The following is a 56,134-nucleotide window of genomic DNA, read 5'->3' as shown; positions in this document are numbered from 1 at the left end:
ACTGTCGCCCCTTCATGTAGGCGTAGACGGATCAACTCCTGCCTCTCCGGCAGCGCGTATACGACTTCGATGTTGATGGTTTCCGGCATGCCGTCAACTCCGGTAGATCCGCCCTGCGCGCTTCACGAATGAATCGACAAAGGTATTGGCAATGTGGTTGAAGACCGGTCCGAGGACCTTCTCGAGCAGCTTGCTTGAAAACTCATAGTGGAGCTCGAACTCCACTTTGCATGCACTGTCGCCAAGCGCGCCGAAGCGCCAGGTGCCATCCAGATGCTTGAAGGGCCCCTCCCTGAGTCGAATCTCCATGCGATCCGGCCGTTCCTTCAGGTTCTCCGTGGTGAACTGGCTGCGAATACCGTGATAATTGATATGCAGCGTCGCTACCGTCGTTCGCTCATCGCGCAGAAGCAGTTCCGTTCCTCCACACCATGGCAGGAACTGTGGATACTCCTCGCACGCGTCGACCAGATCGAACATCTGCGCGGGCGTGAACTCGATGAGAACGATCTTCTTGACTGAAGCCATGAAACTGAAGTCTTCATGCGGCTGCTAGAATGCGCGATTCTAGCGCAAACGACGCGGTCCACAGCCGAATACAAGAACAGCAGATGAGCATCATCGACAACCGCAAGGCATTTCACGAATATTTCATCGAGGACAAGTTCGAGGCAGGACTCGTCCTCGAAGGCTGGGAGGTCAAGGCCATCCGGGGTGGCCGTGCCAACCTGAAGGAGGCGTACGTCATCATCCGCAACGCCGAAGTCTTCATCATCGGTATGCACATCACACCGCTCACCGCCGCCTCGACCCACGTCGCGACCGATCCGACCCGTACCCGCAAGCTGCTGTTGAAGCATGCCGAAATCAGCAAGCTCATCGGCAAAGTCGAGCGCGCCGGTTATGCTCTCGTTCCCCTTGATCTGCACTACCAGCGAGGTCGTATCAAGGCGACGATTGGCCTGGCAAAAGGCAAGAAGCAATACGACAAACGCGAGGTAGAAAAGAATCGCGACTGGCAGCGCGAAAAAGCGCGACTCATGCGGGACAAAGGCTGACAGCTCGGTCGTGGTTCACCCCAATCGGGGCGTGCGCCGGAAGATTCACGATTGCCACGACGCTAGACACGACGCGGATCGAACACGTCCCTCACTACGTCAGCAAACAGATTGGCAGCCAAGACCAGCAGGAACATCACGACAAAAGCCGCGACGAGCGACCACCATACCATCGGGTCTCGCGCGAGCTCCATCCGGGCGGCGTTGATCATGGTGCCGAAACTGATGGTGTTGGGATCGACGCCGATACCCACGTACGACAGCACTGCTTCCGCGAGAACCAGGCCGGAGAAGTCCATGACCAGCGAAATGACCACAATGTGCATGACATTGGGAAGAACGTGGCGGTGCAGGATCGTGACGGTGCCTACGCCAAACGCTCGGGCGGCCTGAACATATTCGAGCTCTCGCAGCTTCAGCGTTTCGCCGCGGAGCAATCGACACAGTCCTGTCCAGCTGGTCACGCCGAGAATCACGCAGAGCGCAAGGAGCCGCGCGTCGGCACGTTCGGCCGCAGTCGAAAACCATTCAGGGTGGGTGTCAATGACAACCTGCATCATCAGGACCGCCGCTGCGATCAGCAACACGCCCGGTATCGAGTTGAGTACCGTATAGAGATACTGGATCGCATCATCCACCCAGCCGCCGAGATAACCCGCCAGTATCCCGAGCGCTACCGCAAAGGGCAGCATCACCAGTGTCGTCAATGTGCCTATAACAAGCGCGGTGCGGACGCTCTTGATCGTCAGGTACAACACATCCTGCCCAACCTTGTCGGTCCCAAACACGTGATATCCACTCGCCAGCGAGATGATCACTGCCGATACCACCAGCAAGGCCCCCATCGTCAGGACAGCCGCCCGCCAGGCCGGCTCGGGTTCGCTCGCGCTGGCATGTAAACCATCGGCACTCGATGCGCGCGGGCTCTCTCTCATGGCGGCACGCCTTACGGACAACCATAGCAAGCCCGTGAGCACGCCACCAACGAGTAGGCCCACCGAGACACGCTTCAGAACATCGGACACCCATTCATCTTCGCTTGCCAGATGCGCGCCGCCAAACACCAGACGTGGAAATATTCTCGCCTGCCCCCCACCCTCGAACTCAACGGTCTCGCGCGCAAACAACCTGGTGGCCAGCGGTGCGGAATAGGTCTTCTCGGTGTTAAGCCGCAATGGCGCCAGCAAGGCATCCAGCGCGCTCAGCACCTCCCCTGAGTACTGCTTTTCCACCCCTGGTTCGGCTGGCAAGGCCGGACGGTAATGCAGGCTATCTACGATTCCGATCACGCCGAAGAAACCGAGCGCCACGAAGGTGGCAAAGCCGATGGGCTTCGCGAACACCTTTCGCCAAGCGTCGCGCAACTGCGGGCTTCTCCGGATCTGACGAATCGCCAGGCCGGCAATCAGCACGAGAGCAAAGATGACGCCATCCGTCCACAAGATGATCGGCAGGAAAGTCATCGGCCTCTGCCCCCGCTCATTCCAGTCTCACCCGAGGATCGACCAGAGTGTAGGAGATGTCGGTCAGCAACAGGCCCACGATATACAACAGCGATCCGATGAAGACCATTGCCCGCACCACCGAGAAATCCTGCGCGTTGATCGCATCGATGGTGTAGCTGCCAAGACCCGGGATGCCGAAGAACGACTCGACCAGCAGACTGCCCATGAACAGCAGCGGGATGACCACCACCACCCCGGTGAGCACTGGGATCATGGCGTTCTTGAGCACATGGCGGAAGAGCACCCGCAGTTCCGAGAGCCCCTTGGCCCGTGCCGTGCGCACATAATCGCGCGAGACCTCCTCGAGAAAGATGGTCCGGTACCAACGCGTGTTGGCTCCGATGCCAGCCACCACGCTGACAAGCACCGGCAGAATCAGGAAGCGCGCACCATCGAGACCGCCCGTATAACCCGATATGGGGACCAGCTGCCATATTTTGGCGACAAGCCACTGGCCGCCGATGATGTAGAACAGACTCGAGACCGACATCATCGCGACGCACAACACGACACCACTGAAATCGAGCGCGGTCTGTCTGAAAAAAACCAGCAGCAAGGCAAGACTCACGGTGACGTACAGGCCCAACAGGAAGGTAGGCAGGGCAATCGCGAGTGACGGGACCATGCGACTACGTATCTCTTCGGCAATATCACGGCCATCGTCCGCCGCACCAAACTCGAAGGCGAACATTTTCAGGGACTTGTCGTAGAAGATCGTATCGGTGAACTTACTCACACCAAAGGCTTTGTCGTTGTAGAAGCGCGGCTTGTCGTAGCCGCGTTCAGCTTTCCAGTTCTCGATCGCTTCAGGGGTGACCCGTTTTGCTCCAAGCTGCATCCGCGCCATGTCGTCCGGCGTATTGACCACGAAGAATAGGGCGAACGTCAGCAGATTCACGCCGAGCAGGATAGGCAACGCGTAGAGCGCACGACGGACGATATAGCCGAACATCGTCAGTGCTCGTTGACCGTCGCGGTCGCCCGCTCGCGGCGCCGGTAATCAAGCCAGGCCGGAAGGCCCATTGCCGTCACCAAAAGAGCGACCAGAAGCAATGGCCAACGTTCCGGACGATTCCACTCGCGCCGCGCAACGGCGCGGGCCTCACCATCGATACGCTGATACTTGAGACCATTGCGAATCATCCGCCCCGGTTTGCGGTTGTGCAGCCAACCGTGCTGCAAACTGTAGGCCTTCTCGTAGAAACCCCAGACCCAAGGCGCGTCGTGCTGCAGGATCGCGATCGCACGGTCGATGATTGCCTGGCGCTCGGGCCCGTCAGACATCGCCTTCATCCGTTCGAACAGGCGGTCGAACTCCGGGTTCTCGTAATTGGCCGCATTTTCACCGTGACTCTTCACCTTTCCCTGAGGGCCGTACAAAAGGAACAGGAGGTTCTCGGGGTCGGGATAATCAGCGTTCCAGCCCCAGTAGAAGAGCTGCGCGTTGCCCTTCCGGATCTTGTCCTGAAATCGATTGTAGTCGGTCGATCGCACCACGAGCTGGACGTCGATCTTTCGGAACTGCTTCGCGAGCCAATCGACCTGGGCCTTGCCACCCACGCCGGTCCCCGTCGTATCGAGGTAGATCACGAGCGGTTCGCCGCTCTGCAGGTCCCGACCATTGGGATACCCTGCTTCCGCGAGCAGCTTTCTCGCCTCGGAGACAGGTTTGCGGCGTGGCTTGCCGTCGACCCAGTCGTACACCAACGGATTGACGCCCGCCTCTCCCTCCCTGTACCCGAAAATTCCTGGCGGAATGGGATGCATGGCAGGAACACCGCGGCCGTTGAGAAATACCGAAATAAATTCTTCCTGATCGAGCGCGATCGATATTGCGAGGCGCAGCTTGCGTGCCCGCTCGCCTGCCCCACCCACAACGGGATCGAGCATATTGAATCCCATGTACATGACCGTGGGTGCTACCGACGTAAGCAGGCTGATCCCCTTGTCCTGCATCTCGTCACTAATACTCACGTCATGCTGACCACCCATCTGTACGGCTTGGTCGAAGTTGTCCGACGACACGCCGGACGCATCGTAATATCCTTGCAGGAACTTGTTCCAGTAGGGGATGCTTTCCTTTTCGCGGGTAAACACCACCTTGTCTAGCAATGGCAGAACCTTGCCGCAGTCTGCAAGCAGTCCAGCACGCTCGTCTCCCGGCTCACCTTCACACGGATACGTTTCGTCGCGTCGGTAGTTGGGATTTCTTACCAACACCATGCGGCTGTTCGGGTTGTTTTCCGAAAGCATGAATGGCCCGCTTCCAACCGGCCACCAGTCAAGCGTCAGATTCCGCTCGGCCATTCCCGGCTGCGCGAAGAATCGATCCACCTCGAACGGCACTGGCGCAAAGAACGGCATGGCCAACCAATAGGGAAACTGCGGGTAGGACCCGTTGAGCCGGATACGGTAGGTGTAGCGGTCAACCACCTCCACTCCACTCAAGGGATACTCACGCAGATCGATCCACCCTACGCTTGCTGCACCCGCGGCGGTATCCCTGAGCTTCTTGGCGTAGTCCCGCAGGCCGACGATATAGTCGCTCATGAGTTCAAGGATCGGTGAGTGCAGGTGCGGGTGCGCAAGCCGCTTGATCTGGTACTCAAAATCTTCTGCAACCACCTCTCTGCTTCCCGTGTCGGAGAAGTCGCTGATGGCTTTCCTGTCACCCAAGCGCTCTGAATCGGGCCACTGATATAAAGCGTTCCCGCCGGCATCCTTTGCGAAGGCAGGATGCGGCTGATACATCTGCCCCGGCTTGATCCTGACCTCATACACCGAATACGCAACGCTTTGTGGCGGCGCATCCGGCGCCAGCCGCTTGCCCGACGCGTCATACAGAAGCACGCTCGGCATGGCCGCGGCCGCGGCCGGCTCAAGCGTATAGGGACGCTTCAGATAGTGATACTGCAGCGGCGGCTCATAAATCTGATAGAGGAACGTCGCTTCGTCTTCACTATACGCCTGGACAGGGTCAAGATGCTTTGGACGGCTTATGAACGCAGAATAGAGAATGCCTTCGCCGGCCCCCTCACCAGGATAGGGGTTGTTCCATACGTCCGCACAGCCCCCGAGCAGCGCAAGGCCTAGCATTGAACTGCGCAGGAGTCGTCGAATCGGCATGGGCGAAGTGTATCCGAGAGCTCGTCCGCGTGCAGCGAGCCGGCAGGACTGAACCCATCGCCCGTTATAATCCGCCGCAGGTCTTTGGCGGAGAACCTACATGGGATTCCTTGCAGGGAAGCGGATTCTGATTGCAGGCCTGCTCAGCAATCGGTCGATCGCGTACGGGATCGCCCGCGCGATGCATCGCGAAGGCGCGGAGCTCGCATTCACCTATCAGAACGAGCGTTTCCGCGAGCGCGTCACCAAGATGGCGACCGAATTCGACAGCCAGCAGACCTTTCGCTGCGACGTCCAGGACGACGATCAGATCGATGCATTGTTCGTGCAGCTAGGCGCCCGCTGGGACGGCCTGGACGCCCTCGTCCACTCCATCGCTTTCGCGCCCGGCGAGGCGCTGGAGGGAGATTTTCTGAACGGCATTTCCCGCGATGCATTCCGCACCGCCATGGAAATAAGCGCCTACAGCTTTCCGGCCATGGCAAAAGCCGCTCGTCCGCTCATGCAGGGGCGCAATGCGAGTCTGCTGACCATGTCCTATCTCGGCGCGGTGCGAACGATGCCCAACTACAATCTCATGGGCATGGCAAAGGCCGGTCTCGAAGCGTCGGTGAGATACATGGCCGCCAGCCTTGGACCCGAGGGCATCCGTGTTAACGGCATTTCCGCAGGCCCCATCAGGACGCTGGCCGCATCCGGTATCGGCAGCTTCAGCAGATTGCTGGCGCACAACGAACACAATGCCCCTTTGAGGCGCAACGTCACCATCGACGAAGTGGGGAACGCCTCAGCCTTCCTGTGCTCGGATCTCGCAAGCGGAATCACTGGCGAGATCCTCTATGTCGATGCCGGCTTCAACACGGCCGCGTTGGGCAATCCAGAGCCGTTGCAATAGTGGGTTTGCAAAAACAAGAGGCCGGGAATCCCCGGCCTTTCCGCTTACCTCAAGACTTCTGCAGCTCGCCTTGATTGATCTCGACACCGTAGGTTTTTCGCAATCCGCTTAGGAAAACAGCGAGGTCCCGCTCGCCGATCAACTGCTCATACTGCTTGCGTAGCGCGACCACGCGCGGATCATCTTTCTTGATCTCGTCGCGCTTGACCTCGGTGATCTGAAAGATCTGAAATCCGTCAGCGGTCGCCGCCCCGGCATAGGCAGGAAGCTTGCTTGAGTCGACAGAGAACACCGCGCGTAGAGCAGACGCTGACAAAGAAGATCCGGCGCGGCGCACACTTTGCTCGGGACTGAATTCAAGCGCCGCGTTCTGGCCCTTCTTGAGCGACTCGAGGGCGGCCTCACCCGCGCTCGCGGCAGCCTTGGCCGCCTTCTCGTGCGTCAGCGTAGCCACAATCTCGCCGCGGACATCCTCCATCGGCCGCAGCTTCGCGGGCTCGTGGCTGACCACCCGTGCGGCGACGAGACGTGCATCACCGAGATCGATCGCCTCGCTGTTGTGATGATTGTCGAGAACGTCGGCTGAAAAAACCGCATCCAGCAGGCGCTTGTTGTCGAACGGTGCCGGCGCCGGCGTTCCTTTCGAAATCCAGTCAGTCGTATGGATTTCCAGCTTGAATTGCTCTGCCGCCGGCTTGAGGCTATCGGGCTGTTCGTAAATCACGTTACTGAATGCCTCAGCCTGCTCCGCAAACTTCCGTGCGGCAGCCTGCCCGCGAAGCTCGTCTTCGATCTGCCCACGGACCTCATCGAATGGCTTGATGCTCGAAGGCTTCACGGAGGTAGTCTGAATGACGTGGAAGCCGAAATCCGTCCTGACCGGATCGCTGATTTCACCCGGCTTGAGCGAAAAAACAGCATCTTCGAAGGGCTTGACCATCATTCCACGCGAAAAGCTACCCAGATCCCCACCATTTGCTGCGGACCCCGGGTCCTGCGATTCGCCTTTTGCGAGTTCGGCAAAATTCTTGCCATCCTTCTCGCGCAATTGCACGACAATCGATTCAGCCTTGGCTTTCGCGGCCTCGACTGCTTCCGGTTTCGCATCGGGGGCGACCTGGATCAGGATATGCCGCGCCCCTCTTTCTTCCGGCGTTCCGTAATTGCCCTGGTGGGCGTCGTACCACTGACGCACATCCTTCTCTTCAGGCTTCACCGTGGCACGAAGGCCGTCACGACTGAAGATCACGTATTCAGCCTTGGCGCGCGCAGCCTGTTCGAAGCGCGCCTTGTTTGCGTCGTAATAGGCGGCAATCTCTTCATCGCTGACGGCCACACCCTTTGCATAGTCGCCGGCATTGAAATTCGACACACGCATCTTGCGCTCTTCAAGCTGCAAGCCGAGCAACTGACTAGTCGAGCTCAAGGAAGCGACGGCGCCACCACCGACCGCGGCAATAATCTGCTGGAACGCGAGATCTTGCCTCATCTGCGCCTCGAAACCAGGCTGTGTCATGCCCTGGCTGGCAAGAATTTGCTGATAGCGAGCTTTCGAAAAGCGCCCCTCCTCTTGGAAGGCAGGCAGTTTTGCGATCGTGTCCTGCAACTGAGCATCCGGTACTGCGAGATGCTGATCCTGCGCGAACCTTGTCAGTAGCCGTCGATTTATGAGGCTGTCGAGCACCTGTTCTCGCACAGCCGGCGAGTTAAGAGTCTCGAGATCGGCCTCGGCACCCAGCTGAGCGCGCAACCGATCCTGATGCCGTCGCAGTTCTTGCTCGAATTCCGCTCGGGAGATAGGCTGCCCAGCGACCTCGGCCAGCGGTTTTTCCCCGCTCCCTTTTCCGAGGTACGATTCGATCCCAAAAAACGCAAAGGTCAGAACGATCAAGCCCAGAATGCCCTGGACCACGATTCGGTTGTTTCGAACGGCATCAAACATGGCGGATTAGCATCGAAAGAAGGCAGGAAAAACAAAGGCGAACCTGAGTTCGCCTTTGTTTATTTACTGTGGCGGAGTGGACGGGACTCGAACCCGCGACCCCCGGCGTGACAGGCCGGTATTCTAACCAACTGAACTACCACTCCAATGTATTTGGTGGGTGCTGACGGGGTCGAACCGCCGACATTCGCCTTGTAAGGGCGACGCTCTACCAACTGAGCTAAGCACCCGAAGATCAGGCGCCAGCCCGATCCAAGCCCGCTAGTTTACTGCATCCTTCAAACCTTTGCCAGCACGAAACTTCGGAACCTTTGCAGCCTTGATCTTGATGTTCGCTCCAGTCCGCGGATTTCTTCCGGTTCGAGCCGCGCGCTTGCCAACATAAAAGGTTCCGAATCCGACGAGCGTAACCGTTCCGTTCTTTTTCAGCGTCTGTTTCACTGCCGCTACCGCAGCATCCAGCGCACGACCGGCCGCCGCTTTCGATATTTCGGCCTGCTCCGCAATCTGGTCGATGAGTTCGGATTTGTTCACTTATGCCCCCTAGTGTTCGTTCTTGGAACTGCCTACTCAGGAAAGCCAGAAAGCGCGCGCGATCCGCACCATTTCGGGCCAGTGAAACTGCATGGGCTTTATAGCTCGCCAAAAATCACGATGTCAAGGCGCAGCGCAGCGTCCCCGTGTGGCGGTTTCAATAAAAAAAGCCGACCAAATCGGCCGGCTTTCTGTATTGCTAAAAACGAGCTCAGTGAGCGGTGAGACTTTGTGAGCCCGTCGCACCGCTGCTGCCCGCAGCAACTTCCTGGGCAGACTGCGGCTCTTCAGGCAATGGAACGGGCTCCCGCTCAAGCGCGAGCTTCAGAACCTGATCGATCCACCGGACGGGCACAATCTCCAACGCATCCTTGATGTTCTCGGGAATTTCCGCAAGATCCTTCACATTCTCCTCGGGAATGAGGGCGATTCTTATTCCCCCCCTGACCGCCGCAAGCAGCTTCTCCTTCAATCCACCGATGGGCAGGACTTCACCGCGCAGGGTGATCTCCCCAGTCATCGCCACATCACACCTAACTGGATTCCCACTCAAAACAGATACCAGAGCCGTCGCAATTCCGATACCGGCAGAAGGGCCGTCTTTGGGAATTGCACCTTCCGGAAGATGGATGTGAATATCGCTCTTCTGATAAAAATCATCCTGGATTCCGAGCGAACGGGCACGTTTTCGAACTACGGACAAAGCGGCCTGAATGGATTCCTGCATGACCTCACCAAGCTTGCCAGTCGTAACGACCTTCCCCTTGCCGGGGAGCACGACCGATTCGATCGTCAGGAGTTCGCCGCCAACTTCGGTCCACGCCAGACCCGTAACCTGACCGATCTGGTTCTCCTTCTCCGCCATTCCGTAGCTGTACTTGCGCACCCCGAGATACTTGTCGAGGCTCTTCGCGTTGACCACGATCTTGCTGGAGCGCTTGCGAATGACAAGGCTCTTGACCACCTTTCGACAGATCTTCGAAATATCCCGCTCCAGACTGCGCACACCGGCCTCACGCGTGTAATAACGCACCACGTCGCGCAGGGCATCTTCGGTAATCGACAACTCCTCTGCCTTCAGACCGTTGTCCCGCATCTGCTTCGGCACCAAATAGCGCTGAGCGATATTGATCTTCTCCGCTTCCGTGTAACCGGACAAGCGAATCACTTCCATCCTGTCGAGCAACGGACCGGGAATATTCAGCGTATTGGCAGTTGCCACGAACATTACATCCGAGAGGTCGTACTCGACCTCGATGTAATGGTCGACAAAAGTTGCGTTTTGTTCGGGATCGAGCACCTCGAGCAATGCCGACGACGGATCACCGCGGAAATCCGCCCCCATCTTGTCGACCTCATCGAGCAGGAAAAGCGGATTGCGCACGCCAACCTTGTGCATGTTCTGCAGAATCTTGCCCGGCATCGATCCGATATATGTGCGCCGATGCCCCCGGATTTCGGCCTCGTCGCGCACACCGCCAAGACTCATGCGCACGAACTTCCGGTTGGTCGCCCTAGCAATAGACTGCCCCAAAGACGTCTTGCCGACCCCGGGAGGGCCTACCAGACAAAGAATCGGCGCCTTGAGCTTGTCCACACGTTGCTGAACCGCCAGATACTCGACGATCCGCTCCTTCACTTTCTCGAGCCCGTAATGATCCTTGTCGAGTACCTTTTCAGCCTCGACCAGATCCTTGGAAATGCGCGACCGCTTCTTCCAGGGAAGTCCCAAAAGCGTGTCAATGTAGTTGCGGACGACCGTGGCCTCAGCCGACATCGGAGACATCAGACGAAGCTTCTTGAGCTCCGACTGGGCCTTGGCAAGCGCTTCCTTGGACATGCCTGCGGCCTTGATCTTCTTCTCCATCTCCTCGAGATCAGCACCATCTTCACCCTCGCCCAACTCTTTCTGGATCGCCTTGACCTGTTCGTTGAGGTAGTACTCGCGCTGGCTCTTTTCCATCTGCCGCTTCACCCGACCGCGAATCCTTTTCTCGACCTGAAGAATGTCGAGTTCGGTTTCCAGCTGAGTGAGCAGTCGCTCAAGGCGCGCACCGGTGTCGAACAGTTCGAGCACGGCCTGCTTTTCCTCAAGCTTGAGGGGCAAGTGGGCAGCGATGGTATCGGCAAGTCGTCCGGCATCATCGATTCCTGACAGCGAAGTCAGAATCTCGGGCGGAATCTTCTTGTTGAGCTTAACGTACTGATCAAACTGCGCGATGATCGCCCGGCGCATCGCTTCTGTTTCGTTGTGATCACCTTCGTCCACCGGCACCAGCGTGCTCTTCGCCATGAAGAGAGTGCGCAAGTCGTCGACCGAATCGATGCGTGCCCGCTGTACCCCCTCGACGAGCACCTTGATGGTTCCATCAGGTAGTTTGAGCATCTGCAGAATGTTCGCCATGCAGCCGATCTCGTACAGATCCTCCGCCGACGGCTCATCCTTTGCCGCAGATTTTTGTGCAACAAGCAAGATGCTCTTGCCGGCTTCCATCGCCGTTTCGAGCGCCTTGATTGATTTCGGCCTCCCGACAAAAAGCGGGATGACCATATGTGGAAATACCACCACATCACGCAGCGGCAAGAGCGGCAGCTCGGGCTGCTGCTGATTCAGTTCAGACGAGGCGGACATTTATTTTCCTTGCTTAGAAACACTCTTGGGCCCAGATGGGGCCCAAGTGCGGTAAATCAAGAGGCTGCCCCGAAAGCCAGGAGCTCAGTTAGAGCCGGACACTTTTTGCTGATCCGCATAGATGAGAATGGGCGCAGAAGTTCCATTGATCGCGCCCTCGTCGATCACCACCTTCGAAACATCATCCATGGTGGGAAGATCGTACATGATGTCAAGCAGCGCCGACTCGAGAATGGAGCGCAGTCCGCGGGCCCCCGTTTTGCGCCTGAGTGCCTTGCGTGCGATCGCCTGCAACGCTCCCGGGCGTACCTCGAGTTCCACGCCTTCCATCGCAAACAGCTTCTCGTACTGCTTGATCAAGGCATTCTTGGGCGCAACGAGAATTTCGATGAGTGCAGCCTCATCGAGTTCCTGGAGCGTCGCGACAACTGGCAAACGTCCCACAAACTCGGGAATCAGACCAAACTTCACCAAATCTTCCGGTTCAACAGCCTTCAAGGTCTCGCCGACACCGCTCGCATCACGGCTCTGCACCTCAGCCCCGAAGCCGATTCCCGCTTTTTCCGTACGCCCCCGGATAACCTTGTCGAGCCCGTCGAAAGCCCCACCGCATACAAAGAGAATGTTCGTCGTATCGATCTGAACGAAATCCTGATTGGGATGCTTGCGACCACCCTGCGGAGGAACCGATGCAACCGTACCCTCGATGAGCTTCAAAAGCGCTTGTTGGACGCCCTCTCCAGATACGTCACGGGTAATCGACGGGTTGTCGGATTTACGAGAAATCTTGTCGATTTCATCGATGTAGACGATCCCCTGTTGCGCCTTTTCCACCTCATAGTCGCATTTCTGCAGCAGCTTCTGGATGATGTTCTCGACATCCTCACCGACATACCCGGCCTCAGTGAGTGTCGTGGCATCCGCCATCACAAACGGAACGTTCAGCAAACGAGCCAAGGTTTGAGCGAGCAGCGTCTTGCCAGAACCGGTCGGCCCGATAAGCAGGATATTGCTCTTTGACAACTCGACCTCATCCTTGAGGCCGCCGAGGTGACGCAACCGCTTGTAGTGGTTGTAGACGGCCACCGAAAGAATGCGTTTCGCCTGAGCCTGCCCAATCACATATTGATCGAGTATTGCCGAGATTTCCTTTGGCGCGGGCAGGTTCGTCTTACCGCCATCCACATCCTGATCGCCGGCGATCTCGTCCCGGATGATGTCGTTGCAGAGGTCGATACATTCATCACAGATGAAAACCGACGGACCAGCGATGAGCTTCTTGACCTCATGCTGACTCTTACCACAGAACGAGCAGTACAGCAGCTTATCGCTGGTTTTCTTGTCCGTCATTGTTTTCCTCTCGCTATGCTTCAGGCCGCATCGGTACGGCTGGTCAGGACCTTGTCGATCAAACCGTAATTTACGGCATCCGCGGACGACATGAAATTGTCGCGATCGGTATCTTTCTCGATTCGCTCGACATCCTGGCCCGTGTGGCTGGCCAACATCTCGTTCAGCTTCGCGCGCAACGTAAGGATCTCGCGTGCGTGGATCTCGATATCGGATGCCTGCCCCTGGAACCCCCCAAGCGGCTGGTGGATCATCATGCGCGAATTCGGCAACGCGTAACGCTTGCCTTTAGCGCCAGCCGTCAGAAGAAAAGCGCCCATGCTGGCCGCTTGCCCGATGCACAGCGTGCTGACATCCGGCTTGATGAACTGCATCGTATCGTAGATCGCCATTCCGGCCGTTACGGAACCACCCGGTGAATTGATGTAAAAGTAAATATCTTTGTCCGGGTTTTCGGACTCCAGGAACAAGAGCTGGGCAACGACCAGATTGGCCGTTGCATCATTTACCGGACCGACAAGAAACACCACCCGCTCCTTGAGCAGGCGAGAGTATATGTCGTAGGCTCGCTCGCCCCGGCCACTCTGCTCGACCACCATCGGAACAAGGCCAAGGCCGGTCGGGTTCCAGTCGGATGAAGAATTCGGCGAATGAAGATTCATTGCTGCGTTACCCCTTGGGACCCGCGTTACCCATCAGCTCATCGAACGAGACCGGGCTGTCAACGGTCTTGGCTGCGCCCAGTACCCACTCGACCACATTGTCCTCGATTACAAGCGCCTCGGCCTGAGCCAGACGATCAGGCTGCGAGTAGTACCAGGTCACGACCTCGCTCGGATCTTCGTAACTCTGGGCGAAATCATCGACCAACGCACGAACTTGTTCCGGTTTGGCGTGAAGTTCTTTGCTCTTTACGACCTCGGCCATTATCAGACCCAGCTTGACCCGACGCTCGGCCTGCTCGGTAAACCATGCCGGCTCGACCGGGATGTTCTGGTTTTTCATGCCGCGTTGCTCGAGGTCCTTTCGCGCATTCTCGGCGAGCTGCCGGGACTCGCCTTCGACAAGCGCCTTGGGAATCTCGATGGGGTGTGTGTCGATCAAGGCGTCCATCACCTGTTCCTTGATCTTCGCCTGGACGCGACGCTTCACTTCACGCTGAAGGTTTGCCCGGACCTCCTCGCGCATCTTGGAGACCTCGCCGTCGGCAATACCCAACGAGCGAGCGAATTCATCGTCGATTTCCGGAAGCCTGGGTTCTTCAACGCCCTTGACCGTGATCTCGAACTGGACTGTTTGACCAGCGAGGTTTGCTGCATGGTAGTCGTCGGGGAAAGTCATATCGAAAGTCTTGCTCTCACCCTTGGCAAGCCCCTCGACCGCGGTTTCGAAATCCTTGAGCATCTGTCCCGCACCCAGCACGAACGGAAAATCAGTTGCCTGGCCACCTTCGAAGAGTTCGCCATCCTTGCGGCCTGCAAAATCGATGACCACGCGATCACCCTCCACCGCCGCGCGCTCCACCGGGCTGAAGGTCGTACGCTGCTTGCGCAACACTTCGATCGTCTTGTCGACCTCCTCTTCACCAACCTCGAGGGCCGGCTTTGAGATCTCCTTCTGCGACAGATCGCCGATCGTGACTTCTGGGTAAACCTCGAACACGGCGCTGAAAGCCAACTGTTCCTGCGTATCTTCAAGCGGCTCGATACGGGGATAGCCGGCCACCCGGAAGTTGCCCTCCCGCACTTTCTCACCGAACGCCTTCTCAACCGCCGCACCGATCGCTTCGGATCGGGCCTGCTGGCCATAAGTCTGCGCGACCATCTTGTAGGGCACCTTGCCCGGACGGAAACCGGCCATCTTGACGGTGCGTGCCATGCGCTTGAGGCGCGTCTCAACTTCCTTTTCGACCTCGGCCTTCGGCACGGTCATTTCGATACGGCGCTCCAGGGCGCTCTGATTTTCCTGGGTGGTCTGCATGAACTTTCCTGATTGATCGACTGTTTGTTCGCCCTGAGAGACCCACATCAACAAGGACTCACCGGCAGGTGCCGCGGGCGACAAAATCCACGGTGTTAAGGGCAAAGTTTTAGTCTATCACAAGGCTCGGCCGCCGCCCCAGTGCTACGCGGCGGCGCTCTGCATCCATGCAACACAACGCAGCAGATTGAATAGGAACTCTGTTCTCAACGCGCCACTCACAATGCTAACGTGACGACGTCGACTACGATTGATGTCGAAGTGCCGCAAAATCGTTTTGGCAATGCCCGACATCCCGGCAATGCGGACGCCGCCAGGCCAGGATTTTCCGACATCCGGTTCTCGCACCAGGAGAGACGCAATGAGCATCTTCACGGCCTATCAGTCGCGCTTCGAAGCCGAACGCGAAGAAGAACTGTCAATCCAGGAGTATCTGGAGCTCTGCAAGACCGACCCCGCTGCCTACGCCACTTCGGCTGAACGAATGCTCATGGCAATCGGCGAACCGGAACTGGTCGACACCCGTCTTGATCCCCGGCTGTCGAGGATTTTCTCGAACAAGATGATGAAGCTCTATCCGGCCTTCCGTGAGTTCTACGGAATGGAAGAGGTGATCGAGCACATTGTTTCCTACTTCAGGCACGCCGCGCAGGGGCTCGAGGAAAAGAAACAGATCCTCTACCTCCTCGGTCCGGTTGGTGGAGGCAAGAGCTCCCTGGCCGAAAAACTCAAGTCTCTGATGGAACAGGTGCCGTTCTATGCGATCAAGGGCTCGCCGGTGAATGAATCGCCGCTCGGCCTGTTCCGCGACGAAGAGGATGGCGCCCTGCTCGAGGATGACTATGGCATCCCCCGACGGTACCTCGGCGCGATCATGAGCCCCTGGGCGCTCAAGCGATTGCACGAATTCAACGGCGACATCACCCGCTTCCGGGTTGTCAAGCAGCGACCCTCGGTGCTCAAGCAGATCGCCGTAGCCAAAACCGAGCCCGGTGATGAAAACAATCAGGACATCTCGTCACTTGTCGGCAAGATCGACATTCGCAAACTCGAGCAGTTCTCGCAGGACGACCCCGATGCTTACAGCTACTCCGGCGGCCTTTGCCTCGCGAACCGCGGCCTGCTCGAGTTCGTCGAGATGTTCAAGGCACCGATCAAGGTACTCCACCCGCTTCTGACCGCGACCCAGGAAGGCAACTACAAGGGCACGGAGGGCTTCGGGGCCATCCCCTTCGACGGGATCATCCTCGCCCACTCGAACGAATCGGAATGGGTTGCGTTCAAGAACAACAAGAACAACGAAGCGTTCCTGGACCGGATATACACGGTCAAGGTGCCCTACTGCTTGCGCGTTTCGGACGAAGTCAAAATCTACGACAAGTTGCTGCGCAACAGCTCGCTCTCGGCCGCACCGTGCGCCCCGGATACGCTCAACATGATGTCGGAGTTTGCCATCCTGTCGCGCCTCAAGGAGCCGGAGAATTCCTCCCTGTTCTCGAAGATGCGGATCTACGACGGCGAGAACCTCAAGGATACCGACCCCAAGGCGAAGTCCTACCAGGAGTATCGCGACTACGCGGGCGTCGACGAGGGCATGACCGGGCTTTCGACCCGCTTTGCCTTCAAGGTCCTGTCGAAAGTGTTCAACTTCGACCATCGCGAGGTCGCCGCCAACCCGGTCCACCTCATGTACGTTCTCGAACAGCAGATCGAGCAGGAGCAATATCCGGCCGAGCTCGAAGCCCGCTACATGGGCTTCATCAAGGAATTCCTTGCCCCTCGCTACGCCGAATTCATCGGCAAGGAGATCCAGACAGCCTACCTCGAGAGCTATTCCGAATACGGGCAGAACATTTTCGACCGCTACGTCACATATGCTGACTTCTGGATTCAGGACCAGGAATTTCGCGACCCGAACACCGGCGAGATTCTCGATCGCAATGCGTTGAACGACGAGCTAGAGAAGATCGAGAAACCGGCCGGCATCAGCAACCCGAAGGACTTCCGCAACGAGGTCGTCAACTTCGTTCTGCGCGCGCGAGCCAAGAACGCGGGTAAGAATCCCTCGTGGACCAGCTACGAGAAACTGCGCGCCGTCATCGAGAAGAAGATGTTCTCGAATACCGAGGATCTGCTGCCAGTCATCAGCTTCAACACCAAGTCGAGTGCCGACGAACAGAAAAAGCATCAGAACTTCGTCAACCGCATGACCGAGAAGGGCTACACGGAGAAACAGGTCCGGCTTCTCTGCGAATGGTATCTGCGCGTCAGAAAATCGTCGTGATCGCGGTGTCGGGCCGAGCGGGAAGCGCGCCGGCCCGACAGTTCTGCCAAGCGCTGGGAGGAAGCAATGGTCCGCATCATCGACCGACGCTATGACAGCAAGAAGAAAAGCGCCGTCAATCGGCAGCGCTTCATGCGCCGATTCAAGCAGCAGATCCGAAAGGCGGTGTCCGACGTCATTTCCGGCCGATCCATTCGCGACATCGATTCGGGTGAAGAGATCTCGATCCCCGCACGCGATCTGAACGAGCCTCATTTCCAGCAGGGGCGCGGCGGGATCTGGGAGACGGTGCATAGCGGTAACGACCAATTTTCCTCTGGAGATCTCATCAATCGCCCCCCACCGGGTGGCGGCGGGGGCAGTGGCGGCGGGTCCGCCAGCAACGAGGGCGAAAGCGAGGACGATTTCGTTTTCCAGCTTTCCCGCGAAGAGTTCCTCGACGTCTTCTTCGACGATCTCGAACTGCCCAACCTCGTTCGCACCCACCTCGCGAAACTTGTGGAGTACAAGACGCAGCGTGCCGGATTCACTTCCGATGGAGTGCCTGCCAACATCAACGTGATCCGCTCGATGCGCGGCGCTCTCGGCAGGCGGCTGGCTCTGGGCGCGCCCTACGCCTCGCGCATCCATGAGTTGAAGGCCGAGATCGAACGCATCGAGGATGCCGACGGGGCCGATTCACCGGAACTTCCCCCACTCAGGGACGAGCTCGCCCGCCTGCGCCTGAAGATCGAGGCCATTCCCTTCATCGACAGCTTCGATCTGCGCTACAACAATCGCACCAAGGTACCGAAGCCCACGACCAGCGCGGTCATGTTCTGTCTCATGGACGTCTCGGGATCGATGGACGAAGAGAAGAAAGCCACCGCCAAGCGCTTCTTCATGCTCCTCTATCTGTTCCTGCTGCGCACTTACGAACATATCGAGGTGGTCTTCATTCGCCACCACACCATCGCCCGCGAAGTCAACGAGGACGACTTCTTCCACTCCCGCGAATCCGGCGGCACGGTGGTATCCAGTGCGCTGATCATGATGCGCGACATCATTCGCGAGCGCTTTGCGGGCGGAGGCTGGAACATATATGGCGCCCAGGCATCGGACGGAGACAACTGGGAGAACGATTCGCCCGGCTGCAGGGAGCTCCTGGCGACCGGCATCCTTCCCTTCTGCCAGTATTTCGCCTACATCGAAATCACGCCGGGCGAGCCCCAGAACCTTTGGCGTGAATACCAGAAGCTCGAAGACGGTCAGCACAATTTCGCCATGCAGCGCATCGAGCAGATGGGTGACATCTACCCGGTGTTCCGCGAACTCTTCAAGAAGAACCTCGCATGAAGAAAACTGCCAAGAAGCCCCTGCGGCTCAGCTCGGAGTGGTCCTTCGAGCTCATCGACGAGTACCACCGCGAGATCGCCCGGGTTGCGCACGATTTCGGCCTCGACACCTATCCGATCCAGGTCGAGGTCATCACCGCAGAACAGATGATGGACGCCTACGCCTCGGTGGGCATGCCCGTGAACTATCACCACTGGTCGTTCGGCAAGCAATTCCTGTCTACCGAGAAGGGCTACCGGCGCGGGCAGATGGGGCTGGCCTACGAGATCGTCATCAATTCAAACCCCTGCATCGCTTACCTCATGGAAGAGAACACCATGACGATGCAAGCGCTGGTGATCGCCCACGCAGCATACGGGCACAACAGTTTCTTCAAGGGCAACTACCTCTTCCGCACCTGGACGAACGCCGACGCCATCGTGGATTACCTGCTGTTCGCACGCAGCTACATTGCACAGTGCGAGGAGCGCTACGGTGTCGACGAGGTGGAATTGCTGCTCGACTCCTGCCATGCGCTGATGAATGTGGGCGTCGACCGTTACAAGCGCCCCCCCAAGCTCTCCATGGCAAAGGAAAAGCTGCGCCAGCAGGACCGCGAGACCTACCTGCAAAGCCAGGTCAACGAGCTGTGGCGCACCCTGCCCGCCTTCGCCGCACCCGAAGGTCAAGCGAGCGAGCGTCGCTTCCCGCCCGAACCCGAGGAGAACCTGCTCTACTTCATCGAGAAGAACGCGCCACTGCTCGAGCCATGGCAACGTGAGGTGGTGCGGATCGTGCGCAAGATCGCCCAGTACTTCTTTCCCCAAAGGCAGACCCAGGTCATGAACGAAGGCTGGGCGACCTTCTGGCACTACACCCTGCTCAACCGGCTCTATGACGAGGGGTTTCTCGCCGACAGCTTCATGCTCGAGTTCCTGCAGTCGCACACCAACGTGGTGTACCAGCCCGCCTATACCGAACCGTGGTATCGCGGCGTGAATCCCTATGCGCTGGGATTCGCGATGTGGCAGGACATCCGGCGCATCTGCGAGAACCCGACCGACGAGGATCGCCGGTGGTTCCCCGATATTGCCGGCAGCAACTGGCTGGAGACCTTCGACTTTGCCATGCGTAATTTCAAGGACGAGAGTTTCGTCGCACAGTATCTCTCTCCCAAGGTAATACGCGACTTCCGTTTCTTTGCGGTGTTCGACGACGACCGCGAGAGCAAGCTCAAGGTTTCGGCGATCCATGACGAAAGCGGCTATCGCCGGGTGCGCGAGATGCTGTCCGAACAGTACAACCTCGGCAACCGCGAGCCTTACATCCAGGTCTGGAATGTTGACCTGCGCGGCGACCGCTCGCTCACCATCCGGCATCACGAGCATCAGCGCCGACCGCTTGGCCCGAGCACCGACGAGGTAATGAAGCATGTCGCACGCCTCTGGGGCTTCACCGTGAGGCTCGAGACCTTGTCCCCCGACGGCAAGGTCGAACTGGTCCAGGAAAGCAGGATCGAGAAGCGCCGCGTCGCCTGAGCACACTGTTTCCGCTTGTTTGCATAACAACACCCGGCAGTCCTGACACGGTCAGAACCTTGACCGTGGTCAAGGCCGCGGGGTCGGCAAGGCTATTGAATGGGAACCCGTTAAACCATAAAGGTTTTGGGGACATTTTTGACTCTTGCCCGCCGCGCTTTTCTGCGTGGCCGAACCCTCCAGCAAGCACTGCGTCCGCCGGGCGCGCTCAGTGAATCCGAGTTCATCGAGCGCTGCACGCGCTGCGACGACTGCCTCAAGGCCTGTCCTAGCGGGGTAATCGTCCGCGGCCACGGAGGATTTCCGGAGCTGAGCTTCAAGAGCGGTGAATGCACATTCTGTGCAGAGTGCATCAAGGCCTGCCGGCCTGCCGCCCTGGCATCGCAGGATGCACCCGCAAGCCTTCCCTATCGGGCCCGGATTGCGGACTCCTGCATCGCCTTCCAGGGCATCGAATGCAGGGTCTGTGGCGAACGATGCCCAAGTGCGGCGATCCGCTTCCGTCCCCGGGTCGGCGGCGCCGCATTTCCCGAACTCATTGCCGACCGGTGTACCGGCTGCGGTGCCTGCGAAGCACCCTGCCCCGCTGGCGCGATCTCGGTCTGTCCTTCAATGGAGCAAAGCACATGCGAGTAGCAAGTCTTGTCCTGCGGGTGTTTCCCGCGCAGTTGGAGGACCTGAAATCCACGGTCCTCAGAATCCCCGGCGTGCAATGGCATGGCGCCGACCCCAATACCGGAAACGCAATCGTCACCGTCGAAGATGGCGACGGCTATTCGATGGCCGACTCCCTCATCGGGGTGAGTCAGGCGCCCCAGGTACAAAGTCTGACCCTCGCTTACGAATACACCGACGACGGTCTCGAATTACAGGAGGCTTAATCATGACCATGGATCGACGCGAATTCATCAAGACCAATGCGGTCGCCGCTGCTGCGGCTTCGGCTGGCATCAGCATCCCGATGGTGGCCAAGGCCGCCACCGAAGGCAGCAGCACCGATGTGCGCTGGGACAAGGCGGCCTGCCGCTTTTGCGGTACCGGTTGCTCGGTGCTCGTAGGGGTCCAGAAGGGCAGGATCGTCGCCACCCAGGGTGACCCCGATGCGCCCGTCAACCGCGGGCTGAACTGCATCAAGGGCTACTTCCTGTCCAAGATCATGTATGGCGAAGACCGGCTGACCAAGCCCTTGCTGCGCATGAAGAACGGCAAGTACGACAAGAACGGCGAGTTCACCCCGATCAGCTGGGACCAGGCCTACGACATCATGGCCGAGAAGTGGAAGGCCGCACTCGCCGCCGACATGAAGGCCAACGCCGGCAAGTCGGTCGACGAGATGACCTCCTCGATCGCCATGTTCGGCTCCGGCCAATGGACCGTCTTCGAAGGCTATGCCGCCTCCAAGCTCTGGAAGGCCGGCTTCCGCTCCAACAACCTCGATCCCAACGCGCGCCATTGCATGGCTTCCGCGGTAGCGGGCTTCATGCGCACCTTCGGCATCGACGAGCCGATGGGCTGCTACGACGACATCGAGAACGCCGACGCCTTCGTGCTGTGGGGTTCGAACATGGCCGAGATGCACCCCATCCTGTGGTCGCGCCTCACCGACCGCCGGCTGACCCACAAGGGCAGCGAGGTTCATGTGCTGTCGACCTTCGAGCACCGCTCCTTCGAGCTCGCCGACAACGGCATGATCTTCACGCCGCAGACCGATCTCGCGATCCTCAACTACATCGCCAACTACATCATCCAGAACAAGGCGGTGAACCTCGAGTTCGTCAAGAAACACGTCAATTTCAAGAAGGGTGCCGACGACATCGGCTTCGGGCTGCGCCCGACCGATGCCCGCGAAAAGGCCGCCAAGAACGCCGACAAGGTCGGCAAGGCCGATGCGATCACCTTCGAGGAATACGCCAAGTTCGTTTCCGAATACACGCTCGAGAAGGTCGCCAAGCTCTCCGGCGTGCCCGCCGAGCGCCTCGAGCGCCTCGCCAAGGTGTATGCCGACCCGAACACCAAGGTGGTGTCCTTCTGGACCATGGGTTTCAACCAGCACACGCGCGGCACCTGGGCGAACAACATGTGCTACAACATCCACCTGCTGACCGGCAAGATCTCGACGCCGGGGTCGGGCCCGTTCTCGCTCACCGGCCAGCCTTCGGCCTGCGGCACCGCCCGCGAGGTCGGGACCTTCGCCCACCGACTGCCGGCCGACCTGGTGGTCAACAATCCGGAGCATCGCAAGCACTCGGAAGAACTCTGGAAGCTGCCCGAAGGTACGCTCAACGGCAAGATCGGTTTCCATGCGGTGCTGCAGAGCCGGATGCTCAAGGATGGCAAGATCTCCTGCTACTGGACCAGCACCACCAACAACATGCAGGCCGGACCGAACATCAATGACGAGCTCTATCCGGGCTGGCGCAACGAAAAAGCCTTCGTGGTGGTGTCGGACTGCTACCCGACCGTCTCCGCCCTGTCGGCCGACCTGATCCTTCCCTCGGCGATGTGGGCCGAGAAGGAAGGGGCCTTCGGCAACGCCGAGCGCCGCACCCAGTTCTGGCGCCAGCAGGTCTCGCCCCCTGGTGAGGCACGCTCCGACCTGATGCAGTACATCGAGTTCTCCAAGCGCTTCAAGGTCGAGGAAGTGTGGCCCGCCGAGCTGATCGCCAAGCGTCCCGATCTCAAGGGCAAGACCCTCTACGACGTGCTCTACGCGAACGGTCAGGTTAACAAGTACCCGGTGTCCGATATCGCCAAGGCCAACGATCACGCCTGGAAGGGCTACATGAACGACGAGTCGAAGCAACTCGGCTACTACCTTCAGAAGGGCCTGTTCGAGGAATACGCCAGCTTCGGTCGCGGCCACGGCCACGACCTGGCGCCCTTCGACGCCTATCACAAGGCGCGCGGCCTGCGCTGGCCGGTCGTAGACGGCAAGGAGACGCTGTGGCGCTTCCGGGAGGGCTACGACCCGTATGTCGAGAAGGGCTCCGACATCCAGTTCTATGGCCACAAGGACAAGCGCGCGGTGGTGTTCGCGCTGCCCTACGAAGATCCGCCCGAAATGCCGGACAAGGACTACGACATGTGGTTGTGTACCGGCCGCGTGCTGGAGCACTGGCACACCGGCTCGATGACCCGCCGGGTGCCCGAGCTGCACCGCTCGGTGCCCGAGGCGCAGGTCTTCATGCACCCCGACGATGCCGCCCGGCGCAACCTCAAGAGGGGCCAGAAGGTCAAGGTGGTGTCGCGGCGGGGCGAGATCGTCGCCCAGCTCGAGACGCACGGCCGCAACAAGCCGCCCGCAGGCCTGATCTTCATTCCGTTCTTCGACGAAGGCCGGCTGGTGAACAAGCTCACGCTGGATGCGACCTGTCCGATCTCCAAGGAAACCGACTTCAAGAAGTGCGCAGTGAAGGTCACCAAGGTCTGAGCCAAGCCTCGTAGGACCGGTCGGCGCAGGACTGCCAACCGGTCCCGGGGAGAGCCCGCATGAACAAACATCCGGAAACATCCGCAAGCTCGAAAGGCGCAACCGCTCGCCGCCGCTTCCTCAAGGAAATGGCCGGTGCCGCGGGCGGGGCCTGCCTGCTTTCGCTCGGCGTCGGCCTTTATGGCAGCGAAGCCAGCGCACGGCCGGCCGCTGCGTTGCGACCGCCCGGCGCGCTCGAGGAAAGCGACTTCCTTGCCGCCTGCGTGCGCTGCGGACTATGCGTGCGCGATTGCCCTTTCGACACCCTGAAACTCTCCAGGCTGGGCGACAACGTCGCCACCGGGACGCCGTATTTCGAGGCGCGCAGCATCGCCTGCGAGATGTGCGACGACATCCCCTGCGTCAAGGCCTGCCCGACCGGCGCGCTCGATCGCGAGCTCACCGACATCCGCAAGGCCCGCATGGGGCTCGCGGTGTTGATCGACCAGGAGACCTGCCTCAACTTCCTGGGCCTGCGTTGCGACGTGTGCTACCGCGTGTGCCCGGCAATCGACGAGGCGATCACCCTCGAGCTGGTGCACAATCCGCGTTCGGACCGCCATGCGATGTTGCTGCCGACGGTGCATTCGGACGCCTGTACCGGCTGCGGCAAATGCGAGAAATCCTGCGTTCTGCCCGAGGCTGCAATCAAGGTGCTGCCCTTCAAGCTGGCCCAGGGCAAATCCGCGGAACACTACCGCAAGGGCTGGGAAGAGAAGGAAGCCGCGGGTGGCTCGCTGATCGGCGAGCAGGAGCAGCTTCCGATGCGCGGCCTTGAAGGACGCGCTTATGGCGATACGCGGGTAGACCAGGGACAGACGCCCCCTTACACGCCACCGAAAGCACCGGGCAGCGACCTCGACTCGGGGTGGAAGCCATGAACACCCACGCACCCGCCTCATCCATTCGCGGCGCCGCACGCATCGGCGCCGTAGCCCGCCCCGGCGCCGAGGCTGTCGAGGTCAAGGGCTGGCTCAAGGCCCACAAGTGGCTGCTGCTGCGCAGATTCAGTCAGCTCTCGATCCTGCTGCTGTTCCTGATCGGCCCATGGTTCGGGCTGTGGCTGGTCAAGGGAAACCTTTCGTCCAGCCTCACCCTCGGCGTGCTTCCGCTCACCGACCCCTTCGTTCTGCTTCAATCGATCGCAGCGGGTCACCCTCCGTACCGGGAAGCGGTTCTCGGCGGCGGCATCGTACTTGCCTTCTATCTGCTGCTCGGCGGCCGTCTTTTCTGTTCCTGGGTCTGCCCGATCAACATCGTCACCGATGCCGCCGCCTGGCTGCGGCGCCGGCTGGGCATCAAGGGTGGCAAGACGCCCCATGCCGATACCCGTTACTGGCTCCTCGGCTTCACACTCGTCGCCTCGTTTGCCACAGGTGGCATCGCATGGGAATGGGTCAATCCGGTATCGATGCTTCACCGCGGGCTGATCTTCGGATTCGGCCTGTCGTGGGGGATCGTGATCGGTGTTTTCCTCTACGACCTCCTGCTGGCAAGCCGCGGCTGGTGTGGCCACGTTTGTCCGATGGGCGCCTTCTACGGCCTCGTGGGCAAGACCGCACTGCTTCGTGTCACCGCCGACAAGCGCAGCACCTGCAACGATTGCATGGACTGCTTCGCCGTCTGCCCGGAACCCCAGGTGATCCGGCCGGCGCTCAAGGCCGTGGGCCAGAGCCATCCGGTAATCCTCGACAAGGACTGCACTAGCTGCGGCCGTTGTATCGACGTCTGCAGCAAGGACGTATTCAGATTGACCACCCGATTCGACAGGAGCGAGTCATGAAAAAACACACTCGTCATCTCATTCTTGCCCTCGTGGCTACGCTCGGCGTTGCTGCAGTGCCAGTCTCCCACGCTGCCGACACCCCGGCGGTTGAAACCTTGCGCGGCCGCGACGTCGCCGAGCCAGAACTGGACAGCAAGGTGTACCGCCAAGAGCGGGACCGCCCACCGATTCCGCGCGACTACGTGCAGCAGCCCCCACTGATTCCGCATGTCACCGAAAGCTATACCATCACTGCCAACTTCAACAAATGCATGGATTGCCATTCCTGGACCCGCTACAAGGAAAGCGGCGCGACCAAGGTGAGCATCACCCACTTCAAGGACCGGGACGGTCGCGAACTCTCCAACATCTCGCCACGCCGCTATTTCTGCACCCAGTGCCATGTTCCCCAGACCAACGCCAAGCCGCTGGTGAACAACACTTTCCAGAGAGCAGAAGGCCTGCGCTGAATTCCCGTATCGAGGTAATCTGAAATGACCCAGGACAACAATAAAAGTCTATGGAGACGCATGCGTGGCGCGGGTCTCGGCCTGATGGTCGTGGTTTTCGTTGCCGGCATCGTCTTTTGGGGCGGCTTCAATACCGCCATGGAATGGACCAACCGCGAAGCCTTTTGCATCTCTTGTCACGAAATGGAAGAGAACGTCTTCAAGGAGTATCGCAACACCATTCACTACTCCAACCGCTCGGGCGTCCGGGCGACCTGCCCCGACTGCCATGTGCCGAAGGACTGGACCCACAAGATCATCCGCAAGATCCAGGCATCCAACGAGGTCTACCACCACCTTCTGGGCTCGATCGACACGCCCGAGAAGTTCAACGCCAAGCGACTCCAGCTCGCGCAGAACGAGTGGCGGCGGATGAAGAAAACCGATTCGCGCGAGTGCCGCAACTGCCACAACTTCGAGTATTTCGACTACATGGAGCAACGCAGTCGTTCGGCGAAGATGCACCAGGATGGTCTGGGTGAAGGCAAGACCTGCATCGACTGCCACAAGGGAATCGCCCACTCGCTGCCCGCCATCGAGCAGGAGATCGGCGCCGACAAGGGCGGCGTGGCACCGGAGATCTTCCACCCGCCGGCAGCGCCCGCCGAGTAAGGCGAGCCCGCCTCTGTCGCCACCCCTGCAACGCCTGCCGGACACCGGCAGGCGTTGCTTCTTGGCACCGCGAGGCTCGCGCCGCGAGGCACGAATCGCGGTCACTGCCGGCGATCGGGCGCGCTTCGATTTCACCTTTTGCCGCGCTTGTGATTGAATCGCGCCCATGCTCGAAATCCGTGACCTTTCCTGCCTGCGTGGTGACCGCCTTTTGTTCGCGGACCTCGACCTTTCGGTGCTGCCTGGAGAGCGGGTCCGTCTGCTGGGGCCCAATGGTGTCGGCAAGACCACCTTGCTGCGCTGCCTTTGCGGCCTCATCGATCCCGAAGAGGGCGAAATCCACTGGAACGGCCACTCGATCCGCAGTGAACGCGAGGATTTTCATCGCCAGTTGCTCTACATAGGGCACTCGACCGCGCTCAACGACCTGCTCACGCCACTCGAGAACCTGCGCTTCACCTGCCGCGCCGGCACCGACCAGGTCGAGGAGCAGGCCTGCGTCGAGGCGCTCGAGCGCATCGGCCTGGGCGCCCAGATCGATCTCCCGTGCCGGGCACTGTCGCAGGGTCAACGGCGCCGGGTCGGGCTTGCCCGCCTTTTTCTAGGCGGCGAGCGCCGGCTGTGGATCCTCGACGAGCCATTCAACGCACTCGATGTCGCCGCGGTGGCGGACCTCGCCTCGTCGCTGGACGCGCACTGCGCGGCCGGTGGCATCGTCGTCCTCACCACGCACCAGGACGTCAGCTTCTCGCACCCCGGACGGGTCGTCGATCTGGCAGGGCACGCATGCTAGGTCCATTCATAGCGGTGCTGCGGCGCGACCTGCTGCTAGCCTGGCGTGGACGCGCCGACGTCCTGGTGACGATCGGCTTCTTCGTCGTGGTCGCCTGCCTGTTTCCGTTCGGGGTCGGTGCGGAGCCGAACCAATTGCGGGAAATCGCACCGGGCATCCTGTGGGTCGATGCACTGCTCGCGACGCTGCTCTCGCTGCACCGCCTGTTCGCCCAGGACCACGCCGACGGCTCGCTCGAGCAACTCCTGCTGTCGCCCGAACCCACCGTGCTGTGGGTCAGCGCCAAGGTGCTCGCCTACTGGCTCACCACCTCGCTTCCGCTGGTAATCGCCGCGCCCGGCCTCGGTTTGCTGTTTGACATGGAGCAAGGTTCGCTTAAGGTTCTGTGCCTATCCTTGCTGCTGGGCACGCCAATGCTCTCACTGCTCGGCGCAGTGGGCGCTGCCCTGACTCTTGGCTTGCGTGGCGGTGGAATGTTATTGGCCCTGCTGGTGTTACCCTTGTTTGTTCCCGTGCTGATCTTCGGTGCCGGTGCGGTTGACGCCTATCTTGGCGGCAGCGGCAGCGACGCGCATCTGCTCCTGCTTGCCGGCGGGTCGCTGGCAGCACTTGTTCTTGCTCCCTGGGCTTGCGCCGCGGCGCTGCGGATTGCGGCAGAGTGATCCCCGGGACTTCCAACTGACGACAATGACACGAAGCCGATTCAACATCTTCCGATTCGCCGTTCCGCAGAACTTCTATCCGCTCGCCGGCAAGCTCGCACCGATCTTTGCCGTGACCGCTGCGGTGCTTTTCCTGGCCGGACTGTGGATCAGCTTCTTCATCGCGCCCACCGACGCCCAGCAGGGCGAAGTCTATCGGGTGATCTTCATCCACGTTCCGGCGGCATGGATGTCGATGTTCATCTATCTGGTCATGGCATTCTGGTCCGCGGTCGGGCTGGTCTTCAATACCCGCCTGTCGGCGATGATGGCACATGCCCTGGCACCCACGGGGGCGATGTTCTGCTTCGTGGCACTGTGGACAGGCGCGCTGTGGGGCCGACCGACCTGGGGCGCCTATTGGGTGTGGGACGCTCGCCTGACCTCGCAATTGCTGTTGCTGTTTCTCTATTTCGGCTACATCGCGCTGATCAATGCCATCGATGACCCGAGAAGGGCCGACAAGGCCGGCGCCATACTGGCCCTGGTCGGCGCCATCAACGTACCGATCATCTATTTCTCGGTGAAATGGTGGAACACTCTGCACCAGGGCGCATCGGTAAGCCTGACCAAGGCGCCGTCGATGGCGACCACCATGCTGATGGGGATGCTGGTCATGGCCTTCGCAGCCTGGGCCTACACCATCGCCGTCACCCTGTGGCGCGTGCGCAGCCTGATTCTCGAACGCGAGCGCAACGCCGAATGGGTCAATGAAGAGCTCGATCGTCTCGAGGCCGCAGCATGAACTGGGGATCCGCCGAAGCATTCTGGAACATGGGTGGCGCCGCCACCTTCGTATGGGGTTCCTACGCCGTTACCCTGATTGTCATCGTGGTGGAACTGATTCTGCTGTTTCAGCGTCGGAAGAACACCGTCAGCCGCCTGCTGAGACTGCGTCGCGGTCGAAGCGCTCGGCGCCAACCAGCCAACGTAAGCGAAAGTCCATGAAAGCCCGTCAAAAACGCCTCACCCTGATCGTCGCCGGCCTCCTGCTTCTCGGTGGAGCGGCCGCCTTGATCCTCAATGCCTTCCAGGACAACCTGGTGTTCTTCCACACGCCGACCGAAGTCGCCGAAGGCAAGGCGCCCACCGGCCGGACCTTCCGTGTCGGCGGGCTCGTCGAGGCGGGCTCGATCAAGCGCGCGGCGGACGGCATCACGGTCAATTTCGTGGTCACCGATACGGCCAAGAGCATCCCGGTGAGTTACAGCGGCCCGCTGCCGGACCTCTTCCGCGAGGGCAAGGGCGCCGTCGTGCAGGGCAAGCTTGCCGCCGACGGACACTTCGAGGCTTCCGAGGTGCTCGCCAAGCACGACGAGAACTACATGCCGCCGGAAGCGCAACACGCGGTCGACCAGGCCCACGAAGCATCAAGGACGATGAGCCAATGATCCCCGAACTTGGTCAATTCGCACTAATCCTCGCGCTTTGCGTATCCCTCGTCCAGGCCATCGTGCCGCTGGTGGGCGCGCAGCGTAATCGAATGGCGCTGATGGCGGTAGCCAGGCCCGCTGCCCAGGGCCAGTTCGTGTTCGTGGCGATCTCCTTTGCGGCGCTGACCTGGGCCTTCGTGACCAATGATTTCTCGGTCAAGTACGTTGCCAGCCACTCGAACAGTGCCTTGCCGCTCTACTACAAGATCACCGCGGTGTGGGGCAGCCACGAGGGCTCGTTGCTGTTGTGGGGGCTGATTCTCGCGCTGTGGACCTTTGCCGTCTCGATCTTCTCGAGCAAGCTGCCGGACGTGATGCTGGCCCGCGTGCTGGGAGTGCTCGGCTGCATCAGTGTCGGCTTTCACTCCTTCATGTTGATTGCCTCGAACCCCTTCGAGCGCCTGCTGCCCGGCGCGGCCGAGGGCATGGACCTCAATCCGCTGCTGCAAGACCCCGGCATGATCATCCACCCGCCGCTGCTCTACATGGGCTACGTCGGTTTTTCGGTGGCCTTCTCCTTCGCCATTGCGGCGCTCATCTCCGGTCGCCTCGACACCGCCTGGGCGCGCTGGTCGCGTCCGTGGACCACCGTGGCGTGGATTTTCCTCACCCTGGGCATCACCGTCGGCTCCGGATGGGCCTACTACGAACTCGGGTGGGGCGGCTGGTGGTTCTGGGATCCGGTCGAGAACGCCTCCTTCATGCCCTGGCTGGTGGGCACCGCATTGATCCACTCGCTCGCAGTCACCGAAAAAAGAGGTGCGTTCAAGAGCTGGACCGTACTGCTTGCGATTGCGGCCTTCTCGCTCTCGCTGCTCGGCACCTTCCTGGTGCGCTCCGGCGTGCTCACCTCGGTACACGCCTTCGCAACCGACCCGCGACGCGGCATGTACATCCTCGCCCTGCTGGTACTCGTGATCGGCATCTCGCTGCTGCTCTTCGCCTGGCGGGCACCGTCGCTCAGCGGCGGAGGCAAGTTCGACCCCATGTCGCGCGAGACCATGTTGCTGGTCAATAACGTCCTGTTGGCAGTGGCTGCCGCGTCGGTACTTCTGGGCACCCTCTACCCGCTGTTCGTCGACGCGCTGGGTCTCGGCAAGATCTCCGTCGGTCCGCCTTACTTCCAGGCGGTATTCGTCCCGATCATGGTCCCGGTGGTCCTTCTCATGGTGATCGGCCCCTTCGTGCGATGGAAGGGCCACGACCTGCTTCAACTGCTCCGCCATGTCGCCCCCGGGCTGGGAGCCAGCGTCGGGCTCGGCATCGCGCTGGCGTTCGCCACCGGGGGCTTCACCTGGGGCATCGCCATGGGGCTTTCACTTGCCGCATGGGTGATGATCGCCAGCGGCATGCTCCTTTCGGACCGCCTGCGCGAACGTCCGGGCGCCGCCGCGTCGGTGCGTCTTCGCGGTATCCCCCGCGCATGGTGGGGGATGTGGTCGGCGCACCTCGGGATCGGGGTGTTCATCATCGGCGTCACCCTGGTAAACGGTCTGAACACCAACGTCGACGTGAAAATGCAGGTTGGTGACACCGCGCAGCTCGCCGGTTACACCTTTACCCTGAAAGGAATTGCCGATGCACCGGGCCCCAACTACGTAGGTGCACGCGCTGATCTGCTGGTCGAGCGCGACGGCAAGTCGATTGCGACGCTGCATCCGGAAAAGCGCACCTACACGGCACGTGGCATGCCGATGACCGAAGCCTCGCTCGATATCGGCGTGTTTCGCGATCTCTACGCGTCGATGGGCGAACCGATCGACCCGCAGACCTGGATCGTCCGCCTCTACTACAAGCCCTTCATCAGTTGGATCTGGGTCGGCTGCCTGATGATGGCATTCGGCGGCCTGCTCGCCGCCATCGATCGTCGCTACCGCCGCCTTGCCGAACGTCGTGCCCCCACCGGCGCCACCGCTCCAGTCTGACCGTCCGAGAACATGAAAGCGAAATTCCTGGTACCCCTGGCACTGTTTCTCCTGCTCGCAGGATTCCTGGCCTTCGGCCTCAATCTCAACCCGCGCGAGGTCCCTTCACCGCTGATCGACAAGCCCGCGCCGGCGTTCAGCCTGCCGCAGCTGCAGGTGCCCGACACCCAGCTCTCGCTCGACGACATGAAGGGCCAGGTATGGCTGTTGAACGTCTGGGCCTCCTGGTGCGTCGCCTGCCGCCAGGAACACCCGGTGCTGGTCGACTTCGCAAGCAGCCATGTGGTGCCCATCATCGGTCTCAACTACAAGGACCAGTCCCCCGACGCCCTGCGCTGGCTCGACGAATTCGGCAACCCCTATGTGACCTCGATCGTCGATGCGGATGGCCGCGTTGGCATCGACTTCGGCGTCTACGGCGTACCCGAGACCTTCCTCATCGACAAGCAGGGAGTGATCCGATTCAAGCAGATCGGCCCGGTGACGCCCGACGCCCTGCAGAACGTCATATTGCCGAAGATTCGCGAACTGCAGGGAGCGGCCTGAAATGCTCCGACGCATTGCGCTGACGCTGCTGCTCGCCCTCGCCCCCCTCACGGGCTTCACCGCCGACGCCAGACCCTTGGTGGCCGACCCGGCGCTCGAGGCAAGGGTGCTGAAGCTCTCCGAGGTGCTGCGCTGCCTGGTCTGCCAGAACCAGTCGATCGCCGAATCCAACGCCGATCTGGCGCTCGATCTGCGCGCCCAGGTTCGCGAACAGCTCGCGGCGGGCAAGACGGAGGACCAGGTCGTGGACTACCTGGTCGCCCGCTATGGCGACTTCGTTCTCTACGATCCCCCGCTCAAGGGGACTACAGTCCTGCTGTGGGCTGGCCCTGCCTTGCTCCTGCTTTCGGGGCTCGCCTGGCTCGGATGGCGCCTGAGCCGCCGCGCACGCGAAAGCGGCGTCACCCTCTCGGCCGAGCAGCACGCCCGTGCCAAACAACTTCTTGAGTCGGCCAACGAGCCGGAACCCCGTCAATGACCGCATTCTTTCTTACCGCCGGCGCCCTGCTCGTCGGCGCGCTTCTGATCGTCCTGCCGCCGCTGTTCGGCTTCGGCATCAAGAAATCCTCCTCACCGGACGCCGACATCCAGGCCCAGACTGCCCTGGCCGCCTTGCGCGAACAGCTCGCCGCCCTCGATGCGGAACGCCAGGAAGGCAAGATCGACGCCGCCGAGTACCAGCAAACCCGGAACGAGCTCGAAGCACGTGCCCTCGCGGAGGGCGAGACGGTCACCACCGGTGCGGTCGCCAAGCCCGCGAAAGCCCTCGGGGTCGTGCTCGGCCTGCTGATGACGACAGGCGCGGCGCTCCTCTACCTGATGCTGGGGAATCCAGCCGGGATGGACCCCGCCCAGGTGGCGGGAAACGACTCCCACCAGATCACCCCGCAACAGGTCGAACAAATGGTGGAGACGCTCGCCAAGAAGCTCGAGAGCGAACCTGACAACCTCGAGGGCTGGGTGATGCTGGGGCGCTCCTATCGCTTTCTGGGTCGCTTCGACGAAGCTGCAGCCGTCTATGAGCGGCTTGCCGCGCGCACCCCCGAGGACGCGCAGATCTATGCCGACTGGGCCGATGCGCTCGGCGCGGCACAAGGCCAGACGCTCATCGGCAAGCCCGAACAGCTCATCGAAAAGGCGCTCGCCCTCGACCCCACCAACATCAAGGCCCTCGCCCTCGGCGGCACGGCTCACTTCGAAAAGAAAGAGTTCGCGAAGGCCGCGCAAACCTGGGAGCGGATTCTTCCACTGATTCCGCCGGGTGAAGAGTTCGCGCGTCAGATCACCGGTGGGATCAACGAGGCGCGTGCCAACGCTGGCATGGCGCCGCTTGCGCAAGGCGGGCCCGCCGTCACTGCGATGGCCCCGGGCCCGGGCCTCACGCTCAGCGGCGAGATCAGCCTCGCTCCAGAACTGGCCGCCAAGGCTTCACCCGACGACGCGGTGTTCATTTTTGCGCGCTCCGCCGCGGGTGGCCCGCCGCTCGCGGCAATCCGCAAGACCGTCGCCGACCTGCCCCTCAAGTTCGATTTCACCGGCGTGCCACTGATGGCCGGTGGCGCGGTCCCGGCCACCGTCTCGCTGGGCGCGCGCGTGGCCAAGGGTGGTGGGCCGATGGCCTCGCCGGGCGACCTCGAAGGCGGCATCGCCTCGGTGGCGAGTGACGCCAGCGGCATCTCGGTGGTGATCGACACCGTTCGCCCCTGAGCATTTTCACCGCGACTGCGGGGGCCGGACTCCCCGCGGCGCTTGCCTCGAAGCACCCGCGGCGGTATCGTCCCAGGCAACTGGGCCGGCCCGGGACCCCCTGCGCATACGGTGACTACACAATGACCACGACCCTCCTGGAACGACTCGGCGGAAGCCCTGCGCTGGAGCTCGCCGTGGACAGGTTCTACCACAAGGTGCTTGCCGATGAGCGCATCAGGCACTTCTTTGCCGGCACCGACATGTCGCGGCAACGCGCCCACCTGAAGGCCTTTCTCACCCATGCCTTTGGTGGCAGCGGTAGCTATGACGGCAAGGGCCTGCGACAGGCCCATCAGGGCCTGGTCGCAAGGCTCGGCCTGAGCGACAGCCACTTCGACGCGGTCGTCGAACACCTGGCCGGCACGCTGACCGAACTGGGCGTGACCGACGAGCGCCTCGAGGAAGTCGCACGGATCGCCGAATCGATCCGCAACGACGTACTCTGTCGCTGATTTCGCGTTGTTCGGCAATTGATGACGGTCAATCACTTTCCAAGGACCTGCGACGTAGAATCCGGTTTCGCCTGAAAGGCAACCGTCATGGCGTGCAGCTCGCTCTGATCCAACCAAGCGATGCAGCGAACAGCCCCACCCCACTCGAGAGGAGATTACCCCGATGTTCAAGCTTTCCACACTGGCGCCGATCGTGCTCGCGACCCTGCTCGCAGCCTGTGGCAGTCAGGAAGCCCCGGCGCCCAAGGCCGAGGCGCCCGCACCCGCAGCGGAACCCGCCGCTCCGCCGCCTGCGCCGGTGGCCGATGCCACCCCCGCCGCAGCCCCCGCTGCAGAACCCGCCTCCGACGCCGCCATGGCCGGCGAATCGATCTACAAGAGAACCTGCGCCCTGTGCCACAGCGCCGGTGTTGCCGGCGCGCCAATGCTTGGCGACGCTGCCGATTGGGGTCCGCGCATCGCCCAGGGCAAGGACACGCTCTACAAGCACGCGCTCGAAGGCTTTACCGGTGCAAAAGGCATGATGCCGGCCAAGGGTGGCAACGCCGCCCTCACTGACGACGAAGTCAAGTCCGTGGTCGACTACATGGTGTTGAAAGCCGGCTGAAAGCGCCGCCCCGCAGCCATTGAAAAGGGAGGCCTGGCCTCCCTTTCTTTTTGCCGGTGCGCAGCGCGCCGTCAGTGGTGGTGGTGGTGCGTGCCGCCGCCCAGGCTGCGCAGAAGATCCCGCGTGACCTCGCTGAAACCCACCACCCTGCCCCCGCGGTCGGCCGCAAAGGCGGTTGCCGCATCACGTTCGGCGAAGGCCGGGAGGTTTGCGTCCCGCATCGGCCCCTTTGCATCCGAGCCCGCCACGAAGAAGGCCTTCCGGCCGTCGATCCAGTTGCGCTTGAGAAAGTCGGTAACGAACACCGCGTCCACCTCTTCGGCGGAGTGCCCCTTGTCGAACATCGGCATCGCCAGCAGGAAGCGGAACAGATCGACAGGCGAATCGAAAACGCGCGCCTGGTTGTCCTTGAAGATCAGCTGCGCACGCCATGTCGGATACTGCGCCGGGTACATGCCGCACACCGGACAGCGTATCTCCTTGCCGACTTCCACCGGCACCCGCTCGGCGGCGACGGCGATGCCGCCTTCAAGCATGACCATTCCCGCAAGCAGGCTGCCGACAAGAAACCTGCGTCGTATCGATATCGGCATCTCAGTGACCACGCCCTTCGAGCGTCGGCGAAATCAGCAATGCGTTGATGAGGCTCGACAGGTTCTCGATCGGAGCCAGGCCGGGCCGGGTGATCGGGTCAGGCCTGACCTGGCCACGGTGGTCGTGCAGATGGCTTGGCAATGCTGGCTGCAGATCCGGGCGCGGCGCAGTGTCGATACAAAGCTCATCGCGGCCCGAAGTCCAGCGAATCGAGTACGCGTCCTCGGCGGCGAAGCGCACTTCCATCTCGACACCATTGCCGAGCCGCAATCTGATCGCATCCTGGTGGAGCTCGACCGGCCCTTGGAGCGCATCGCCATAGCGCGCCTCGATCGCATCGCGCAGTTCCAGATGAAGTGTCATGCTGCCTTCTCCTGCCGCAGGCGCCCGGCCAGCACCATGCGCACCGATTCGCAGGTGTCGGCCAGGATGCGAGCCGAGAGATAGTGCTCGTAGGCAGGGTGTTCATCGAGCTTGCCGTCGGCGATGCGGCGAACGAGCTCGCTTTCGTGACTGACCTCGTAAGGCTGGAGGATGCGCGCCCGGTTCTGGCGCAACTCGTAGATCAGCCGTGAAAGTCGTTCGATATCGGCCGCAGCCTCGGGGTCGAAGCCCTGATAGAAGTCGATCTTCATCTTAAGCCCTCACATCTGCTGGTCGTGAAGGACGCCGCCATCCAGGACGACCATGTCCGCATTGAAGTCCTTGAAGCCCATCACCTTTCCGCCATTCTTCTCGCTGAAGGCCCTGGCGTCGGCCTCGCTCGCGAAGGACGCGATGGTGGGTCCCATCGAACCATGAACTGAGGAACCCTGGACGTAGAACGCCTTGAAGGCATCGATCCAGTGCCCCTTGGGCGCCGCCCAGTCGGCCTTGCCCATGTCCTGAACATACAACGCCTTGACCCGTCTCGCCTGCTCCGGTTTGAGGTAGATGGAGAACATCTCCACGGTGTCGCAGAAAAACTCGGTCTGGCCGCCCTCGAAATGCATCTGGGCCTTCGGGCCGGGGTAGTCGGCGAGCAGCATGCCATCGAGCGCGCAGGAGGTGTCCTGACCGATCTCGATCGGCACCATGGTCTCGGCCGGCTGATTGCTGCACGCCGTGAGCGAAGCGGCGAGCGACAAGGCGAGCAGCAGCGGGGAAAACAACTTCATCGACGAAATCTCCAAACGGCAATGCCCAGCGGTGCGGTGATCCAGGCGAGCATTACGCCACCCAGCACCCAGGGCCTCGAAAGCGCCTCGGGGAAAACGGTTGCGAGGCCGTACAGCGTACGTACCTCTTCGAGGCCAAAGATATTGAGAATGCGGAATACGTCGGCCGGGTTGGCGAGCATCAGGTAGGGGAAGACCGCGCCGCCGTACTCGCCGCCGCTGACCACCAGCGCACCGAGCAGCAGCAGGTCGAACACCAGCACGAAGAAGAACCACATCGCGATCGCCAGCCCCGAGGCGCGGGTGCGGTCGGAGGCGAACACCGAGATCATCACCGCCAGCGACAGGAAGGCCATGCCCAGCAGCACCGAGCTGAACATGAAACCCGCGTAGTGGAACAGCGCGTTGGTATCGAGTTGGGCCGAGAGCAGCACGCCGACCAGGCCGAAGCCCGCGACGGTCGAGAAGGCCAGTGCCGCCGAGAGGCCGAAGTACTTGCCGAGGATCAGCTCGAGCCGGGTGATCGGCATGGAGAGCAGCAGGTCGAGCGAACCGCGCTCGCGCTCACCGACGATCGCATCGAAACCCAGCACCAGCGCGATCAGCGGGATCAGGTAGATCACCAGGCTGACGAGGCTGGCGATGGTGAGTTCGATCGAGCGGAATCCCACCGCGCCCTGCTGGGCCGCGCCGAAATACGCGATCACCAGCGCGAAGGCGGTGAACACCAGCGCCACCGCGAGCACCCAGCGATTGCGGATGCGATCCCAGAATTCCTTGCCGGCAATCACGCCGATCTGCTTGAGTTCGATATCCATGGACGATTCAATCCGAAAAACCGAAGAACACGTCCTCGAGCGAGGGCTCGCGAACATGCAGGTCGTCGATGCCTTCTTCCTCGCGTGTCAGCCGTGCCAGCGCCGGCAGTTTTGCTTCGCGCGGGATCTGGATCAGCAGATGCTCGCCGCGCACCTCGATGCGTCCCACCGGCAGGCCCTCGAGCAGGCGCTCGATATGTAGCCGCAGGGCAGCGCCGCGCGCCAGTTCGATGGTCAGCGGCAGCTTCATGCGCTCGCGCAGCGACTGCACCGTGCCGACCGCCTGCAGCTTTCCGTTCTTGATGATCGCCAGGCGATCGACCCGCTCCTGGATCTCGGCGAGGATGTGCGAGGTGAGGATCATGGTCACGCCCTCGTCGCGCAGGCCACGCAGCACCGCATAGAACTCGCGGATCGCCTCCGGGTCGAGGCCGCTGGTAGGTTCGTCGAGGAACAGGATCTGCGGCTTGCCGAGCAGCGCCTGGGCGAAGCCGAGCCGCTGACGCATGCCTTTCGAATACTCGCGCACGCGCCGCGAGGCGGCCTTCGCCAACCCTACGCGCTCCAGTGCGGCGCCGCATTCGCGCTTGTCGGCGCCTTTGAGATCGGCGAAGAAATGCAGCGTCTCGATACCGGTGAGGTTGTCGTACAGCACCACGTTCTCGGGCAGATAACCGATCTTGCGCCGCACCGCCCGAAACCCCGGCCCGGTCACGGCCTCGGAGTCGATGCGGATCTCGCCACTGCTTGTCGGCAACAGGCCGAGCATCATCTTGAAGAGCGTGCTCTTGCCCGCACCGTTATGCCCGATCAGGCCGAACAGTTCACCACGCCCGACAACGAGATCCACGCCGTCGACCGCCTGCACGGCGCCAAAGCGCTTGCTCACCGCGCACACTTCGATCACCGGCGCGAGCACGCTCGGGTCAGCGATCTGAGCCAAAATGCTTTCCAATCCAGTTTCTCCAGTCGGTGTGCTGCGGGCGCATGTGCGGCTTGTGGTCGACAATGCTCGGTGCGCGCAGCAGCGGAAATTGCTGCGCCACCAACCTCAGCGACTGCACGGCGGGGCTCGCCATCAGCAGCTTCATCATCGGATGCCGCCACGACAGGCGATCGACCATGTCGTTGGCCTCGTACTGCACATCGCCGATGCCGTCACCGTTGCGATCCCAGCCGACGTAGTTGCTCCAGTAATTGCCTTCGCGCTCGCCCCACACTTCATCGCGCGAGGCCACGTACTTGATCTGCGTGCGATTCGAGATGAAGTCGTTGCCCTCGGCCTTGTTGCGGTACGAGCCGGCCCACAGGTGCACTCCGACGGTGTTGTCCACCACCAGATTGTTGCGGATGGTGTTGTACTCGGCGTCGTAGATGAAGAAGCCACGCGCGTTGCCGGCCACGATGTTGCCCTCGATCACCGAGTCCTGGATCGTGCGCAGCATGATGCCATGGTCCGAATTACCCCACGCGCGGTTGTTCCGCACGATCTGGTTGCGGGTCATCATCAGCGCCAGGCCACCGCGGTTGTTGTACGAATCGTTGCCCTCCCAGATGTTGTTGTGGGAGTTCATGTAGTGGGTGCCGTAGCGCACGTTGTGGATACGGTTGTTGCGAAACACCGCATGATGGGACACATCCACGTAGATGCCGTCGCGCACGAAGCTGATCTGGTTGCCGACGATCTGCGCCCCCTCGGTGTTGTAGAGCTGGATGCCGTTGCCGCGCCGCGGCGAGATGAAGTCGCGCTTGCCGGTGATGAGGTTGTCGCGGATCTCCACGTCCTTGACGGTCTCGATCCAGATGCCCCACAGGTTGTAGGTAAGGTCGCAGTTGAGCACCTTCGCGCGGTCGGCCCTGGGTTCGATGTAGATCCCGGCATTCTGCTTCTCGAGGTCGCCGCCCGAATCGCGCACGATCATCCCGTCGATGGTCACGTCGGCCGCACGAACCCGGATCACGTCGCCATGCAGGCCGCCATCGAGGGTCGGCCGATCTATGCCGCGCAGGGTCAGCGCCTTGTCCACCAGCAGGTTCACCCGATAATGCCCGCGCAGCACCTCGACGGTATCGCCCGCCGCAGCGAGGTCGATCGCAGACTGGATCGACTCGCCTGGTCGCACCGTGTGGGTGGCCGCGCTGGCGAGCACCCAGGCGAACATGCCGAGGATCAAAAAGACGAAGCGTTTCATTGTTCGGGCTGCATACCCTTGGTATCTGAGTGTTCGGGTCGCGCTCAGACAGTGAGCAGGCCGAAGCTCTTCAGCGAAAGGAACAGCACCGCACCGATCAGGAGATTCTTGAAAGACACGTAGCAGATCATATCCATCACCGAAGCGGCGCGGTAGCGGGCGCCCCACCAGGGGCCTTCCTTCACATAAGGCTTGGCGCCAAGGCGCACGATCACTTCGAACACGCTCCAGCCGAACCACCAGCCGATCACCGCGCCCGCTTCGAGCCGCCCCATCGCGGCCACGATCCACATCACGCTCGCCGCCACGCCGAGCGCCACTCCCGCCGCCTGCACGGCCCGCTGGCGCTGGAAGCCGGCGCGGCTCCACGGCCACAGATGATCCCAGGCCTCGGCAGCGAACCTGCCGATCAGCCCCTCCCGGCCAGCATATGGCGGATCGACCGGATCGGTTGGCATTGTCGGATTAACCATTTTCTCTCCCCATGATCATGATCGAACGCCCCTTCACTTGGCAGCCGGCATCGGCTTGATCGGAATGTAGTAACCGTTGGCGCCGATCGGCGTGAGCGGCAACCCCGCCTTGGTGCGACGCTTGCGCTCCTGCGCCAGCGGCGGGCAGGCGTGGTCTTCATAGTAATAGACCATGCAGTCGAGGCACAGCAGGCACTCGCGCTGATCGATGCGGCCATCCTTGTCGATCGCCGAGGAGCCACAGCCGACCGCGCAAGCCTTGCAGGTATCGCACTCCTGCTTGCGCTTGAGCCCGAACCAGCGGAAGGTCGAAGGCATCGCCAGGCCCGCACCCAGCGGGCACAGGTACTTGCAGAACGGCCGCTCGGTAAAGATCGACAGGCCCAGCAGACCGGCTGCGAACAGGGTGTAGGGCCAGCTGCGGTTGAACAGCCCGACCAGGAAGGTGGTCTTGAAGGGCTCGACCTCGGCCAGCTTCTCGGCCAGCCCCATCGAGAACATGCTCACCGCCAGCAGGCCGAAGAAGATGCCGTACTTGATCCACTTGAGCTTGTCGTGCAAGGGCTTGGGCACCTTGAACTGGAAGCGCTTGAGCCCAACCCAGCCACCGACCTTGTAGAGCAGCTCCGACAGCGAGCCGAAGGGGCAGGCCCAGCCGCAGAACAATCCCCTGCCCCACAGGAACACGGTGACGATGATGAAGATCCAGAAGATGAAGATGAAGGGATCGGAGAGGAACAGTTCCCACTTCCACTGGAACAGCAGCGAGTGGAACCAGGTCAGCACCTGCGTGATCGAGGGTTGCGCGAGCAGGCCGAAGCCGACGAAGCCGATACTCACCACCCAGCCAGCGTACTTGAACGCATTCACCGGCCATTTGTTCTTGCGCGTCGAGCGCCTCACCAGCGTGTCGCGGCTGGCATAGACCACTGCGATGGCGACCAGCAAGGCGGTGAAGGCGACGATGGAGACGATGCGGTCCTTCCAGATCTTGAGCCACACCGGGTCGGGCTTGACGACGGTCGGACGCCCGCCTTCCATGTAGGCGGCCGGCAGCCAGTATTCGGTGTCGAAGTTGGCAAAGGTCTTGGCCCCGGTGGCCTTGTCCATCTTGTTGGCGAGGAACACCAGCTTCCACGGATAGGCCGCCGAGAATGCCTTCGAGCGAACGATGAAGATCGCCGATTCGTTGAAGGCCGGCGCACCCGGCGCGGCGATGCCGTAGAGGTTGTAGTAGTCGGTGTCGCGGAAGGTGAAGGCGTCGCGCTCCTGGCGCACCTGCACGCGGTCGTAGATGCCTCCGCGGACGAAGCCCGAGCCCTTGAAGGATTCGACACCATCGGTGCGAATCATGAACAGCGCGTGGTCGCCTTCCTTGAGACGACTCATCAGGCTGTTGTAGGGACCGTCGCCGAGGATCGCGCGGCCGACCGTGGGCTGGTTGAGATAGCCGAACCACATGTCGATGTACGGCTTGTCACGATGCGGCAGGCCGACCTCCTCGGCAGAGACGATGAGTCGCTTCACGCTGCCCTCTTCCACCAGTTGCTGCCAGTTCGGTGCGCTCTTGGTGTCGATGAACTTCGCCTGCGGGCGGATCGTCGGCTTGAGAATGCCGACCTGCTTGGCGATCTCGCCACCCGACAGCATCATCACCTGGTTCTGGGCGATCACGGTCACGGTCGCGCCGGTGATCGCATCGAGGCCGATGATGTTCTCCTCGGGCCGCGAACGTCCGATCTCGATGTTGTCGCCGACGAACTTGCCGAGGTACTGGTTGTTGAACTCGATCAGCGCCTCTTCGGGAATGCCCAGCAGCAGGATCGGCTCCGAGTGCTTGAGCACCTTCACGCCGGCGAAGTGGCCGCTCGTATCCATGCCGATCAGGGTCACCACCGGCTTGCCCGAATAGGCCGGGATATCGGTGATGTCGGTCGACAGCATCACGTAGCCGAGGAGCTTCTTCTGCCCGTCGACCGTCTTGTAGGCCTCGACGTAGCTGGGCTGCCCCTTTCGCTCCGAGAAGCTGTCGGCACCGGGGATCACGTCCGCACACGGCGCGTAGTCGCACATGCGCGGCGACGAAGTCAGCTCCGGCGGCAGTTTCGCTTCATAGGAATTGGCCTGCGCGAAGCCGGCCAAGAGGCCGCATGCGAGCGCGAGGGCGAGATTTCGAAGTGCTGCGAGGGAAGACATTGGGGTGCGCCTCGTGATGTATTCAAGCATGCGCAAATGCTAATGTTTGTCTCGGCACCGCGCCTTGTTTCGAGTCAAGAGCTGCCGTCAATCAAAAAAAAGTGGGGGCCCGAGGCCCCCGAAATCACTTTATCGTGGAGGCTCTCCGGCCGAGAGTTCCACTGTCACCGCCACCGGCCGGCGACCGCGCGGGTCGCTGGCCGGGGCGATGTATTGAGCACGCCGGATCAGGCCTCGACGATCATGCGCGAGCGCATCTCGAGGTGAAGCGCGTGACAGAAGTTGGTGCAGTAGCACCAGTACACACCCGGCTTGTCGGCGATGAAGGTCACCGACTGGGTCTGCTGCGGGTTGACGATGAAGTTGATGTCGTACTTCGGGATCGCCATCGCGTGCGTCAAATCCTCCACCTTGTCGAGGTTGGTAAGGATGATGGTGACCTCGTCACCCTTCTTGACCTTGAACTCCCGCAGGCTGAAGGCCGGTGCCTGGCTGGTCATCCTGACGGTGACTTTCTTGCCATTGCGAGTCACACCCGAATCCTTGGGATCCTTGGTCGCCAGCGGGAATTCGTCCAGGTTGTAGATCTGGCGCGTCTTGATGATGTCGCGGCGGATGATGATCGAGTCGTGCGGCTCGGAATATACCGAGTGGTCGGCCACCAGCTTCATCTTGTCGCCGCTGATGTCGATCAGCTGCGCGGTTTCGGCGTGCAGCGGGCCAACCGGCAGGAAGCGGTCCTTGGAGAACTTGTTGTCCGAAACGAAGAAGCGGCCGTCGGACTCCTTGGTTTCACCCATCGAGGTGAAGCCGTGGCCCGGCTGGTAATGCACGTCGATGCGGTCGAGCACCGGCTTGGCTTCCTTGTCACCCTGGAAGGACTTGATCGCGGCCTCGACGTTCCACTTGACGATCTGGCTGTCGAGGAAGAGCGTGGTGTAGGCATTGCCCTTGTTGTCGAAGCCGGTATGCAGGGGGCCGAGACCGATCTCGGGTTCCGCAACCACCGCGTCGCGGGCGTTGGCCAGCTCGCCGTCGAACCACTTCAGCACCAGCGAATGGTCGATCACCGAAGCGGTGGGCGAGAGTTTGCCCGAGCACACGTAGTACTTGCCGTCGGGGCTGATGTTCACGCCGTGCGGGTTCTTGGGAATCGGTACGGTGCAGATCAGCGCGGTCTTGGGATCGGCGTTGGAGGCGCGGGTGCCATCCACGACCGGCACCTTGGAGGAGCCGATGGTGGTGAACTTGCCAGCCTTCACGGCCTCTTCGATACGGGCGACGTTGAAGAACAGGCAGGCGTCCATCTCAACCGCCATCATCTCTTCGTAGTGCACACCCATCTCGGTGTTGTACTGGTTGGTCGCCGCCAGCTTGCCATCGTAGGAACTCGCCACGAGGTCGCAGTTGCCGTCGATGAGCGCCTGCCAGCGCACTTCCATGGTCTCGGCATCGACGCAGGTAAACAGGGACTTGTACTTGCTTGCGTCCTCCAGGTCGCGGCCGTCGTTGGGCAGCGGAATCGAGAACTCCGCGCCGCAGAACACGCGCGTGGTGTGATTGACCGCCTCATCGACCGGGTCGCGCTTGTCGGGGAAGGTGCCGTGGAAGCCCTGGACGTTCGGCAGTTCGGTGATCTTGTCGGTCTCCATGGTATCCATGCGGATACGTGCCAGGCGACCGTGGATCTTGTCATTCACGAACATGTACTTGCCGTCGTAGGTACCGTCGGTGTACGAAGGGTGGACGTGGTGGGTATCGCCCGTGGTGTATTTCGGCGTGCCGTTGGGCTTGGTGCCCAGAATGGCCTTCGACTCGTTGGTCGTACCCCAACCGACCAGACAGTCCATGTTGAACACCGGGATGCGCTTGATTTCGCGGCCAGAAGGCAGGCCGTAGATGCGACATTCGCCCGAGTGGCCGCCACTCGAGAAGGCGTAGTACTCGTCGAGCTGACCCGGCGCAACTTCATACTTGCCGACCTCGGCCACCTCGGCGTGAGCCTTGGGCGCGGCAGCAGGCGCAGCAGCCGGTGCGGCCGCTTCCTGCTTGCATGACGAGAGGCCAACCGAAAGACCCGCGCCGGTGAGACCCGCGAGCGCCGCGGTATTTAGAAATTTCCTGCGCCCCAGATTGGGGTTTGAGTCCAAGGGTTTGTCCTGCTCGTTCGCCATGATGCGGTTCTCCCTGAGCGCGTTGCTGCGCGGTTCGTAAGCGCCGCGGCAGGTGCTCTCCCCGGGCTCATGGCCTGGCCACCTGCTGCGGCATTATGTCGCAGCCGACAATTTACCGATTGCAGTGCGATAAAAAATTGACGCCGGACAAGGAAGGCTCGCTCCGAGGCCCGCGCCAACTGGTGCGATGCCTTGCATTTCAAGGGATTCGCGATACCCCCAGGAATCGTATCGCCAGGCCCTGCCCGAGCATCGGGAGGCGCTCCGGGAAGCGTCCCGCGTCGGCAAGCCGGGGTCGGGCTCTGCAGCACCTGGCGGCCAGGGGCATCCGGGCGCTGCGTCGATTTCACCCGCCGCTCTTGAGCATCATCAAGTAATCGGACTTTGAGCCCGCGCAAACTGCGTCAAACGAATGCGTGGAGATCCAACCGATGAATACACCTTCGAAGCTCCTGGCCGGCCACCATCGCAAGTGCGATGAGCTTTTCGCCGCCGCCGAACACCAGAGCCAAGACAAACAGTGGCCGGCTTGCAGGGCGAGCGCACAAGGCTTCGCCGAAGAATTGCTGGCGCACTTTGCGGTTGAAGAAGCATCCCTGTTCCCGGCCTTCGAGCAGGCCACCGGCATGACCGCCGGTCCCACCCGGATGATGCGTATCGAGCACGAGCAGATGCGCGAACTCGTCGCCGAGTTGCTCGATGCGGCCCAAGCTGAAGACCAGGAACGCTTTCTGGACGTGTCGGACACCCTGCTGGTACTCATGGAGCAGCACAACCTCAAGGAGGAGAATGTGCTCTATCCGATGTGCGACCAGGCCGTCGGGCGCGACCAGGCTCTCGTAACCCAGATAGAAAACGCGGTTTCGAGCGGGAGGGTAACGCAATGAGCGAACCGAAGATCGTCGATGCACGCTGGCGCCCGCCACCCGAGCCGATGGAGATGACCCTTGAGGCCGTCGACACCCTCGGCCCCGACGAGACCGTCGTCCTGTTGATTCACCGCGAGCCCTTTCCGCTCTACGACATCCTCGCCCGGAACGGCTATGCCCACCACGCCGAGGCGCAGTCCGACGGCAGCTTCGCGATCCGCATCACCCGGGCAAAATGAAGGGCGGGCTGAATTTCGAGCAGACGCCACCGCTGCAGCTCCCGTTGCGATTCTTTCTCAGCGGGTCGGCATTCGGCATCCTGGCCGGCCTGTTGCTCGCGGTCTCCGGCGACGCCCTCGCCTCGCGCTGGACGCCGCAGATGCTGGCGCTCACCCATGCCTTTACCGCGGGCTTCATGCTGCAGGTGATGTGTGGCGCGCTGCTGCAGGTGCTGCCGGTGGCCGTCGGCGGCGGTGTGCCGCGACCGATCCTGACAGGCGGGCTGGTGCATGCCGCGATCACTCTTGGCGCCGCGGCGCTGATCGGCGGCTTTCTCAGCGCCGAGCCCACCCTGTATGTGCTCGCCGGCCTGCTGCTCGCGGGCGGGCTGGTTCCGATGTCCGTGCTCGGGGTGATCAAGCTGCTGCGCGGGGGTGGCGCCAGGGACGTGCGCCAGGGGCTGTTCCTCGCGCTGGCCGCATTGTTCGCCACCGTCCTCATCGGTGCCGCGATGGCCTGGGCCCGCGGTGGCTGGGCCACCTTGCAGGCGCTCTCGCTGCACGATCTGCATGCCCGCTGGGGGCTGGCCGGCTGGGGGCTGCTGCTGCTGGCCGGTACGGCCTACCAGGTGGTGCCGATGTTCCAGCTCACCCCCGCCTACCCGACCTGGATGCGCAGCTGGTTTGCGCCGGCGCTCTTCGCCGCGCTGCTTGCCGGCATGATCCCGGGCGTGCCCGGCTGGCTCGCCAACCTGCTCGCCGCAGCCGGCACCGCGGTGTTCGCCCTTGCCACGCTGCATGTCCAGCGCCAGCGAAAACGTGCCCGCATCGACTCGACCTTCCGCTTCTGGCGCACCGCGATGCTGATCGCCTTGGCTGCTGCGCTGATGGTCGCACTGGCGCCGTGGGTCGAGCTGCCCCAATGGGAAATCGCCGCCGGAATGCTGATCATGCATGGCGGCTTCGGCGCGGTGATGATCGGCATGCTCTACAAGATCGTGCCCTTCCTGGTGTGGCTGCACCTCAGCAACCAGGGCTGCCGCGCACCGCTGATGAACCAGATCATCCCTGAAGCCCGCATGAGCCGGCACTTCAAGATCCATCTGCTCTCGCTTGGCGCGGCACTCGCATGCCTCTGGTTTGGTGCGCTCGCGCCGCTGGCGGGGCTGCTCGTGGCCGGCTCCTACCTCATGCTGGGGATCAATCTGCTACAGGCGCTGCGCTGCTACCGGCAATCGCTCGGCGAAGCCCAACCCCTGCGACGCCGCGATCGCGAGGGTGCGATCAATCCTCGTAATCGGCAAGCCGCTTGAGATCGAGCAGCTGAATGTCCTTGCCTTCGACCTTGATCAGGCCCTCGTCCGACAGCAGGTGGAAAGTTCGCGAGAGGGTCTCGGGGGTGAGGTTGAGCCGCGAGGCAATCACCTGCTTGCTGGCCGGCAGATGCACCACGTCCTGCCCCCCGGCCGAGCACGGCGCGCCCCCCGCCTCCTGCAGCAGGTAGCCGATCACCCGCTGCACCGCACTGCGCAGGGTGTAGGATTCCACATCGCGCACCAGCGTATGCAGGCGGATCGACATGCCCGCGAGCAGGCTGCGCGCAAAGGTGGGATCGCTCTCCAGCAGATCGAATACCGCCTGGCGCTTGACCAACAGCAGGTTCGCCTCGCTGAGCGCCTCGGCAAAGACCGGGTAGGGCTTGTCCATGAACATCACCGCCTCGCCAAAGCTCTGGCTCGGCCCGAGGATCTCCACCACCTTCTCGTTGCCCGCCGACGACGAAAAGGCCAGCTTGATCTGCCCCGAGATCACGTAGAAGAAACCCTGTGGCGCATCGCCGCGCTGAAACAGCAGCTCGCCCTTGGCGACCGTCTTCACGCGGGTCGATTCGAGCAGCACCGCGCGCTGGCTCTCGGACAACTCGCTGAATAGCGGCAGGCGAGGAAAAATCTCGGCGACGTTGATCTTGCTTTCGTTCATTGCAATTCCTGTTGCGGCTGGCACGATCGGCAAACGACTCGCAACCTGCCGTATCCTTCACGAAGTTAGGGCAAGCAGCGATGCTGCCACGAATGATTTGCGGAATCCATTGTCGATTGCCGCAGATCCGGTTTTCAACCTCGCAGGCAAGAACGCAGCAATGGGCTATACCGCACTCAAACACATCCACCTCCTTTGCATCGTCCTCAGCGGAAGCGGCTTTCTGGCCCGAGGCATCATGATGCTCACCGGCTCGCCACTGCTCAAGCGCAAGCTGGTACGCGTGCTACCGCACATCATCGACACCGCGCTGCTCGCCAGCGCCGTCGCCATGGTGGTCATGCTCGGCGCCTCGGCGCTCGCCATGCCGTGGCTCATCGCCAAGATCGTCGGACTGCTGGTCTACATCGGCCTGGGCACCGTCGCCCTCAAGCGCGGCCGCAGCAAGGGTGTGCGCAGCACCGCATTCGTGCTCGCCTTGCTCACCTTCGCCTATATCGTCTCGGTGGCGCTCAGCAAAGACCCCGCCGGCTTCTTCACGACACTCGGCGCCTGAACCCAGTCATGCCTCGCTCACTGCTCAAACCCGCCGCCGGCTTCGACGAGCCGCTCGAACTCCTCGCCGCCTGCCACGAACGCATCCACGACCGGCTGTCCACCCTGGAGCGCCTGCTACCCCATCTCGAGGCACATGGCTGCGACCCCGACGCCCGCACCGCCGCAGCCAACATCCTGCGCTACTTCAACACCGCCGCGGTCCACCACCACGAAGACGAAGAGCGCGACCTCTTCCCCGCCCTGCTGGCCGCGGTGCCCAATGAGCAGCGGGCCGACCTCGAAACCGCCATCGCCCGCCTGCTCGACGAACACCGCCGCATGTTCGCCGCCTGGGCCACACTGCGGAGCGATCTCGAGGCCATCCAAGCGGGAAGCGCGGACACGCTCAACGCAGAAACCGTCACCGCCTTCTGCAGCCTCTATCGCGATCACATCCGGTTCGAGGAATCGAATGCGTTCGCGCCGGCGGCGGTGTTGCTGGATGAGGAAACACGGGCGCGGCTGGGGAAGAATATGGCGGGACGGAGAGGGGTTCAGATTCAAGCAAACTGAACGGTAACGAATCACTTGCGCGAGAAACCCTCCGCGTCACGACGATCGCTAAAGCTTCCGTGGAGAGCGGTAATTCGGACGTTGCCGCCGTTCGCCGAGCAATGCTTGGGACCAGCAATGAGTTGATCACCGACCGCTCATGCACCAACTTGCAATGAGAGGCAGCCCTACGGCCTCTTGGCCCGGAAGGTCAGCGATAGCATCTCGAATGGACGAAGCACGCGCACGAAGATGCCCTTGAGAGGCGGCGTGATTTTGTACTCTACTTAAATGGGTGTAAACGGATGTAGTATTGGTGCCCATGATCCGCTCCAATGCCGTTCAGATAACACCCGAAATCCTGAGCCTCATCGCCGGTATCGATGAGTTCAAAGGCGCTTGGCGTGCCCTTGGCACGCTGGCACCAGATCGTCTTTCAGCATTGCGCCGAGTCGCCACAATCGAGAGTATCGGCTCTTCGACCCGTATTGAGGGTAGCCGACTGTCCGATCGCGACGTCGAGCGCCTGCTCTCCAATCTGCAGATCAAGTCATTCGCAACCCGCGACGAACAGGAAGTCGCCGGCTACGCAGAAGTCATGGAACTGGCGTTCTCGTCCTGGCAGGACATCCCACTGACCGAGAACCACATCAAGCAGCTGCACCGCGACCTGCTCACCTATAGCGAAAAGGATGCCTGGCATCGGGGCAACTACAAGACTTCCACCAACAGCGTGGTGGCTTTTGACGAGGACGGCACTCAGCTGGGCGTCGTTTTCGCCACTGCAACGCCATTCGATACGCCGGCACTCATGACGGAATTGATCGACTGGTTCAATGAGGCGCGCGCAGCCACACGTCTTCACCCCCTGCTATTGATCGGCATCTGGGTTGTCGTCTTCCTGGAGATTCACCCGTTTCAGGACGGCAATGGCCGCTTGAGCAGGGTACTCACCACGCTTTTGCTGCTGCAGGCGGGATACGCCTATGTCCCGTACAGCTCGCTCGAGAGCGTCATCGAGCAGAGCAAAGAGGCTTACTACCTGGCGCTACGGCAAACTCAAGGCACGATTCGCAGCGACGCACCGAATTGGCAACCCTGGTTGGTTTTCTTCCTGCGCGCCCTGGCCGAACAAGTGCGTCGGCTAAACCGAAAGGTCGAGCGTGAAAAGCTCGTATTGGCGTCACTTCCCGAGCTTTCACTTCAAATCGTTGAGTTCGCCCGAGAACACGGCCGCATCACCATGGGCGACGCAATCCGCCTCACCGATGGAAATCGCAACACGCTCAAGCAGCATTTTCGTGCGCTGGTTGAACAAGGACATCTTGCGCAACATGGTGCGGGCAGAGGCGTCTGGTACGAGCTGCGATAAGGAAGCGCCATGAACCGTGCTCGCCAACAAAGCAACTTTTCGCAACTTCAAGCGCACGACGAGCAGCTTGAACGCTTGGGAATGCTTGCTGAGCGCTACTTTGCCGATGACCCGAACACCTGCCTACTTAAACTTCGTCAACTGGCTGAAGGCTTGGCGCAATCAGCAGCATCCCGCGTCGGCGTATTCACATCGGCGGACGAAAGACAGGTCGACTTGCTGCGCCGGCTGCAAGACCACGGCATCCTGCCACGAGAGGTCGGCGGACTCTTCCACGAAATTCGCAAGGCCGGAAACGACGCGAACCACAATCTCGCGGGAGACCACCGCACGGCCTTGATGGCAATGCGCTTGGCTTGGCAACTAGGCGTTTGGTTCCACCGCACTTTTAAAGACCCGGCGTTTAAGTCTGGGCCCTTCGTGCCGCCTGCACCGCCAATCGACGAAAACGCCGAACTCAAGGCGGAGTTGGACGCCTTGCAGCAAGAGCTCCAAGCCTTTCGAGCTGCCCACCAAAACGCGACTCAAGCGCTTGAAGCAATTCAGGCACACGCACAGCAGACTGAAGAAGAGCGAGCATTCTGGGAGTCAATGGCCGCAGAGGCAGAAACGGCAAAGTACGAGTTGGCACAGCGGCTTGAAGCGACACAAGCACAAGCCGCGTCCCAGCCGTCACAAGCCGTTGCCCAGCTGGTTGAAGCGGCCAATAACGCTGCGGCAACCCTCAAACTGAGCGAATCAGATACTCGCAAGATCATTGACGAACAGCTCACTGCGGCTGGTTGGACCGTCGACTCTCGCAATCTGAGTTTTTCCAATGGCGCCAGACCTCAGCGAGGCCAGAACCTTGCCATCGCTGAATGGCCGACGGAAACGGGGCCGGCAGACTACGTATTGTTTATCGGCATGCAGCCCGTCGCGGTCATTGAGGCCAAGCGAAAGAACCTCGACGTCTCTGGCGCATTGCAACAAGCCAAGCGTTACAGCCGGGGGTTCAAGGCTTCGGCTGAAACTGAGCTGCCAGCATCAAACTACGGCGCCGAAGGCGCGTTTAGAGTGCCTTTCGCATTTTCGTCGAACGGGCGTCCTTACCTTCGCCAGCTGTCCCACCAAAGCGGCGTTTGGTTCTGCGATCTACGCCGCCCCGAAAATCTGAGTCACACGCTCGACGGCTGGTACACCCCAGAGGGTCTCAAGGGGCTCCTTCAGCAGGAGATCGACCAAGCCCACGCCGAACTGGACGCTACACCTTGCGACTATGGTTTCCCCTTGCGTCCGTACCAAGAGCAAGCCATTCGGGCCGTTGAAGGTGCCATCGGTAGCGGTCAGCTCGCCATTCTTCTAGCCATGGCAACCGGCACCGGCAAAACAAAAACCTGCATCGCCTTAATTTACCGATTACTGAAGGCGAAACGCTTTCGACGCATCCTCTTCCTGGTGGACCGCTCGGCCCTTGGCGAGCAAGCCGCCAACGCGTTCAAAGACACGCGAATGGAAAAGCTCCAGACTTTCGCCGACATCTTCGGCATCAAGGAGCTGGAGCATCAGCAGCCCGACGAAGATACGGCCGTTCACATTGCGACCGTCCAGGGCATGGTGCAACGTGTCCTCTACACCGCCGACGATGTCTTGCCGCCGCCAATCGATCAATATGATTGCATCGTGGTCGATGAATGCCACCGCGGCTATCTGCTCGACCGCGAGTTGTCAGATACCGAGCTGAGTTTCCGCGGCTACGACGACTACATTTCCAAATACCGGCGCATCCTCGACTACTTTGATGCGGTCAAGATCGGGCTCACCGCCACGCCTGCACTGCACACCACGCAGATTTTCGGCCCTCCTGCTTTCACCTACACCTATCGCGAAGCGGTGATTGACGGGTATCTGGTCGATTTCGAACCGGCGGTGCAAATCCACACCGAGCTCTCCACTCATGGCATGACCTGGCGAGTCGGCGAAGAGGTCAAGGTGTATGACACCAACCGCCAAGAGGTCGAGCTATTCAAGGCGCCTGACGAGATCAAGCTCAAGGTCGACGATTTCAACCGCAAGGTCATCACCCGTGCCTTCAACGAAGTAATCTGCGATTACCTTGCTCAAGAGCTGGACCCGGCGTCACGGCGCAAGACACTCATCTTTTGCGTCAGCGACAGCCACGCCGACATGGTCGTCGATCTGCTCAAGAAAGCCTTTGCAACGCAATACGGCAGTGTTGAGGACGACGCAGTCATCAAGATCACCGGCGCCGCGGACAAGCCATTGCATCTGATCCGGCGCTACAAGAACGAACGCCAGCCCAACGTCGCCGTTACCGTGGACCTGCTCACCACCGGTGTGGACGTGCCTGAGATCTGCAACCTCGTCTTCCTGCGTCAGGTCAATAGCCGCATCCTCTTCGACCAGATGCTCGGCCGCGCCACACGCTTGTGTGATTTCAACGGGGCGGAAGTAAAGGAATCATTCCGTGTCTTCGACGCTGTGCGCATCTTCGAGGCCGTCGGCGACATGACCGCTATGCAACCGGTGGTGGTCAATCCCAAGATTGGCTTCACTCAACTGGCCGAGGAACTCGCCTCGCTCAAAGACGAGTCCGCAACAGCCCTCGCGCGCGATCAATTCCTCGCCAAGCTGCAACGCAAGAAACGACACCTCTCAGCGGAGAACGTCGAGGCTTTTGAGGTCAAGGCCGGTATGTCTCCCGACGCCTTCATCCAAGCGCTCAAAGCCATGCCACTGACCGACGTCGCGAACTGGTTCATTCAGAACCCCGGCCTCGGAGAGTTGCTCGATCGCAAATCCGATGGCACGCCCCACACATTGTATGTTTCTGATCATCCAGACCGCTTCGAGCGCATCGAGCGCGGTTACGGCACGGCACACAAGCCCGAGGACTACCTGCGCGAGTTCGGCGACTACCTCAAGAGCCACGGTAACGACATTCCCGCGCTATTGACCGTGCTCACGCGCCCGCGCGACCTTACCCGCGCTCAGTTGCGCGAGTTGGTGCTTGCCCTAGACGCAGCGGGCTATACCGAAACCAACCTGGCCACCGCGTGGCGCGAACTCACCAACCAGGATATCGCCGCCCGCATCGTCGGCTACATCCGCCAGGCTGCCATCGGCGATCCTCTATTGCCATACAGCGAACGCGTAGACCACGCACTTCAACACCTGCTGGCGAATCCACCCGCAGGCACTTCCTGGACCACTCCTCAGCGCGACTGGCTAAAGCGAATTGCTGCGCAGACCAAAGCCAATGTGTTGGTAGATCGCGAGGCACTGGATGATCCAGACCTCATCTTCAAACGCGAAGGTGGCGGTTTCAATCGACTCGACAAGATATTCAACGGCCAACTCCAGCCCGTGCTGGCCGCATTTAACGATGCGCTGTGGGCTTCTCAACCTAAATCTGCTTAACGCTAAACCCTGATCTCATGACCAACCACACCGCCGCACTCGATATTGGTGCAAAACTCTGGTCGCTCTGCCACGTCCTTCGCGACGATGGTGTCACCTACCACCAGTACCTCAGCGAACTGACCTACCTGCTGTTTCTCAAGATGATGAAAGAAACCGGGCAGGAAGACCGCCTCAAGGTATGGAAAGCTGTCGAGAAAACCAAAGGCGCGCCAAAGATCGAGCAACCCGGTATCCGCTGGGACGATCTGCTCAACGCCTCGGCGCCTGATCGCCTCGATATATACAAAGAAATGCTGCTGGACTACGGTTTGCACGGCCGCGACGCGGTGCAGGAGATCTACGCCAACGCCAACACCTTCATCACCAAGCCAGCCACCCTGAGCAAGCTGGTGACCGACATCGACAGCCTCGACTGGTACAGCGTTGATCGCGACGACCTGGGCGACTTGTACGAAGACTTGCTGGAACGCAACGCCGGCGAGAAAAAGAGCGGTGCCGGCCAGTACTTCACCCCTCGCCATCTGATCGACAGCATCGTCAGCGTGATGAAGCCGCAGTTGGGCGATGTGATTCAGGATCCGGCCGCTGGCACCTGCGGCTTTCTCATCGCCGCCAACAACTATCTCCGCGAGCACAACGACTTCGATAGTCTCAGCGATGAAGCGCAGCGCGCCTACCGGCATCAGACCTTCCACGGCATGGAGCTGGTGCAAGACACGCACCGCCTGGCACTGATGAACATGCTGTTGCACGGCATTGAAGGCGGCGTGACCTACGGCGACACGCTGAGCGACGACCACAAGCAACTGCCGCCGGCAACGCTCATCCTCAGCAACCCACCTTTCGGCACAAAGAAGGGCGGTGGCGTGCCTACCCGCGGCGATCTCACCTACATCACGAGCAACAAGCAGTTCGCCTTCCTGCAACACATCTACCGCGCGCTCAAACCCGGTGGGCGTGCCGCGGTGGTGCTACCCGACAACGTGCTCTTCGAGAGCAACATCGGCACCGACATCCGGCGCGATCTCATGGACAAGTGCAACCTACACACCATCCTGCGCCTGCCCACCGGCATCTTCTACGCCCAGGGCGTGAAGACCAACGTGCTGTTCTTCACCCGCGGGGAGACGGACAAGGGCAATACCAAGGAGGTGTGGGTGTGTCAAGGGGATCCCAATTTTCCCCAGCTACGGGAATTGAATTTTCCCCACCCCGTTCACGCTTCGGTCTGTTCGGGACGAACGAGACCGGCCTTCAACTTCTCTTTCAATCGATACGAGTTCCCGCGGATGTTCATGGTCACGGCGTGATGCAACAGCCGATCGAGGATGGCCGTGGCGATGACCCGATCGCCGAACACTTCGCCCCAGGCGCCGAAGCTCTGGTTGGTGGTCAGGATCATCGGTCCGCGTTCATAGCGCCGGCTGATCAGTTGGAAGAACAGATTGGCTCCCAGCCTGTCGATGGGCAGGTAGCCGATCTCATCGATGATGAGCAGGCGCGGCGTCGTGTAGAACTTGAGCTTCTCATCGAGGCGACCTTCGGTATGCGCCTTGGTCAAGGTGACGATCAGATTGGCCGCCGTGGTGAAGAACACCCGGTAGCCGGTTTCGATCGCTTTCAAGCCGAGCGCGACCGCCAGATGGGTCTTGCCCACTCCGGGCGGGCCCAGCACGAGGACGTTCTCGCCGTGCTCGATGAAGTGGCAACTGGCCAGGGCCTGGACCTGCTTCTTGTCGATCGAAGGCTGGTAGCCAAAGTCGAAGGTCTCAAGCGGCTTGACGAAGGGGAAGCGCGCCATGGCGGTGCGCATGGCCACGTTCTTGCTGGTCTTGGCGGCCACTTCCTCGGCCAGGACGCGTTCGAGGAAATCGGCGTAGGCCAGATCGTCGGCGGCGGCCTGCTGCAGCAGCGCTTCGAGCCGTTCGCGGCTCTTGAACAGGCGCAGCTTGGTCAGATGCTCGGACAGTCGTTCCAGTTGAGCGGGATTCATCAGGCAAGCTCCAGCATCTGTTCATAGATCTGCAGATCCCGGGTCTCGACCTCGGCCATTGTGGGCGCACTTTGCGCTCGCTCGCTCAGCTGGGCATAACGTTGTCGGGCATTGCGCGCCGCGGCGCCAGGGCCGTGTCCGGGCAGCATGCTCAACTGGTGGCGGCCGGCCAGCACGGCGTGCTCGGCGACCAGTTCGCCGCGGTGGCGGATCTGCCACAGCCCACCGGCGCGCACCACCTGCACGGTCTTGCCGATCAGCCGGCAAGGGACTGAGTAGCGGTTACTGTCGATGCTGATCAACCAATCCTCGGCCACCACGCGCTCGCGCACCATCGCTTGCAGGAAGCTCGCCTGGCCGGCACATGGCACCAGCGCCGCAGCCTCCTGGGCGAAACGTTCAATGGGGCGCTGATGGGTGGTGCCATGAATGCGTACGTCGGCGATGTCCTGCGACCATTGGCGCAACTGCTCATTGAAATCGTCCAGATCGCGAAACACCCGCCCCGGGACGAAGTTGCCCTTCACGTACTTGACGCCGGACTCGACCTTGCCCTTGGTCTGGGCGCGATAGGCGCGGCACACCCGCGACTCGAACCCCCAGTGCTTGGCGAAGGCCTCGAAGGTGGGATTCCAGCGTGCCTTGCCCGCCTCGGTGCCCAGGATGACGGTGCGCATGCGATCGTAGAGCAGCTCGGCGCAGCGCCCGCCGAAATGCTCAAAGGCGTGCTCGTGGGCCGCCAGCAGAGAAGCGAGCCGCTCGTGCTCGAAACCTTCGACGTAGGCGCGCCGCGAGTAGCCGAGCGTCATCACAAAGATATGGACCACGGCTGCTCCCGTCTCGAAGCGCACCTTGATCTGGCCCCAG

General features: G+C 61.2%; 55 protein-coding genes and 2 tRNA genes (1 of these 57 cut by a window edge). 31 read left to right on the top strand and 26 right to left on the bottom strand.

The features are described 5' to 3' along the window. Both GQB03_RS13640 and GQB03_RS13635 read right to left on the bottom strand, forming a co-directional pair. On the bottom strand, positions 1 to 89 hold the beginning of the coding sequence (locus GQB03_RS13640; protein WP_159690303.1) for an RnfH family protein. 226 nt of this gene lie to the left of the window's left edge; only the first 89 of its 315 coding nucleotides appear in the window; the start codon lies at positions 87 to 89; its stop codon lies beyond the left edge, outside the window. Between the two features lie 4 nt (positions 90 to 93). Continuing rightward, positions 94 to 528, bottom strand: a complete 435-nt coding sequence (locus tag GQB03_RS13635; RefSeq protein ID WP_159690300.1) for a type II toxin-antitoxin system RatA family toxin — start codon at positions 526 to 528, stop codon at positions 94 to 96. 29 nt (positions 529 to 557) lie between these two features. Here GQB03_RS13635 and smpB point away from each other — a divergent pair, with 29 nt between their 5' ends. Beyond that, entirely contained in the window at positions 558 to 1,058 is a 501-nt protein-coding gene (gene smpB, locus GQB03_RS13630; protein ID WP_159690295.1) for an SsrA-binding protein SmpB, read from the top strand. A 62-nt stretch (positions 1,059 to 1,120) separates the two neighbouring features. Here the strand turns inward: smpB and GQB03_RS13625 are convergent, their stop codons facing one another. Genes GQB03_RS13625 through GQB03_RS13615 form a run of 3 tightly spaced genes read right to left on the bottom strand, consistent with a single transcriptional unit; the run spans position 1,121 to position 5,689 of the window. Beyond that, complete coding sequence (locus GQB03_RS13625; RefSeq protein WP_159690292.1) at positions 1,121 to 2,521, bottom strand: ABC transporter permease; 1,401 nt, start codon at positions 2,519 to 2,521, stop codon at positions 1,121 to 1,123. Positions 2,522 to 2,537: 16 nt separating this feature from the next. After that, complete coding sequence (locus GQB03_RS13620) at positions 2,538 to 3,515, bottom strand: ABC transporter permease (RefSeq protein WP_159690290.1); 978 nt, start codon at positions 3,513 to 3,515, stop codon at positions 2,538 to 2,540. A gap of 2 nt (positions 3,516 to 3,517) precedes the next feature. Continuing rightward, positions 3,518 to 5,689 carry an ABC transporter substrate-binding protein gene (locus GQB03_RS13615; RefSeq protein WP_159690287.1) on the bottom strand — a complete coding sequence of 724 codons (2,172 nt, stop codon included), beginning with the start codon at positions 5,687 to 5,689 and terminating at the stop codon, positions 3,518 to 3,520. 100 nt (positions 5,690 to 5,789) lie between these two features. Between GQB03_RS13615 and GQB03_RS13610 the strand changes: the two genes are divergently transcribed. Further along, positions 5,790 to 6,584 (top strand): enoyl-ACP reductase FabI, encoded by a 795-nt coding sequence (locus tag GQB03_RS13610; RefSeq protein WP_159690285.1) that lies wholly within the window; start codon positions 5,790 to 5,792, stop codon positions 6,582 to 6,584. 49 nt (positions 6,585 to 6,633) lie between these two features. On the opposite strand, the gene GQB03_RS13605 is transcribed toward GQB03_RS13610, so the two are convergent. From GQB03_RS13605 to tig, 8 genes are all read right to left on the bottom strand, one after another. Next, positions 6,634 to 8,526, bottom strand: coding sequence for a SurA N-terminal domain-containing protein (locus GQB03_RS13605; protein WP_159690282.1), 1,893 nt, complete (start codon positions 8,524 to 8,526; stop codon positions 6,634 to 6,636). A gap of 69 nt (positions 8,527 to 8,595) precedes the next feature. Further along, positions 8,596 to 8,672: transfer RNA gene (locus GQB03_RS13600), tRNA-Asp, on the bottom strand. Positions 8,673 to 8,680: 8 nt separating this feature from the next. Beyond that, positions 8,681 to 8,756, bottom strand: a tRNA-Val gene (locus tag GQB03_RS13595). 31 nt (positions 8,757 to 8,787) lie between these two features. Next, a complete protein-coding gene (locus GQB03_RS13590) occupies positions 8,788 to 9,060 on the bottom strand; it encodes an HU family DNA-binding protein (RefSeq protein ID WP_159690279.1) in 273 nt (90 codons plus the stop codon). A gap of 211 nt (positions 9,061 to 9,271) precedes the next feature. Further along, entirely contained in the window at positions 9,272 to 11,692 is a 2,421-nt protein-coding gene (gene lon, locus GQB03_RS13585) for an endopeptidase La (RefSeq protein ID WP_159690276.1), read from the bottom strand. An 84-nt stretch (positions 11,693 to 11,776) separates the two neighbouring features. Further along, complete coding sequence (gene clpX, locus GQB03_RS13580; RefSeq protein WP_159690272.1) at positions 11,777 to 13,042, bottom strand: ATP-dependent Clp protease ATP-binding subunit ClpX; 1,266 nt, start codon at positions 13,040 to 13,042, stop codon at positions 11,777 to 11,779. Positions 13,043 to 13,062: 20 nt separating this feature from the next. Then, entirely contained in the window at positions 13,063 to 13,704 is a 642-nt protein-coding gene (gene clpP, locus GQB03_RS13575; RefSeq protein WP_159690269.1) for an ATP-dependent Clp endopeptidase proteolytic subunit ClpP, read from the bottom strand. A gap of 7 nt (positions 13,705 to 13,711) precedes the next feature. Next, positions 13,712 to 15,022 carry a trigger factor gene (gene tig / locus GQB03_RS13570; RefSeq protein WP_159690266.1) on the bottom strand — a complete coding sequence of 437 codons (1,311 nt, stop codon included), beginning with the start codon at positions 15,020 to 15,022 and terminating at the stop codon, positions 13,712 to 13,714. 361 nt (positions 15,023 to 15,383) lie between these two features. Between tig and GQB03_RS13565 the strand changes: the two genes are divergently transcribed. The 21 genes from GQB03_RS13565 to GQB03_RS13465 all read left to right on the top strand — a co-directional run bounded on the left by GQB03_RS13565 (position 15,384) and on the right by GQB03_RS13465 (position 34,719). Further along, positions 15,384 to 17,306 carry a PrkA family serine protein kinase gene (locus GQB03_RS13565; RefSeq protein WP_159690263.1) on the top strand — a complete coding sequence of 641 codons (1,923 nt, stop codon included), beginning with the start codon at positions 15,384 to 15,386 and terminating at the stop codon, positions 17,304 to 17,306. 66 nt (positions 17,307 to 17,372) lie between these two features. Then, complete coding sequence (locus tag GQB03_RS13560; protein ID WP_159690260.1) at positions 17,373 to 18,641, top strand: YeaH/YhbH family protein; 1,269 nt, start codon at positions 17,373 to 17,375, stop codon at positions 18,639 to 18,641. Continuing rightward, positions 18,638 to 20,158: a SpoVR family protein gene (locus tag GQB03_RS13555; RefSeq protein WP_159690257.1), complete on the top strand. Its 1,521-nt coding sequence runs from the start codon at positions 18,638 to 18,640 to the stop codon at positions 20,156 to 20,158. Before GQB03_RS13560 ends, GQB03_RS13555 begins: the two co-directional genes overlap by 4 nt. 126 nt (positions 20,159 to 20,284) lie before the next feature. Next, positions 20,285 to 20,794: a ferredoxin-type protein NapF gene (napF, locus tag GQB03_RS13550; protein WP_327516816.1), complete on the top strand. Its 510-nt coding sequence runs from the start codon at positions 20,285 to 20,287 to the stop codon at positions 20,792 to 20,794. Next, entirely contained in the window at positions 20,785 to 21,039 is a 255-nt protein-coding gene (locus tag GQB03_RS13545; protein ID WP_159690251.1) for a chaperone NapD, read from the top strand. The genes napF and GQB03_RS13545 overlap by 10 nt, the downstream gene beginning before the upstream one ends. Before the next feature lie 2 nt (positions 21,040 to 21,041). After that, complete coding sequence (gene napA, locus GQB03_RS13540) at positions 21,042 to 23,588, top strand: nitrate reductase catalytic subunit NapA (RefSeq protein WP_159690248.1); 2,547 nt, start codon at positions 21,042 to 21,044, stop codon at positions 23,586 to 23,588. A gap of 59 nt (positions 23,589 to 23,647) precedes the next feature. After that, positions 23,648 to 24,508, top strand: coding sequence for a ferredoxin-type protein NapG (gene napG / locus GQB03_RS13535; protein ID WP_159690245.1), 861 nt, complete (start codon positions 23,648 to 23,650; stop codon positions 24,506 to 24,508). Beyond that, complete coding sequence (napH, locus tag GQB03_RS13530) at positions 24,505 to 25,410, top strand: quinol dehydrogenase ferredoxin subunit NapH (protein WP_159690242.1); 906 nt, start codon at positions 24,505 to 24,507, stop codon at positions 25,408 to 25,410. Before napG ends, napH begins: the two co-directional genes overlap by 4 nt. Then, a complete protein-coding gene (locus GQB03_RS13525; RefSeq protein WP_159690240.1) occupies positions 25,407 to 25,862 on the top strand; it encodes a nitrate reductase cytochrome c-type subunit in 456 nt (151 codons plus the stop codon). Before napH ends, GQB03_RS13525 begins: the two co-directional genes overlap by 4 nt. 60 nt (positions 25,863 to 25,922) lie before the next feature. After that, positions 25,923 to 26,513: a NapC/NirT family cytochrome c gene (locus GQB03_RS13520; protein ID WP_235027059.1), complete on the top strand. Its 591-nt coding sequence runs from the start codon at positions 25,923 to 25,925 to the stop codon at positions 26,511 to 26,513. A 166-nt stretch (positions 26,514 to 26,679) separates the two neighbouring features. Then, positions 26,680 to 27,306 (top strand): cytochrome c biogenesis heme-transporting ATPase CcmA, encoded by a 627-nt coding sequence (gene ccmA / locus GQB03_RS13515; RefSeq protein ID WP_159690235.1) that lies wholly within the window; start codon positions 26,680 to 26,682, stop codon positions 27,304 to 27,306. Continuing rightward, positions 27,300 to 27,968, top strand: coding sequence for a heme exporter protein CcmB (ccmB, locus tag GQB03_RS13510; protein ID WP_159690232.1), 669 nt, complete (start codon positions 27,300 to 27,302; stop codon positions 27,966 to 27,968). The genes ccmA and ccmB overlap by 7 nt, the downstream gene beginning before the upstream one ends. A gap of 25 nt (positions 27,969 to 27,993) precedes the next feature. Continuing rightward, positions 27,994 to 28,752: a heme ABC transporter permease CcmC gene (ccmC, locus tag GQB03_RS13505; RefSeq protein ID WP_159690229.1), complete on the top strand. Its 759-nt coding sequence runs from the start codon at positions 27,994 to 27,996 to the stop codon at positions 28,750 to 28,752. Then, complete coding sequence (ccmD, locus tag GQB03_RS13500) at positions 28,749 to 28,955, top strand: heme exporter protein CcmD (protein WP_159690226.1); 207 nt, start codon at positions 28,749 to 28,751, stop codon at positions 28,953 to 28,955. Before ccmC ends, ccmD begins: the two co-directional genes overlap by 4 nt. Beyond that, a complete protein-coding gene (ccmE, locus tag GQB03_RS13495; RefSeq protein ID WP_159690223.1) occupies positions 28,952 to 29,398 on the top strand; it encodes a cytochrome c maturation protein CcmE in 447 nt (148 codons plus the stop codon). Before ccmD ends, ccmE begins: the two co-directional genes overlap by 4 nt. After that, entirely contained in the window at positions 29,395 to 31,365 is a 1,971-nt protein-coding gene (locus GQB03_RS13490) for a heme lyase CcmF/NrfE family subunit (RefSeq protein ID WP_159690220.1), read from the top strand. The genes ccmE and GQB03_RS13490 overlap by 4 nt, the downstream gene beginning before the upstream one ends. Positions 31,366 to 31,377: 12 nt before the next feature. Then, entirely contained in the window at positions 31,378 to 31,911 is a 534-nt protein-coding gene (locus tag GQB03_RS13485; RefSeq protein ID WP_159690217.1) for a DsbE family thiol:disulfide interchange protein, read from the top strand. Position 31,912: 1 nt separating this feature from the next. Then, a complete protein-coding gene (locus GQB03_RS13480; protein ID WP_159690214.1) occupies positions 31,913 to 32,389 on the top strand; it encodes a cytochrome c-type biogenesis protein in 477 nt (158 codons plus the stop codon). Beyond that, on the top strand, positions 32,386 to 33,618 hold the full coding sequence (gene ccmI, locus GQB03_RS13475) for a c-type cytochrome biogenesis protein CcmI (RefSeq protein ID WP_159690211.1): 1,233 nt from the start codon (positions 32,386 to 32,388) through the stop codon (positions 33,616 to 33,618). Before GQB03_RS13480 ends, ccmI begins: the two co-directional genes overlap by 4 nt. Positions 33,619 to 33,740: 122 nt before the next feature. Beyond that, positions 33,741 to 34,112: a group I truncated hemoglobin gene (locus GQB03_RS13470; protein ID WP_159690208.1), complete on the top strand. Its 372-nt coding sequence runs from the start codon at positions 33,741 to 33,743 to the stop codon at positions 34,110 to 34,112. Between the two features lie 163 nt (positions 34,113 to 34,275). Beyond that, positions 34,276 to 34,719, top strand: a complete 444-nt coding sequence (locus GQB03_RS13465) for a c-type cytochrome (RefSeq protein ID WP_159690205.1) — start codon at positions 34,276 to 34,278, stop codon at positions 34,717 to 34,719. A 71-nt stretch (positions 34,720 to 34,790) separates the two neighbouring features. On the opposite strand, the gene GQB03_RS13460 is transcribed toward GQB03_RS13465, so the two are convergent. From GQB03_RS13460 to nosZ, 10 genes are all read right to left on the bottom strand, one after another. Then, positions 34,791 to 35,312, bottom strand: a complete 522-nt coding sequence (locus GQB03_RS13460; protein ID WP_159690202.1) for a nitrous oxide reductase accessory protein NosL — start codon at positions 35,310 to 35,312, stop codon at positions 34,791 to 34,793. A 1-nt stretch (position 35,313) separates the two neighbouring features. Further along, positions 35,314 to 35,676 carry a hypothetical protein gene (locus tag GQB03_RS13455; RefSeq protein ID WP_159690199.1) on the bottom strand — a complete coding sequence of 121 codons (363 nt, stop codon included), beginning with the start codon at positions 35,674 to 35,676 and terminating at the stop codon, positions 35,314 to 35,316. Continuing rightward, positions 35,673 to 35,948, bottom strand: a complete 276-nt coding sequence (locus GQB03_RS13450; protein ID WP_159690196.1) for a hypothetical protein — start codon at positions 35,946 to 35,948, stop codon at positions 35,673 to 35,675. The genes GQB03_RS13455 and GQB03_RS13450 overlap by 4 nt, the downstream gene beginning before the upstream one ends. 9 nt (positions 35,949 to 35,957) lie before the next feature. After that, entirely contained in the window at positions 35,958 to 36,470 is a 513-nt protein-coding gene (locus GQB03_RS13445; protein ID WP_159690193.1) for a nitrous oxide reductase accessory protein NosL, read from the bottom strand. Continuing rightward, on the bottom strand, positions 36,467 to 37,282 hold the full coding sequence (locus tag GQB03_RS13440) for an ABC transporter permease (protein ID WP_159690649.1): 816 nt from the start codon (positions 37,280 to 37,282) through the stop codon (positions 36,467 to 36,469). Before GQB03_RS13440 ends, GQB03_RS13445 begins: the two co-directional genes overlap by 4 nt. Positions 37,283 to 37,295: 13 nt before the next feature. Further along, positions 37,296 to 38,234 carry an ABC transporter ATP-binding protein gene (locus GQB03_RS13435; protein ID WP_407644540.1) on the bottom strand — a complete coding sequence of 313 codons (939 nt, stop codon included), beginning with the start codon at positions 38,232 to 38,234 and terminating at the stop codon, positions 37,296 to 37,298. Next, positions 38,215 to 39,480, bottom strand: a complete 1,266-nt coding sequence (locus GQB03_RS13430) for a nitrous oxide reductase family maturation protein NosD (protein WP_159690191.1) — start codon at positions 39,478 to 39,480, stop codon at positions 38,215 to 38,217. Before GQB03_RS13430 ends, GQB03_RS13435 begins: the two co-directional genes overlap by 20 nt. 44 nt (positions 39,481 to 39,524) lie before the next feature. Beyond that, positions 39,525 to 39,953, bottom strand: a complete 429-nt coding sequence (locus tag GQB03_RS13425) for a transcription regulator (RefSeq protein ID WP_159690188.1) — start codon at positions 39,951 to 39,953, stop codon at positions 39,525 to 39,527. 33 nt (positions 39,954 to 39,986) lie between these two features. Then, positions 39,987 to 42,149 carry a 4Fe-4S binding protein gene (locus GQB03_RS13420; RefSeq protein WP_159690186.1) on the bottom strand — a complete coding sequence of 721 codons (2,163 nt, stop codon included), beginning with the start codon at positions 42,147 to 42,149 and terminating at the stop codon, positions 39,987 to 39,989. Positions 42,150 to 42,376: 227 nt separating this feature from the next. Further along, the gene (nosZ, locus tag GQB03_RS13415) at positions 42,377 to 44,323 is read right to left on the bottom strand and encodes a TAT-dependent nitrous-oxide reductase (RefSeq protein WP_159690183.1); all 1,947 of its coding nucleotides are present in this window, start codon (positions 44,321 to 44,323) and stop codon (positions 42,377 to 42,379) included. A 431-nt stretch (positions 44,324 to 44,754) separates the two neighbouring features. Here nosZ and GQB03_RS13410 point away from each other — a divergent pair, with 431 nt between their 5' ends. The 3 genes from GQB03_RS13410 to GQB03_RS13400 are packed head-to-tail and all read left to right on the top strand — an operon-like array spanning position 44,755 to position 46,723. Beyond that, the gene (locus GQB03_RS13410) at positions 44,755 to 45,210 is read left to right on the top strand and encodes a hemerythrin domain-containing protein (RefSeq protein ID WP_159690180.1); all 456 of its coding nucleotides are present in this window, start codon (positions 44,755 to 44,757) and stop codon (positions 45,208 to 45,210) included. Beyond that, complete coding sequence (locus GQB03_RS13405) at positions 45,207 to 45,431, top strand: DUF2249 domain-containing protein (RefSeq protein ID WP_159690177.1); 225 nt, start codon at positions 45,207 to 45,209, stop codon at positions 45,429 to 45,431. Before GQB03_RS13410 ends, GQB03_RS13405 begins: the two co-directional genes overlap by 4 nt. Beyond that, entirely contained in the window at positions 45,428 to 46,723 is a 1,296-nt protein-coding gene (locus GQB03_RS13400) for a hypothetical protein (protein ID WP_159690174.1), read from the top strand. Before GQB03_RS13405 ends, GQB03_RS13400 begins: the two co-directional genes overlap by 4 nt. On the opposite strand, the gene GQB03_RS13395 is transcribed toward GQB03_RS13400, so the two are convergent. Further along, complete coding sequence (locus tag GQB03_RS13395) at positions 46,695 to 47,390, bottom strand: Crp/Fnr family transcriptional regulator (RefSeq protein ID WP_159690171.1); 696 nt, start codon at positions 47,388 to 47,390, stop codon at positions 46,695 to 46,697. The genes GQB03_RS13400 and GQB03_RS13395 overlap by 29 nt on opposite strands. A gap of 109 nt (positions 47,391 to 47,499) precedes the next feature. Here GQB03_RS13395 and GQB03_RS13390 point away from each other — a divergent pair, with 109 nt between their 5' ends. From GQB03_RS13390 to GQB03_RS13370, 5 genes are all read left to right on the top strand, one after another. Continuing rightward, positions 47,500 to 47,946: a SirB2 family protein gene (locus GQB03_RS13390; RefSeq protein WP_327516815.1), complete on the top strand. Its 447-nt coding sequence runs from the start codon at positions 47,500 to 47,502 to the stop codon at positions 47,944 to 47,946. Between the two features lie 8 nt (positions 47,947 to 47,954). Beyond that, complete coding sequence (locus GQB03_RS13385) at positions 47,955 to 48,500, top strand: hemerythrin domain-containing protein (RefSeq protein ID WP_159690168.1); 546 nt, start codon at positions 47,955 to 47,957, stop codon at positions 48,498 to 48,500. Positions 48,501 to 48,801: 301 nt separating this feature from the next. Continuing rightward, positions 48,802 to 49,851, top strand: a complete 1,050-nt coding sequence (locus tag GQB03_RS13380) for a Fic family protein (protein WP_159690165.1) — start codon at positions 48,802 to 48,804, stop codon at positions 49,849 to 49,851. Between the two features lie 9 nt (positions 49,852 to 49,860). Continuing rightward, positions 49,861 to 53,271 carry a type I restriction-modification system endonuclease gene (gene hsdR, locus GQB03_RS13375; RefSeq protein WP_159690163.1) on the top strand — a complete coding sequence of 1,137 codons (3,411 nt, stop codon included), beginning with the start codon at positions 49,861 to 49,863 and terminating at the stop codon, positions 53,269 to 53,271. Between the two features lie 17 nt (positions 53,272 to 53,288). After that, positions 53,289 to 54,584: a class I SAM-dependent DNA methyltransferase gene (locus GQB03_RS13370; protein WP_235027057.1), complete on the top strand. Its 1,296-nt coding sequence runs from the start codon at positions 53,289 to 53,291 to the stop codon at positions 54,582 to 54,584. On the opposite strand, the gene istB is transcribed toward GQB03_RS13370, so the two are convergent. Both istB and istA read right to left on the bottom strand, forming a co-directional pair. Further along, positions 54,491 to 55,267 carry an IS21-like element helper ATPase IstB gene (gene istB, locus GQB03_RS13365; RefSeq protein WP_159690160.1) on the bottom strand — a complete coding sequence of 259 codons (777 nt, stop codon included), beginning with the start codon at positions 55,265 to 55,267 and terminating at the stop codon, positions 54,491 to 54,493. The two genes, GQB03_RS13370 and istB, sit on opposite strands and share 94 nt — an antisense overlap. Beyond that, a partial coding sequence (gene istA, locus GQB03_RS13360; protein WP_159690157.1) for an IS21 family transposase occupies positions 55,267 to 56,134 on the bottom strand: 868 nt, incomplete at its 5' end. The genes istA and istB, both read right to left, overlap by 1 nt.

Origin of the sequence: Cognatazoarcus halotolerans, from assembly GCF_009800965.1 — a bacterium.
In the GTDB taxonomy this organism is placed as follows: Bacteria; Pseudomonadota; Gammaproteobacteria; order Burkholderiales; family Rhodocyclaceae; genus Cognatazoarcus; species Cognatazoarcus halotolerans.
The sequence above is the reverse complement of the archived record's forward strand: the minus strand, read 5'-3'. Positions and strand labels throughout refer to the sequence as shown.

Excerpts from the sequence above, each read along its gene's own strand:
- GQB03_RS13605 (WP_159690282.1), bottom strand. The coding sequence starts at position 8,526 with ATGTTTGATGCCGTTCGAAACAACCGAATCGTGGTCCAGGGCATTCTG.
- ccmD (WP_159690226.1), top strand. The coding sequence starts at position 28,749 with ATGAACTGGGGATCCGCCGAAGCATTCTGGAACATGGGTGGCGCCGCC.
- GQB03_RS13610 (WP_159690285.1), top strand. The coding sequence starts at position 5,790 with ATGGGATTCCTTGCAGGGAAGCGGATTCTGATTGCAGGCCTGCTCAGC.
- GQB03_RS13555 (WP_159690257.1), top strand. The coding sequence starts at position 18,638 with ATGAAGAAAACTGCCAAGAAGCCCCTGCGGCTCAGCTCGGAGTGGTCC.
- GQB03_RS13410 (WP_159690180.1), top strand. The coding sequence starts at position 44,755 with ATGAATACACCTTCGAAGCTCCTGGCCGGCCACCATCGCAAGTGCGAT.
- GQB03_RS13520 (WP_235027059.1), top strand. The coding sequence starts at position 25,923 with ATGCGTGGCGCGGGTCTCGGCCTGATGGTCGTGGTTTTCGTTGCCGGC.
- napH (WP_159690242.1), top strand. The coding sequence starts at position 24,505 with ATGAACACCCACGCACCCGCCTCATCCATTCGCGGCGCCGCACGCATC.
- GQB03_RS13560 (WP_159690260.1), top strand. The coding sequence starts at position 17,373 with ATGGTCCGCATCATCGACCGACGCTATGACAGCAAGAAGAAAAGCGCC.
- GQB03_RS13430 (WP_159690191.1), bottom strand. The coding sequence starts at position 39,480 with ATGAAACGCTTCGTCTTTTTGATCCTCGGCATGTTCGCCTGGGTGCTC.
- ccmB (WP_159690232.1), top strand. The coding sequence starts at position 27,300 with ATGCTAGGTCCATTCATAGCGGTGCTGCGGCGCGACCTGCTGCTAGCC.
- clpX (WP_159690272.1), bottom strand. The coding sequence starts at position 13,042 with ATGACGGACAAGAAAACCAGCGATAAGCTGCTGTACTGCTCGTTCTGT.
- ccmC (WP_159690229.1), top strand. The coding sequence starts at position 27,994 with ATGACACGAAGCCGATTCAACATCTTCCGATTCGCCGTTCCGCAGAAC.
- GQB03_RS13625 (WP_159690292.1), bottom strand. The coding sequence starts at position 2,521 with ATGACTTTCCTGCCGATCATCTTGTGGACGGATGGCGTCATCTTTGCT.
- GQB03_RS13455 (WP_159690199.1), bottom strand. The coding sequence starts at position 35,676 with ATGACACTTCATCTGGAACTGCGCGATGCGATCGAGGCGCGCTATGGC.
- GQB03_RS13545 (WP_159690251.1), top strand. The coding sequence starts at position 20,785 with ATGCGAGTAGCAAGTCTTGTCCTGCGGGTGTTTCCCGCGCAGTTGGAG.
- GQB03_RS13420 (WP_159690186.1), bottom strand. The coding sequence starts at position 42,149 with ATGTCTTCCCTCGCAGCACTTCGAAATCTCGCCCTCGCGCTCGCATGC.
- GQB03_RS13615 (WP_159690287.1), bottom strand. The coding sequence starts at position 5,689 with ATGCCGATTCGACGACTCCTGCGCAGTTCAATGCTAGGCCTTGCGCTG.
- smpB (WP_159690295.1), top strand. The coding sequence starts at position 558 with ATGCGCGATTCTAGCGCAAACGACGCGGTCCACAGCCGAATACAAGAA.
- istB (WP_159690160.1), bottom strand. The coding sequence starts at position 55,267 with ATGAATCCCGCTCAACTGGAACGACTGTCCGAGCATCTGACCAAGCTG.
- ccmE (WP_159690223.1), top strand. The coding sequence starts at position 28,952 with ATGAAAGCCCGTCAAAAACGCCTCACCCTGATCGTCGCCGGCCTCCTG.
- GQB03_RS13370 (WP_235027057.1), top strand. The coding sequence starts at position 53,289 with ATGACCAACCACACCGCCGCACTCGATATTGGTGCAAAACTCTGGTCG.
- GQB03_RS13445 (WP_159690193.1), bottom strand. The coding sequence starts at position 36,470 with ATGAAGTTGTTTTCCCCGCTGCTGCTCGCCTTGTCGCTCGCCGCTTCG.
- GQB03_RS13525 (WP_159690240.1), top strand. The coding sequence starts at position 25,407 with ATGAAAAAACACACTCGTCATCTCATTCTTGCCCTCGTGGCTACGCTC.
- napG (WP_159690245.1), top strand. The coding sequence starts at position 23,648 with ATGAACAAACATCCGGAAACATCCGCAAGCTCGAAAGGCGCAACCGCT.
- GQB03_RS13450 (WP_159690196.1), bottom strand. The coding sequence starts at position 35,948 with ATGAAGATCGACTTCTATCAGGGCTTCGACCCCGAGGCTGCGGCCGAT.
- tig (WP_159690266.1), bottom strand. The coding sequence starts at position 15,022 with ATGCAGACCACCCAGGAAAATCAGAGCGCCCTGGAGCGCCGTATCGAA.
- GQB03_RS13400 (WP_159690174.1), top strand. The coding sequence starts at position 45,428 with ATGAAGGGCGGGCTGAATTTCGAGCAGACGCCACCGCTGCAGCTCCCG.
- GQB03_RS13465 (WP_159690205.1), top strand. The coding sequence starts at position 34,276 with ATGTTCAAGCTTTCCACACTGGCGCCGATCGTGCTCGCGACCCTGCTC.
- GQB03_RS13485 (WP_159690217.1), top strand. The coding sequence starts at position 31,378 with ATGAAAGCGAAATTCCTGGTACCCCTGGCACTGTTTCTCCTGCTCGCA.
- GQB03_RS13620 (WP_159690290.1), bottom strand. The coding sequence starts at position 3,515 with ATGTTCGGCTATATCGTCCGTCGTGCGCTCTACGCGTTGCCTATCCTG.
- GQB03_RS13405 (WP_159690177.1), top strand. The coding sequence starts at position 45,207 with ATGAGCGAACCGAAGATCGTCGATGCACGCTGGCGCCCGCCACCCGAG.
- lon (WP_159690276.1), bottom strand. The coding sequence starts at position 11,692 with ATGTCCGCCTCGTCTGAACTGAATCAGCAGCAGCCCGAGCTGCCGCTC.
- GQB03_RS13470 (WP_159690208.1), top strand. The coding sequence starts at position 33,741 with ATGACCACGACCCTCCTGGAACGACTCGGCGGAAGCCCTGCGCTGGAG.
- napA (WP_159690248.1), top strand. The coding sequence starts at position 21,042 with ATGACCATGGATCGACGCGAATTCATCAAGACCAATGCGGTCGCCGCT.
- GQB03_RS13480 (WP_159690214.1), top strand. The coding sequence starts at position 31,913 with ATGCTCCGACGCATTGCGCTGACGCTGCTGCTCGCCCTCGCCCCCCTC.
- ccmA (WP_159690235.1), top strand. The coding sequence starts at position 26,680 with ATGCTCGAAATCCGTGACCTTTCCTGCCTGCGTGGTGACCGCCTTTTG.
- GQB03_RS13385 (WP_159690168.1), top strand. The coding sequence starts at position 47,955 with ATGCCTCGCTCACTGCTCAAACCCGCCGCCGGCTTCGACGAGCCGCTC.
- hsdR (WP_159690163.1), top strand. The coding sequence starts at position 49,861 with ATGAACCGTGCTCGCCAACAAAGCAACTTTTCGCAACTTCAAGCGCAC.
- nosZ (WP_159690183.1), bottom strand. The coding sequence starts at position 44,323 with ATGGCGAACGAGCAGGACAAACCCTTGGACTCAAACCCCAATCTGGGG.
- GQB03_RS13460 (WP_159690202.1), bottom strand. The coding sequence starts at position 35,312 with ATGCCGATATCGATACGACGCAGGTTTCTTGTCGGCAGCCTGCTTGCG.
- GQB03_RS13635 (WP_159690300.1), bottom strand. The coding sequence starts at position 528 with ATGGCTTCAGTCAAGAAGATCGTTCTCATCGAGTTCACGCCCGCGCAG.
- ccmI (WP_159690211.1), top strand. The coding sequence starts at position 32,386 with ATGACCGCATTCTTTCTTACCGCCGGCGCCCTGCTCGTCGGCGCGCTT.
- GQB03_RS13380 (WP_159690165.1), top strand. The coding sequence starts at position 48,802 with ATGATCCGCTCCAATGCCGTTCAGATAACACCCGAAATCCTGAGCCTC.
- GQB03_RS13490 (WP_159690220.1), top strand. The coding sequence starts at position 29,395 with ATGATCCCCGAACTTGGTCAATTCGCACTAATCCTCGCGCTTTGCGTA.
- clpP (WP_159690269.1), bottom strand. The coding sequence starts at position 13,704 with ATGAATCTTCATTCGCCGAATTCTTCATCCGACTGGAACCCGACCGGC.
- GQB03_RS13425 (WP_159690188.1), bottom strand. The coding sequence starts at position 39,953 with ATGGTTAATCCGACAATGCCAACCGATCCGGTCGATCCGCCATATGCT.
- GQB03_RS13395 (WP_159690171.1), bottom strand. The coding sequence starts at position 47,390 with ATGAACGAAAGCAAGATCAACGTCGCCGAGATTTTTCCTCGCCTGCCG.
- GQB03_RS13565 (WP_159690263.1), top strand. The coding sequence starts at position 15,384 with ATGAGCATCTTCACGGCCTATCAGTCGCGCTTCGAAGCCGAACGCGAA.